Source organism: Umezawaea sp. NPDC059074 (assembly GCF_042738955.1).
In the GTDB taxonomy this organism is placed as follows: Bacteria; Actinomycetota; Actinomycetes; order Mycobacteriales; family Pseudonocardiaceae; genus Umezawaea.
In genome coordinates this window covers 1-48,341 of the sequence record NZ_JBHYHC010000064.1, presented here as the reverse complement: position 1 = coordinate 48,341, position 48,341 = coordinate 1, and the positions used below count along the sequence as shown (strand labels likewise).

At 70.6% G+C, this 48,341-nt stretch carries 47 protein-coding genes and 1 pseudogene; 23 read left to right on the top strand and 25 right to left on the bottom strand.

The genetic code is table 11. From position 1 onward, the window contains the following. Positions 1–64: 64 nt before the first annotated feature. From ACFWW9_RS26770 to ACFWW9_RS26755, 4 genes are all read right to left on the bottom strand, one after another. Complete coding sequence (locus ACFWW9_RS26770) at positions 65–3,007, bottom strand: PQQ-dependent sugar dehydrogenase (RefSeq protein WP_390383502.1); 2,943 nt, start codon at positions 3,005–3,007, stop codon at positions 65–67. Between the two features lie 146 nt (positions 3,008–3,153). Continuing rightward, positions 3,154–3,963: a nucleotidyltransferase domain-containing protein gene (locus ACFWW9_RS26765; protein ID WP_390383500.1), complete on the bottom strand. Its 810-nt coding sequence runs from the start codon at positions 3,961–3,963 to the stop codon at positions 3,154–3,156. Next, entirely contained in the window at positions 3,927–4,094 is a 168-nt protein-coding gene (locus tag ACFWW9_RS26760) for a DUF397 domain-containing protein (RefSeq protein WP_390383498.1), read from the bottom strand. Before ACFWW9_RS26760 ends, ACFWW9_RS26765 begins: the two co-directional genes overlap by 37 nt. Continuing rightward, a complete protein-coding gene (locus ACFWW9_RS26755; protein ID WP_390383496.1) occupies positions 4,069–4,962 on the bottom strand; it encodes a helix-turn-helix domain-containing protein in 894 nt (297 codons plus the stop codon). The genes ACFWW9_RS26760 and ACFWW9_RS26755 overlap by 26 nt, the downstream gene beginning before the upstream one ends. A 161-nt stretch (positions 4,963–5,123) precedes the next feature. Here ACFWW9_RS26755 and ACFWW9_RS26750 point away from each other — a divergent pair, with 161 nt between their 5' ends. Beyond that, positions 5,124–5,717, top strand: coding sequence for a TetR/AcrR family transcriptional regulator (locus ACFWW9_RS26750; RefSeq protein WP_390383494.1), 594 nt, complete (start codon positions 5,124–5,126; stop codon positions 5,715–5,717). 6 nt (positions 5,718–5,723) lie between these two features. Here the strand turns inward: ACFWW9_RS26750 and ACFWW9_RS26745 are convergent, their stop codons facing one another. Next, entirely contained in the window at positions 5,724–6,113 is a 390-nt protein-coding gene (locus tag ACFWW9_RS26745) for a hypothetical protein (protein ID WP_390383492.1), read from the bottom strand. Positions 6,114–6,213: 100 nt separating this feature from the next. On the opposite strand from ACFWW9_RS26745, the pseudogene ACFWW9_RS26740 reads away from it, so the two are divergent. Together ACFWW9_RS26740 and ACFWW9_RS26735 are read left to right on the top strand one after the other, a co-directional pair. Continuing rightward, a pseudogene (locus ACFWW9_RS26740) lies at positions 6,214–7,257 on the top strand (MFS transporter); the annotation flags it as partial. Positions 7,258–7,381: 124 nt separating this feature from the next. Next, a complete protein-coding gene (locus ACFWW9_RS26735) occupies positions 7,382–7,822 on the top strand; it encodes a hypothetical protein (protein WP_390383490.1) in 441 nt (146 codons plus the stop codon). Between the two features lie 21 nt (positions 7,823–7,843). On the opposite strand, the gene ACFWW9_RS26730 is transcribed toward ACFWW9_RS26735, so the two are convergent. Next, a complete protein-coding gene (locus ACFWW9_RS26730; protein WP_390383488.1) occupies positions 7,844–8,374 on the bottom strand; it encodes a DUF1707 domain-containing protein in 531 nt (176 codons plus the stop codon). Positions 8,375–8,521: 147 nt separating this feature from the next. Here ACFWW9_RS26730 and ACFWW9_RS26725 point away from each other — a divergent pair, with 147 nt between their 5' ends. Continuing rightward, entirely contained in the window at positions 8,522–8,968 is a 447-nt protein-coding gene (locus ACFWW9_RS26725) for an acyl-CoA thioesterase (protein ID WP_390383486.1), read from the top strand. A gap of 31 nt (positions 8,969–8,999) precedes the next feature. Further along, positions 9,000–10,295, top strand: coding sequence for a cytochrome P450 (locus tag ACFWW9_RS26720; RefSeq protein ID WP_390383484.1), 1,296 nt, complete (start codon positions 9,000–9,002; stop codon positions 10,293–10,295). 120 nt (positions 10,296–10,415) lie between these two features. On the opposite strand, the gene ACFWW9_RS26715 is transcribed toward ACFWW9_RS26720, so the two are convergent. Next, positions 10,416–11,903 carry a peptide MFS transporter gene (locus ACFWW9_RS26715; protein ID WP_390383482.1) on the bottom strand — a complete coding sequence of 496 codons (1,488 nt, stop codon included), beginning with the start codon at positions 11,901–11,903 and terminating at the stop codon, positions 10,416–10,418. Positions 11,904–12,055: 152 nt separating this feature from the next. Between ACFWW9_RS26715 and ACFWW9_RS26710 the strand changes: the two genes are divergently transcribed. Both ACFWW9_RS26710 and ACFWW9_RS26705 read left to right on the top strand, forming a co-directional pair. Beyond that, positions 12,056–12,619: a TIGR03086 family metal-binding protein gene (locus ACFWW9_RS26710; RefSeq protein ID WP_390383480.1), complete on the top strand. Its 564-nt coding sequence runs from the start codon at positions 12,056–12,058 to the stop codon at positions 12,617–12,619. A 113-nt stretch (positions 12,620–12,732) separates the two neighbouring features. After that, positions 12,733–13,437, top strand: a complete 705-nt coding sequence (locus ACFWW9_RS26705) for a glycoside hydrolase family 75 protein (RefSeq protein WP_390383478.1) — start codon at positions 12,733–12,735, stop codon at positions 13,435–13,437. Between the two features lie 63 nt (positions 13,438–13,500). On the opposite strand, the gene ACFWW9_RS26700 is transcribed toward ACFWW9_RS26705, so the two are convergent. From ACFWW9_RS26700 to pdxT, 4 genes are all read right to left on the bottom strand, one after another. Continuing rightward, entirely contained in the window at positions 13,501–13,830 is a 330-nt protein-coding gene (locus ACFWW9_RS26700) for a hypothetical protein (RefSeq protein WP_390383476.1), read from the bottom strand. Between the two features lie 354 nt (positions 13,831–14,184). Continuing rightward, on the bottom strand, positions 14,185–14,706 hold the full coding sequence (locus ACFWW9_RS26695) for a DUF4262 domain-containing protein (protein ID WP_390383474.1): 522 nt from the start codon (positions 14,704–14,706) through the stop codon (positions 14,185–14,187). A gap of 59 nt (positions 14,707–14,765) precedes the next feature. Further along, positions 14,766–15,515, bottom strand: a complete 750-nt coding sequence (locus ACFWW9_RS26690; RefSeq protein WP_390383472.1) for a YebC/PmpR family DNA-binding transcriptional regulator — start codon at positions 15,513–15,515, stop codon at positions 14,766–14,768. A gap of 30 nt (positions 15,516–15,545) precedes the next feature. Next, positions 15,546–16,169, bottom strand: a complete 624-nt coding sequence (pdxT, locus tag ACFWW9_RS26685; RefSeq protein ID WP_390383470.1) for a pyridoxal 5'-phosphate synthase glutaminase subunit PdxT — start codon at positions 16,167–16,169, stop codon at positions 15,546–15,548. 143 nt (positions 16,170–16,312) lie between these two features. Here pdxT and ACFWW9_RS26680 point away from each other — a divergent pair, with 143 nt between their 5' ends. Continuing rightward, positions 16,313–16,768, top strand: coding sequence for a hypothetical protein (locus ACFWW9_RS26680; RefSeq protein ID WP_390383468.1), 456 nt, complete (start codon positions 16,313–16,315; stop codon positions 16,766–16,768). Between the two features lie 71 nt (positions 16,769–16,839). Here ACFWW9_RS26680 and ACFWW9_RS26675 read toward each other — a convergent pair whose 3' ends face one another. Further along, positions 16,840–18,189 carry an amino acid permease gene (locus ACFWW9_RS26675; RefSeq protein ID WP_390383506.1) on the bottom strand — a complete coding sequence of 450 codons (1,350 nt, stop codon included), beginning with the start codon at positions 18,187–18,189 and terminating at the stop codon, positions 16,840–16,842. Positions 18,190–18,377: 188 nt separating this feature from the next. Then, positions 18,378–19,610 carry a trans-sulfuration enzyme family protein gene (locus ACFWW9_RS26670; protein WP_390383466.1) on the bottom strand — a complete coding sequence of 411 codons (1,233 nt, stop codon included), beginning with the start codon at positions 19,608–19,610 and terminating at the stop codon, positions 18,378–18,380. Between the two features lie 107 nt (positions 19,611–19,717). On the opposite strand from ACFWW9_RS26670, the gene ACFWW9_RS26665 reads away from it, so the two are divergent. Genes ACFWW9_RS26665 through ACFWW9_RS26645 form a run of 5 tightly spaced genes read left to right on the top strand, consistent with a single transcriptional unit; the run spans position 19,718 to position 24,329 of the window. Beyond that, positions 19,718–20,179 (top strand): Lrp/AsnC family transcriptional regulator, encoded by a 462-nt coding sequence (locus tag ACFWW9_RS26665; protein WP_390383464.1) that lies wholly within the window; start codon positions 19,718–19,720, stop codon positions 20,177–20,179. Between the two features lie 57 nt (positions 20,180–20,236). Further along, positions 20,237–20,668 (top strand): MarR family winged helix-turn-helix transcriptional regulator, encoded by a 432-nt coding sequence (locus ACFWW9_RS26660; RefSeq protein WP_390383462.1) that lies wholly within the window; start codon positions 20,237–20,239, stop codon positions 20,666–20,668. Positions 20,669–20,678: 10 nt separating this feature from the next. Then, positions 20,679–21,230, top strand: coding sequence for an isochorismatase family protein (locus ACFWW9_RS26655; protein WP_390383460.1), 552 nt, complete (start codon positions 20,679–20,681; stop codon positions 21,228–21,230). Next, positions 21,227–22,450 carry an MFS transporter gene (locus ACFWW9_RS26650; protein ID WP_390383457.1) on the top strand — a complete coding sequence of 408 codons (1,224 nt, stop codon included), beginning with the start codon at positions 21,227–21,229 and terminating at the stop codon, positions 22,448–22,450. The genes ACFWW9_RS26655 and ACFWW9_RS26650 overlap by 4 nt, the downstream gene beginning before the upstream one ends. Before the next feature lie 19 nt (positions 22,451–22,469). Continuing rightward, positions 22,470–24,329: an acyl-CoA dehydrogenase gene (locus ACFWW9_RS26645; protein WP_390383455.1), complete on the top strand. Its 1,860-nt coding sequence runs from the start codon at positions 22,470–22,472 to the stop codon at positions 24,327–24,329. Between the two features lie 77 nt (positions 24,330–24,406). On the opposite strand, the gene ACFWW9_RS26640 is transcribed toward ACFWW9_RS26645, so the two are convergent. The 3 genes from ACFWW9_RS26640 to ACFWW9_RS26630 all read right to left on the bottom strand — a co-directional run bounded on the left by ACFWW9_RS26640 (position 24,407) and on the right by ACFWW9_RS26630 (position 26,199). Further along, on the bottom strand, positions 24,407–25,144 hold the full coding sequence (locus tag ACFWW9_RS26640; protein ID WP_390383453.1) for a hypothetical protein: 738 nt from the start codon (positions 25,142–25,144) through the stop codon (positions 24,407–24,409). A 69-nt stretch (positions 25,145–25,213) separates the two neighbouring features. After that, complete coding sequence (locus tag ACFWW9_RS26635) at positions 25,214–25,522, bottom strand: AzlD domain-containing protein (protein WP_390383451.1); 309 nt, start codon at positions 25,520–25,522, stop codon at positions 25,214–25,216. Next, positions 25,519–26,199, bottom strand: a complete 681-nt coding sequence (locus ACFWW9_RS26630) for an AzlC family ABC transporter permease (RefSeq protein WP_390383449.1) — start codon at positions 26,197–26,199, stop codon at positions 25,519–25,521. The genes ACFWW9_RS26635 and ACFWW9_RS26630 overlap by 4 nt, the downstream gene beginning before the upstream one ends. A 75-nt stretch (positions 26,200–26,274) precedes the next feature. On the opposite strand from ACFWW9_RS26630, the gene ACFWW9_RS26625 reads away from it, so the two are divergent. Continuing rightward, the gene (locus tag ACFWW9_RS26625; protein ID WP_390383447.1) at positions 26,275–26,829 is read left to right on the top strand and encodes a helix-turn-helix domain-containing protein; all 555 of its coding nucleotides are present in this window, start codon (positions 26,275–26,277) and stop codon (positions 26,827–26,829) included. Here ACFWW9_RS26625 and ACFWW9_RS26620 read toward each other — a convergent pair. The 3 genes from ACFWW9_RS26620 to ACFWW9_RS26610 form a co-directional block, all read right to left on the bottom strand. Next, entirely contained in the window at positions 26,826–27,692 is an 867-nt protein-coding gene (locus ACFWW9_RS26620; RefSeq protein WP_390383445.1) for an alpha/beta fold hydrolase, read from the bottom strand. The genes ACFWW9_RS26625 and ACFWW9_RS26620 overlap by 4 nt on opposite strands. Positions 27,693–27,810: 118 nt before the next feature. Further along, on the bottom strand, positions 27,811–28,722 hold the full coding sequence (pdxS, locus tag ACFWW9_RS26615; RefSeq protein ID WP_390383443.1) for a pyridoxal 5'-phosphate synthase lyase subunit PdxS: 912 nt from the start codon (positions 28,720–28,722) through the stop codon (positions 27,811–27,813). Positions 28,723–28,843: 121 nt separating this feature from the next. Continuing rightward, positions 28,844–29,299, bottom strand: coding sequence for a pyridoxamine 5'-phosphate oxidase family protein (locus tag ACFWW9_RS26610; RefSeq protein ID WP_390383441.1), 456 nt, complete (start codon positions 29,297–29,299; stop codon positions 28,844–28,846). A gap of 112 nt (positions 29,300–29,411) precedes the next feature. On the opposite strand from ACFWW9_RS26610, the gene ACFWW9_RS26605 reads away from it, so the two are divergent. Then, positions 29,412–31,448 carry an elongation factor G-like protein EF-G2 gene (locus ACFWW9_RS26605; protein ID WP_390383439.1) on the top strand — a complete coding sequence of 679 codons (2,037 nt, stop codon included), beginning with the start codon at positions 29,412–29,414 and terminating at the stop codon, positions 31,446–31,448. Between the two features lie 139 nt (positions 31,449–31,587). Further along, on the top strand, positions 31,588–33,219 hold the full coding sequence (locus ACFWW9_RS26600; protein WP_390383437.1) for a discoidin domain-containing protein: 1,632 nt from the start codon (positions 31,588–31,590) through the stop codon (positions 33,217–33,219). Positions 33,220–33,268: 49 nt separating this feature from the next. Here the strand turns inward: ACFWW9_RS26600 and ACFWW9_RS26595 are convergent, their stop codons facing one another. The 5 genes from ACFWW9_RS26595 to ACFWW9_RS26575 form a co-directional block, all read right to left on the bottom strand. Next, a complete protein-coding gene (locus tag ACFWW9_RS26595) occupies positions 33,269–34,234 on the bottom strand; it encodes an anti-sigma factor RsbA family regulatory protein (RefSeq protein WP_390383435.1) in 966 nt (321 codons plus the stop codon). Beyond that, complete coding sequence (locus ACFWW9_RS26590; RefSeq protein ID WP_390383433.1) at positions 34,231–34,542, bottom strand: STAS domain-containing protein; 312 nt, start codon at positions 34,540–34,542, stop codon at positions 34,231–34,233. The genes ACFWW9_RS26595 and ACFWW9_RS26590 overlap by 4 nt, the downstream gene beginning before the upstream one ends. A 179-nt stretch (positions 34,543–34,721) precedes the next feature. After that, complete coding sequence (locus tag ACFWW9_RS26585; protein ID WP_390383431.1) at positions 34,722–35,288, bottom strand: malectin domain-containing carbohydrate-binding protein; 567 nt, start codon at positions 35,286–35,288, stop codon at positions 34,722–34,724. Between the two features lie 184 nt (positions 35,289–35,472). Continuing rightward, the gene (locus tag ACFWW9_RS26580) at positions 35,473–36,963 is read right to left on the bottom strand and encodes a CoA-acylating methylmalonate-semialdehyde dehydrogenase (RefSeq protein ID WP_390383429.1); all 1,491 of its coding nucleotides are present in this window, start codon (positions 36,961–36,963) and stop codon (positions 35,473–35,475) included. After that, positions 36,960–38,252: an aspartate aminotransferase family protein gene (locus tag ACFWW9_RS26575; protein ID WP_390383427.1), complete on the bottom strand. Its 1,293-nt coding sequence runs from the start codon at positions 38,250–38,252 to the stop codon at positions 36,960–36,962. Before ACFWW9_RS26575 ends, ACFWW9_RS26580 begins: the two co-directional genes overlap by 4 nt. A gap of 106 nt (positions 38,253–38,358) precedes the next feature. Here ACFWW9_RS26575 and ACFWW9_RS26570 point away from each other — a divergent pair, with 106 nt between their 5' ends. Next, on the top strand, positions 38,359–39,975 hold the full coding sequence (locus tag ACFWW9_RS26570; protein WP_390383425.1) for a PucR family transcriptional regulator: 1,617 nt from the start codon (positions 38,359–38,361) through the stop codon (positions 39,973–39,975). A gap of 87 nt (positions 39,976–40,062) precedes the next feature. On the opposite strand, the gene ACFWW9_RS26565 is transcribed toward ACFWW9_RS26570, so the two are convergent. Continuing rightward, complete coding sequence (locus ACFWW9_RS26565; protein WP_390383424.1) at positions 40,063–40,554, bottom strand: hypothetical protein; 492 nt, start codon at positions 40,552–40,554, stop codon at positions 40,063–40,065. Positions 40,555–40,733: 179 nt separating this feature from the next. Between ACFWW9_RS26565 and ACFWW9_RS26560 the strand changes: the two genes are divergently transcribed. The 6 genes from ACFWW9_RS26560 to ACFWW9_RS26535 all read left to right on the top strand — a co-directional run bounded on the left by ACFWW9_RS26560 (position 40,734) and on the right by ACFWW9_RS26535 (position 48,208). Continuing rightward, a complete protein-coding gene (locus ACFWW9_RS26560) occupies positions 40,734–41,354 on the top strand; it encodes a class I SAM-dependent methyltransferase (protein WP_390383422.1) in 621 nt (206 codons plus the stop codon). A 9-nt stretch (positions 41,355–41,363) separates the two neighbouring features. After that, complete coding sequence (locus tag ACFWW9_RS26555) at positions 41,364–43,274, top strand: tetratricopeptide repeat protein (RefSeq protein WP_390383420.1); 1,911 nt, start codon at positions 41,364–41,366, stop codon at positions 43,272–43,274. 154 nt (positions 43,275–43,428) lie between these two features. Continuing rightward, the gene (locus tag ACFWW9_RS26550) at positions 43,429–44,982 is read left to right on the top strand and encodes an NCS1 family nucleobase:cation symporter-1 (protein ID WP_390383418.1); all 1,554 of its coding nucleotides are present in this window, start codon (positions 43,429–43,431) and stop codon (positions 44,980–44,982) included. After that, positions 44,979–45,821, top strand: coding sequence for a nitrilase-related carbon-nitrogen hydrolase (locus tag ACFWW9_RS26545; protein WP_390383416.1), 843 nt, complete (start codon positions 44,979–44,981; stop codon positions 45,819–45,821). The genes ACFWW9_RS26550 and ACFWW9_RS26545 overlap by 4 nt, the downstream gene beginning before the upstream one ends. Further along, positions 45,818–47,203 carry a dihydropyrimidinase gene (gene hydA, locus ACFWW9_RS26540; protein WP_390383414.1) on the top strand — a complete coding sequence of 462 codons (1,386 nt, stop codon included), beginning with the start codon at positions 45,818–45,820 and terminating at the stop codon, positions 47,201–47,203. Before ACFWW9_RS26545 ends, hydA begins: the two co-directional genes overlap by 4 nt. 12 nt (positions 47,204–47,215) lie before the next feature. Next, positions 47,216–48,208 carry a TIGR03842 family LLM class F420-dependent oxidoreductase gene (locus ACFWW9_RS26535; protein ID WP_390383412.1) on the top strand — a complete coding sequence of 331 codons (993 nt, stop codon included), beginning with the start codon at positions 47,216–47,218 and terminating at the stop codon, positions 48,206–48,208. The last annotated feature ends 133 nt before the right edge of the window (positions 48,209–48,341 follow it).

The following is a 48,341-nucleotide window of genomic DNA, read 5'->3' as shown; positions in this document are numbered from 1 at the left end:
ATTCGGCCAACGGCAACCCGGGGGGGGGGCGCCCCGACGCCCGCCCCCCCCCCCCGCCGCTGGTCTAGGCCGAGGCGTTCGACCGGCCGCGCAGCACGGTGTTCGCGCTGCTGGCGTTCTTGATGGCGGTCTCGATCTGCGCCATCGTGGAGCCGGACGTGATGCCCGGAACCGTCGCGGTGTTCAGCGCGTACAGCGTGAACGTGTACGGGTTCGTGGGCCCGCCAGGGCAGGGACCGAAGTACTTGAGCGAGTTGGCCCCGCTCTCCATGGCCTTCTGCTTGGCGCCGCCCTGGTTGGGCACGGTGAAGCCCGCGCCCAGGTTCTCCGGCAACGACGTCGTGCCGCCGGGGATGTCCCAGATGGCCCAGTGCAGCTTGTTGCCGTTGTTCGCGCGGTCGGCGAACACGATCGCGTACGCCTGCGCGCCGGACCTCGCTCCCCAGCTGAACGGCGGGGAGATGTCCTGGCCCGGCGAGTGGTCACCGGCGCACGTGTGCCGCGCCGGGATCATCGCGTCGTCGGCGAAAGCGCTGCTCTTCAACGAGAACGCGGTGCCACCGGCGTACACGATGTCCACGAGCAGCACCCGGTCGTTGTTCGGGACGCCGTCCTTGTCGGTCGTGGTGGTCAGCCAGATGTCGCCGTCGTGGTCGACCTCCACCGTGCGCAGGCGGTTGTACGTGCCCTGGAAGTAGATCTTCTGGTCGACCAGGTTGCTGCTGCTGTCGATCGTCATCCGGTAGACGCGCTGGCCGACCGTGGTGGCCACGAACACGTGGTCGTTGATGATCGTCAGACCGCTGGGCGAGGCCACGTTCGTCGCCCACACCTTCTTGGGCGCGATGAACCCGGCGCACGAGCCGCCGGTGCCCTCGCAGTTGGGCCAGCCGTAGTTGCCGCCCTTGGTGATCAGGTTGACCTCGTCCTGGCTGGTGTTGCCGAACTCGGCCTCCCACAGGCGGCCCTGCGAGTCGAAGTCCAGGCCCTGCGGGTTGCGGTGGCCCTTGCTCCAGACGGCGTTGCCGAACGGGTTGTCCGACGGGATCGAGCCGTCGGCGTTGATGCGGAGGATCTTGCCGTTGAGCGAGCTGTTGTTCTGCGCGTTGGCGCTGTTCTGCGCGTCGCCGGAGGAGATGTAGAGCTTGCCGTCCGGGCCGAAGCGGAGGCGGCCGCCGTTGTGGTAGCGGTTCTTCGCCAAGCCCTGCAACAGGATCTGGTACGTGCTCTGCACGAGCGCGCTGTTCTCGTACTTGATCCGCACGACCCGGTTGCCCTCGGACGCCGTGTGGTAGATGTACAGCCAGTGGTCGTTGGCGAAGTTCGGCGACAGTTCGAGGCCGAGCAGGCCGCCCTCGCCGTCGGTGCCGACGGCCTGGGAGATGCGGCCCGCGAGGGTCTTCTGGCCGCTCTTGGTCAGCCGGTAGATGTTGAACGTCTCGCGCTCGCTGAACAGCGCCGAGCCGTCCGGCAGGAACACGACGCCCCACGCCACGTCGACGCCGCTCGCGAGGGTGCTGACCGCGCCGGGGTCCGGGGTGCCGGAGGGGCCACCCGCGCTCGGGGTCGCCTTGATCTCGTTGCTGAAGCCCGAGACGTTGCCCTTGGCGTCGCGCGCCCGGACCTTGAACGCGTACTCGGTGCCCGCCGTCAGCCCCGCCGAGGTGGTGCTGGTGGCGTTGCCGTCCGCGGTGCCGGTCTGGACGCCGTCGCGGAAGATGTCGTACCCGGTCACGGCGACGTTGTCGGTCGACGCGGTCCACGCCAGGTCGACGCTGGTCGCGGTCTTGCCGGTGGAGCGGAGGGTGCCCGGCGTGGTCGGCGGGACGGTGTCCGCCGGGGCGGGGTCGGTCCGGACGATCACGTTGGTGCTGGCCACCGAGACGTTGCCCGCGGCGTCCTTGGAGAACACCGTCCAGTCGTACTCGGTGTCCGCGATCAGGCCGGTCGCGGTGGCCTGTAGCACGTTGCCGACACTCGTGACGAGCTGTCCGTGCTGGTAGACGTCGTAGCCGACGACGCCGACGTTGTCGCTACCGGCGTCCCACGCGAGCGAGACGGTGGTCGCGGTGTGCCCGGTCGAGCGCAGGCCCGACGGCGGCAGCGGCCGCTCGGTGTCGGCCGGACCGCTGAAGCTGATGCTCAGCTTGTCCGCGTTCGGGCCGCCCTCGGCGGTCGTGGACACCGTGCGGATCTTGTTCGTGCCCGCGACCAGCGGCAGGGTGACGGTGACGGTCTGCCACGTCGTCCAAGCGCCGGTCGGCGGGAACGCCACGGTCTGGGCCGCGCCGCCGTTCGCGCTGATGGCCAGCGGCCGGTTCAGGGTGGTGCCGTTGGCGAAGCGGAACGCCAGCGCGTGCGACCCCGCCTGCGCGGCGGTCACGGTGTACTCGATCGAGCTGCCGACCACGTTGTCGTAGTTGACGAACCCGGTGCCGGAGAAGCCCGGCCAGTTCGACTCGACGACGCCCTGCGAGATGGCCGCCGACTCGGACTCGTAGTCGGAGGCGGGCACGCCCGCGGCATCCACCTCGAGGTAGTCGATGTTCGCCGCGCCGGTCGCGCCCGCGGAGGTGACGCGGATCTTGTTCGCGCCGGGCGCGAGCTGGGCCGTGGTCGTCAGGCTGGTCCACGTCGTCCACGCGCCGGTGCCGGGGAACGCCAGGTTGTCCTGGACGATCTCGCCGTTCACGCTGATGTCGGCGGGCCGGTTCTCGGCGGTGCCGTTCGCGTAGCGGATGGTGAGCTTCGCCGGACCGGCCTGCGCGGCGGTCGCGGTGAACTCGACGGAGCTGCCCACGACGTTGTCGACGTTCACGAAGCCCGCGCCGGAGAAGCCCGCGTGGTTGGACTCCACGACGGCCTGGGACAGGGTGCCGTTCTCGGCCTCGTAACGGGTGGGCGCGGCCGAGGCCACTCCCGGCAGGGACACCGCGGCCAGTGCTGTGGCCACGGCGACGGTCAGGGCGCCGACGGCGCGCAGCCGTCGACTGTTCCTCGGTACCACTTGAATGCCTCCCGCGAGCAGGGGTGGGACTTTCCGCGGCGGCGGTTGGATCACTAACAGTAAGTAAAGTTTCCTTACAGTCGGATCACACCACCAGGCAGAGCGAGTGTCAATGGTCTATACCAAATGAATGGAAAGCGATTTCCTCACCCTAGGTGATCACGTCCGACCGCGCGCGCCGACCGCAGGACCTCGGGCAGGTCGTCCGCCAAGTGGGACAGCGCCCGACCGACCGCCTCCGGGTAACCGGGCACGAACTCCCCCGCCAGCCGGACGGACCCCTTCTCGTTGGTCAGGTAGCGGCGCTCGCGGGCGAACAACACCTGCGTGAGGCACGCGAACGCCCGGAACGCGCACCCGGCCACGTAGGCGGTGTCCCCACGCCGGGCCGCCGACTCGGCGGTGTCCAGCGCGAAGCCGAACTCCCACCCGAACCGGGCGATCAACGCCTCCGCGAGGGCTTCGGGGTACGGGTCGACGAGCCTCCTCAGGTCGGTGAGGATGCCTTCGGGATCGTGCAGCGGCACGCACTGGGCGACCTCGCCCGCGTAGATCGCCGTGACGAACCCGTGCGGGTGCCCCACCTGGTAGTGGACCTCCGGCCTGCCCGCCACGCAGTCCTCCACCACCTCGCGCACCCGGCGGGCGTCCCGGAGCAGGACGTCCACCTTCACGCCGTCGATCCGCGACCAGATCCCACCGTTGATCCACGGCCCCCACTCGCCGTACCGCCCGAAGCCGACCACCTCACCCACACGAGTGACAGCGGCGAGCAGGACGTCGAAGTCCGGCGGCGAGTCGTAGTAGACCCCGATGTCGTAGTCGGAATCCGGACTCGCGTTACCCCTCGCCCGCGACCCACCGAGGGTCAGGGCGATACCTGGAACGCCCGACAGGGCATCGACGATTCGCTGTTCGATCAGACCTCCTTCAGGTTGTCGAGAAACGACTTCCACTCCGCCGCGGGGAAGACGAGAACCGGGCCGGGGTTCTTGGAGTCCCGCACAGACGCGCCCGCCACCTCAACGCAGTCCTGCCCACTCGTGGTGCTGTAGCTGCTCTTACGCCATCCGGCCTGCCCTGTCATCGCTGCCCCGCAGTCGCTCGTAGTGGTCCGCCCAACGGGCGAACTCCGAGCGCGATTCTTGCGCACCCAGGGCCACGGCATGGAGTTCCTCGGTGACCGCCCGATGACCCTTCACCACTTCGGGTCGCTCGGACAACACGCTGTAGGTCATGTTGGCGGCGTGGATCACCGGCTCGCTGTCCTGGAACTCCATGAGCCGGAAGGGGTGGGCGCACCAATACCTGTTGCCCGCGTGGAAGGGCACGACTCGGATCTCGATGTGCCCCCAAGCGCTCAGCAGCGCCAGTTGGAGCATCTGGTCGGCCATGACCTGCCAGTCGCCGACCCAGGCGTGGAGTGCCGACTCGTGGATGAAGAAGGCGCTCTGCGGCGGGCGGGCCCGCCGCAGGATCTCCTGCCGCTCCATGCGGGTGCGCACCCCCGGCTCGACAGCCTCACGTGGATCGTCGCCGGTGAGCATGATCGCCCGCGCGTAGGCCTCGGTCTGGAGCAGACCTGGGATCGCCATGGCCTCGTACTGGATCATCGCGATGGCCTTGCGCTCGCTGGCGACCAGCGCCCGGAGACCGTCGGGGACACCGTCGAGGTGGGGTCTGATCATGTACCCCTTCTCGCCCTCCCTGGCGATGGTCAGGACCCGGTCGAGCGCCGCCTGGTCGCCCTGGCAGTAGCCGACGAGTCTGATCAGGTCCACCACGTCACTGCCCCGTGCGCCGTTCTCGAGTTTCGACAGCTTGCCCTTCGACCACCCGAGGCCTTCGGCGAGCTTGGTCAGGCTCAGCCCGCTCCGCGTCCGGACGTCGCGCACCTCGTCGCCCAGTTCGCGGGTGTAGGCCGTCGACGGCCGGATGTCTCCCAGTGCTTCCACGATTCGTGACGATATTGCTGCCTGACCTGGGATTTCGACACAGACAGCCCAGATCCACTCCAAAGGATCACCTACGGGGGTTTGTGTCCCAGTGGGACACCCGCGTCACAATCCGTACGTACGGATTGGATTTCCGGGGGCGGTGCTGGGACCATCGCGGGATGCCCAGGGTCAGCCAGGACCATCTCGACGCTCGCCGCCGCCAGATCCTCGACGGGGCGCGCACCTGCTTCGCGCGCTACGGCTACGAGGGCGCGACAGTCCGGCGTCTCGAGGAGGCTACCGGGCTGTCCCGCGGTGCCATCTTCCACCACTTCCGGGACAAGGAGTCGCTGTTCCTCGCGCTCGCGGAGGACGACGCGCTGCGGATGGCGGACGTCGTCGCCGAGCAGGGCCTCGTGCAGGTGATGCGGGACCTCCTCCTGGTGCAGGAGCCGTCCACCGAGGACCACCCCGCCGACTGGCTCGGCACCCGCCTGGAGGTGTCGCGGAGGCTCCGCACCGACCCGGAGTTCCGCGCCCGCTGGGCGGAGCGCTCGTCGCAGCTGACCCAGGCCACCCGCCAGCGCCTGCTGCGCCAGCGCGAGGCGGGCAACCTGCGGGACGACGTGGACGTGGACGTCCTCACCAGCTTCCTGGAACTGGTACTGGAGGGCCTCGTGTCCCACCTCGCGATGGGTCTGCCCGCCGACGACCTCGGCCCCGTGCTGGACGTCGTGGAGGAGACGGTGCGCCGGACCCGGCGCACCCCCTGACCCGGCTCAGACGACGAGCGCGGCCTTCACCTTGGTGATCGCCGCGCTCTCGGTCTGCGACACGCTGCCGTCGGCCGCCGCCGCCGCGTCGCACACCGACACGACCGCCGCCGGGAACGTCCGGCCCACCCTCGGCGCCTTCGCCTTGAAGATGGCCATCGACTCGCGCAGCGCGGACAGCACGGCGTCCTCGATCTGCGCGATGGGACCTCTCGGCAACCGGGGGAACTCCGTGCCGAGCGCTTCCCGCAACTCCGGGGAGAGCTCCTTGATCGCCTTGGCGCTCGCGGACCCCTCCACCTCCATGGAACCCGGATCGGCGTTGGACACCAGCAGTGCCGCACCGTAGACCGCGATGCGGAGCGTCTGGCGTTCCTCGTCGGTGTACTCAGTCATGTGATCACCGTAAAACGCGGTACACGCGAAGTCACCGCCCCCGTGCGGTACGTACTCGAAATGGCTAAGCCCTTCGACCGTCCGTGCATAGGGTGATCGGATGCGCGTCTACCTGCTGTCCGCGGGCCTCGCCCGGTTGGCGGACGAGATGGTCGGGCTGGCGCTGGTGCTGTTCGTGTTGGCGCGCACCGACAACCAGGCGTTGGCGGGTGCGGCCGTGGCGGCGTACACGGTGCCGTCGATCGTGTCCGGGCCGCTCCTCGGGGCGTGGCTGGACCGGACCCGGCGGCCGCTGATCGCGTTGGCGGGCAACCAGTTCCTGCTCGCCGCGACCGCGGCCGGGCTGCTGGTGGCGGTCGAGCACCCGCCCGCGCTGCTCGGGTTGGCGTTCCTGGCCGGGACCACGCTGCCGATGACGAGCGGCGGCTTCACCAGCCTGCTCCCCCGCCTGGCCGCCGACCTCCCGCGCGCGACGGCCGCGGACGCGCTGCTGTTCAACGCGGCGGCGCTCGGCGGGCCCGCGCTGACGGGCGTGCTGGCGGCCGTGGTCGGCGGGGACAGCGCGGTGGTGGCGATCGGCGTGCTGGCGCTCGCGGCGGGCCTCTGCACGCTCGGCCTGCGCGTGCCGCCGCACGCCACGACCGCGCACCCGCCGCTGTGGCGGGCGATGCGCGACGGCACGCGGCACCTCGCGACCACTCCCCCGCTGCGCGGCGCGACCCTGGCGACGGTGCTCGGCCACGGCGCGATCGGCCTGCTGGCCACGGCGTTGCCGGTGCACGTCACGACGCTGGGCCGCCCCGAGGGCGCGGCCGGGTTCGTGTGGGCGGCGATGGAGGTCGGGTGCGTGGCGAGCCTGCTGGCGCTGCGCCGCCACCTGCCGCGGTGGCGGCCGGAGAACGTGGTGTTCGCGACGGTGGCGGCGTCCGGCCTGGCGCTGGCGACGTGGCCGCTTGCGTCGAACTTCGTGGTGCTGCTGGCGTTGGGGCTGCTCGTGGGACTCGCCCAGGGACCGACCCTGACGTCGATCATCACTACCCGCCAGCGGTACACGCCGTCGACGCTGCTCGGCCAGGTGTCGACCACCGGGGCGAGCCTGAAGATCGGCGCGTTCGCCGTCGGCGCGGCCGTCGGCGGCGGCCTGCACGACACGTCGGCGGTCTTCCTCGCGGCGGCCGCGACGCAACTCGTCGCGGCCTGCGTCGGGGCCGCCTCAAGCCGGTGGGACCACGCTCCGGGTCGACGGCGGACACGGGAAGAATGCGCCCATGAGCACCGAGGCGAGGAGCGCCGCCGTGGCCGCGCTGATCAGGCTCGCGGGAAGCACCGACCACCGCGACCGGGCGGACGCGGGGCGCGCCCTGGCCGCCTTCGCCGAGGCGCCCGAGGCCAAGCGGCCGCTGCTGGACCTCGTGCTCGACGCCGACAACACCTTCACCACCCGCGTGACGGCCGAGGCGCTGCTCCGCCGTCAGGACCCGGCCGGGCTCGAGGTGGTCGCCACCGCGCTCGCCACCGCCGACGACAACCACGCGGACTGGATCCACACCGCGGTGCTCGACGTGTTCGGGATGTTCGCCCGCGACCGGGACACCGCGGTGCGGCAGTGCGAGGCGCTGGCGTCGGACGCCGACGAGCGGACGCGACGCGGCCTCGACCTGGTGACCGCCGTGCTGGTCGGGATCGACCCGGTCCTGCGCCCGGCGTGAACCGACTGAGATCGCCGGGAGCTAGTGCAGCGCGTGCCGAGCCCAGTGCGAGTCGGGGCGGACGACCCTGAGGTGGCCGAACGTGGAGTTTCCGGTCACGGTGATCACCGGGCCGGCCGGCGCGGTCGGCGCGCCCGGCAGCGCGCGCTTGCCGAAGCGGGCCGTGCCGCCGTCGAGCACGACGGCCGCGGCGGACACCAGGACGGTGACCTTGCCGCAGAACGAGGACGCCTCGACCTCGAACCGCTCCCCCGCGGGCAGGCCGGACAGGTCGAGCACCAGCGCGCCGAATGTCGCCCTCGCCTCGATCCGGTGGGAGACGGGCGCACTGTGGATCTTGCTCGCGACCGCGTGGACCCGTTGAGGCGCAACGACCACCGCGAGGCCTTCGAGCACCGGCGCGAGGTCGGAGGAGACCTCCGCGGTGTAGACGGCCTGCACGCGGTCGAAGTGCTCCTCCCACGTCAGCCGCCCGTCGGAGACGGCCTGGTTGAGCACCACGACGGCCTGTTCCCGCTCCTGGTCGGACACCCGGAGCACCGGCTGGGTCACTGCGATCACCTCTTGTTCGCTAATCCTCTTAGTTGGTGAGATTCTCAGCCCTTGAGGTCATCTGCGTCAAGGGCAGCGACGGACCGGGTACCGACCGTGACGAAACCGTGCTTGGCCAACGCGTCGGGATCGGTCAGGATCCGAGGCATGGCTCCCGCGCGCCCCGCCCACGTCCACCGGGTGCGGGTGCGCCCGGCCGACTGCGACCACCGGGGCGTCGTGCACAGCTCCCGGTTCCCCGTGTTCTTCGAAGCCGCGATGGTCGAGACCCTGCGGTCGCTCCTGGGCTCCTACAAGGAGTTGGAGCGCAGCGGGATCGAGTTCGTCGTCGAGGAGGCGTCCCTGCGGTTCACCGGCTCGGCGCGGTTCGACGACCTGCTCAAGATCGGCGTGCGGGTGCGGACGATGGGCACGACGTCGGTGACGCTCGGGTTCGACGTGGACGTCGACGGGGTCCCGGTCGCGACCGGGTGGCACCGGTACGTCGCCGTGGGCACCCTGGAACTGCGGAACACCGTGATCCCCGAAGGCGTGCGGAAGGTGTTCCAGGTTCGGGAACCCGCACGCCGGGAACCCGCGCGCCGAGGTACTTGAACACTGTTCGCGTTGGCGTCACCGTTGACGCATGCCGTCTCAGTTGAAGGACAGCGCCATCCTCGCCCTGGGTCGCGGGATGGTGGCCGTGTACGGCGCCCTGGGCGATCCGGGCGCGAAGCTGTTCCGGAAGTCCTCGAAGAAGGACCCCTACCCGCTGTACGAGAAGGTCCGCGCGGGCGGGACCCTCGTGCCCACCAAGCTCGGGCTGCTGATGACGGCGGAGCACTCCATCGCCGCCGAGGTCCTGCGCGACCCGCGGTGGGGCATCCTGGCCCCCGCCGACATGACGATGATCGACGAGACCGCCTACGCCGCCGACGGCCGCGTGCTGGTGAACCCGCTGACGACCTCGTTCCTGATGCGCAACCCGCCCGACCACACGCGGCTGCGCCGCAACGTCGGCGGCTGGTTCACGCCCCGCGCGCTGCGGGAGCAGATGCCCGCGATCGAGCGGGTGATCGAGGACTTCCTGGACCGCGCCGAGGAGAAGGGGACGTTCGACCTGGTCGACGACTTCGCCAAGCGCGTGCCGGTGCAGGTGATCGCGGACCTGCTCGGCGTGCCGTCGAGCGACCACGAGAGCTTCATCCGGTGGGGCACGGCGCTGGTCAACTCCATCGACGGCGTGCGGGACATGAAGGAGCTGCGGCTGCTCCAGGACACCCTGCGCGAGTTCGACGCGTTCCTCGGCGAGCTGATCGAGCACCGGAGGCGGACGCCGGGTGACGACATCGTCAGCCACCTCGTCGCGACCGACGACCTCGCGCTGGACGACCTGATCGCGACCACGGAACTGCTGCTGGTGGCCGGGTTCGAGACGACGGTGAACCTCATCGGCACGGCGACCAACGCCGTGCTGGGGCACCCCGAGGTGCGGCGGAAGCTGATCGCGGACCCGGCCTACGCCGAGCGCGTGGTCGAGGAGACGCTGCGGTGGGACCCGCCGGTGCAGTACGTCGTGCGGGTGCCGTTCGAACCCCTCGAGCTGGCCGGGCGGCGGCTGCCCGCGAACCAGCCGGTGATGATGATCCTGGCCGCGGCCAACCGCGACCCGAAGGTGTTCGCCGACCCGCACCGGTTCGACCCGGACCGCGAGGACGTCGGCAAGCACCTGGCGTTCTCGTCGGGCATCCACTACTGCCTCGGCGCGAACCTGGCCCGGATGGAGGCCGCGGCGGCGGTGCGCGGGCTGTTCCGCCGGTTCCCCGGACTGCGGGCGGCGGGACCTGTTCTCCGCTGGCCGTCGCCCACGATCAGGGGCGCTCTCCACCTTCCGGTGAACGTGGGAGTGACAAAGCCGTCACTCGCCGTCGATAAAAGGTAGCGTCACCCACTCGTTTGGTGAAAGAAACACCCGCGGCTCGACTTCTTAGGGCATTGTGGAATCAAGCGGAAGACCCGCCGCACCGCCGCCGCGGCGGGCCTCCGCGTTTTACCCCCTCGTTCAGTCGACGCCGGCCATCAATTCCTTGATCTTCGGCGCGAGGACGAGCAGGAGAACTCCGAGCCCGAGCGCGATCGCGCCGAGGATCCCGAAGTACGCGACCGCCGTGTCGTCGCTGTACAACTTCACCACCTGCGCGCCGATGCCCTGACCTGCGGCGCTCGACAGGAAGAACAACCCCATCGTCTGCGCCGCGAATGCCCGCGGCGCCAGTTTGGTGGTCACCGAAAGACCGACCGGGGAAAGCATCAGCTCACCGCAGGTCATCACGAAGAACACCAGGACGAGCCAGAGGGGCGACACCTTGTCGTCCGGTCCGCCGGACTGACTGGCCGCCATCGCGACGAGGAAGGAGAGGCCGATGAACAGCAGACCGCCGCTGAACTTGCGCGGGGTGGCGGGCTGACGGGTGCCGAGCCTGGTCCACAACAATGCGAACAACGGCGCGAAAACGATGATCATCACGGGGTTGATGGACTGGAAGAACGAAGGGGGGAACTCGAGGCCGAAGATGCTGTTGCGGACGCTCGTGTCGGCGAACGCGGCGATCACCGTGGAGGTCTGCTCGTAGAGCAGCCAGAAGAACACCGCGGCGGCGAACAGCGGGATGTAGGCGACCAGCCGGGTGCGCTCGACGGGGGTGGTCTTGTCGCTGCGCATCATCACGGTGAAGTAGACGATCGGCAGCACGACGGACAGCACGCTCAGCAGGTTGACCATGCCCTCGCCGGACAGCACGCCGAGCACGATCAGCAGCACGAGGACGACCACGACGGCGGCGGAGACGCCGACGATGCGGCCCAGGATCCGGCCGCGGTCCTCGTCGGGCAGCGGGTTGGCGGGCCGGTCGCTCAGCTCGCCGAGGTTCTTGCGGCCGAGCTGGTACTGGACGAGGCCGAACGCCATGCCGACGGCGGCCGCGCCGAAGCCCAGGTGCCAGTTGATCTGCTGACCGAGGAAACCGCAGATCAGGGGCGCGATGAACGCGCCGAGGTTGACGCCCATGTAGAAGATCGAGAAGCCCGCGTCGCGGCGGGGGTCGTGCTGCTCGTAGAGGCCGCCGACGATGTTGGAGACGTTCGGCTTGAGGAGGCCGGTACCCAGGACGATGAGGATCAAGCCCGCGTAGACGCCCGCGAGGCCGATCGGCAAGGCCAGCGCGATGTGGCCGAGCATGATCAGGACGCCGCCGTAGAGCACCGCGCGTTGGCTGCCGAACACCCGGTCGGCGAGCCAGCCGCCGCCGACGCCCGCCATGTACACCGACGAGCCGTAGATGGCGACGAGGGACAGGGCGGCGCTCTTGTCGACGCCCAGACCGCCCTGAGCCGCGGAGTAGTACAGGTAGTAGGCGAGGATCGCCTTCATGCCGTAGTACGAGAACCGTTCCCACAGCTCGGTGAAGAACAGGGTGCTCAGGCCTCGGGGGTGCCCGAAGAACCCGTGCTGCGGTGCCTTGGCGGCGCTGTCGGCGCTTGTGGCGCTCAAAGGTCGACTCCCTCACGTCGTGTCGGCACATCGGTGTGCCAACCACGCAGATTAGGCCGTACGGGTGTACCGGCCGAACCGGGTGGTCCACCAGGTGGCCCAGTCCACTTTCTCGAGGTGCGTACCCCGAAATCCTTTGGTCCACTCGTGAGGTGGAACTGATCGAGGCACACGGGCTGGCCATCACCGAGTTCGACCGACGGGTGCGTCGGGTGCGTCCGGAGCAGTGGACGCTCGGCACGCCGTGTGAGAAGTGGTCGGTCAGAGACCTGGTGGCCCACCTGGTGCACGAGCAGCTGTGGGCCCCGGAACTGCTGGCGGGTTGCACCGTGGAGCAGGTCGGCGACCGCTTCGACGGCGACGTCCTCGGCTCGGACCCGCTGCACTCGTGGGTGCTGGCCGCGGCCGCCGCGCGCGAAGCGTGGATCACGCCGAAGGCGCTGCTCCGGCCGGTGCACCTGAGCTACGGCAAGACCACCGCCGTCGAGTACGGGTGGCAGATGACGGCCGACCTCACCGTGCACGCGTGGGACCTGGCGCGGGCGATCGGGGCGGACGTCGAGCTGAACGACGGGCTGGTGTCGGCCGTGCTGGAGTACCTGGAGCCGAACGCCTCGGAGTGGCGGGCGGCCGGGGTCTTCGGGCCTGCCGTGGATGTTCCGGCCGACGCCGATCCGCTGTCCCGACTGCTCGGGGTGACGGGTCGAACGCCCTAAAGGGGACATAACTTCCGGATTCGCCCACGGGCCTTGACCAGGTTACTGGTCTGGACCATAGTCAGACTGCCGCCGCATTTAGGAAGTAAAGTTTCCTATCGAATGAGGTGGCTATGCGTAGGACCTCCCGCTTCGGCGCCGGTCTGCTCGTACTCGGCGCGCTCCTCGCGTCGACCCTGATGTCCACCGGAGCCCAAGCCGTACCCGTTGCGGCCCAAGACGTTTCCGCCGCGGCGGGTCCCTCCGCCTCGGCACTGATCGCCAAGCTCACCTCCTGCTCGCAGATCTCGTCCGGGAAGTACCGGTCGGACGAGGAGACGTCCGCGAACATCCCCGTCTGCGGCAAAACCGGCGCGGTTTGGTACAAAGCCGACCTCGACGTCGACTGCGACGGGAAGGTGACGTCGAAGTGCAACTCGTCCACGGACCCGTGGTTCCAGGACGACACCGCGTTCCACGACAGCAAGGGCGCGCCGTTGCAGGCGGACAAGCTGCCGTACGTGGTGGTACCCAGCCCGAGCGGGACGTGGGACTACCGGAAGTTCGGGATCCAGGGCGGCGGGATCGTCGCGGTGATCGCGAACAACAAGGTCACGTATGCGGTGGTCGGCGACACCGGGCCTACCGCGATCATCGGTGAAGCGTCGTACGCGACGGCTGTTGAGCTGGGGATCAACCCGGACCCGGAGAACGGTGGGTCGGACGGGCCGGTGCACTACATCTACTTCAAGAACTCGAAGGTTTCGCCTATCGAGGATCATGCGAAGGCGTTGTCGCAGGGGGCGGCGTTGGCGCAGCAGTTCATCGACCAGAACTAGGGGTCGAGCTGGGATGTGGGCCCCGCCGCCTGGCACGCTCCAGGTGGCGGGGTTCGCTTTGGATCAGCAACTAGAGCTGTAAACGCCGCAAGTCGAAGACTCGGACTCCGATTGGCTGACCACCAGCAGAATCACACCGAGTGCGAGCACCAGCGACGGGATGATCACCGCGGTCCACATCAGGATGCGGCGGATCGAATGCAGCAGCACAACCGCTTCGGTGGTGGCCTGCGCCTGCACAGCTTCCGGCGTCTCCGCGTTGCCGATGCGGGCCAGGGATGCCTTCACGTAATAGCCGGACCAGGACGGGCCTCTGGCGATTCCGCTGTCGGGACTCACCTCGGCGTCGAAAACTGGCTGGTCAGGGCTGGGAACATTCGTGGTTTCGGACATGGCGGCGTCCTCCTCGCTCGGTGCACACCATCCGTCGCGAGCGAAGCGATCCACGTTACTGATGTCACCCGGCCGTGGGGAGCTGTGGGTGGCAGGTCGGGTCATGGGGTTGCCCATCGGGAGCGTCCCCATGACCCCTACCTGGCACGGGCGGGGCTCCCGGACCATGCTGGAGTTCCCGCGGTCCGCTCCCTGGCGACTCCCCCATCGGCTACTGGGAGCGGACCGCGTTCCGTGCGGCTGTCGTCTTGCCCCTGACAACCCCCGAGCTGCCGCACAACGCCTATTTCTAGTCGCTCGGCGTTGTCCGGTGTCGGGGTGAGGGAGCCTGACAACCATCTCCGGACAAACCCGTCACGGGCCGGTGACGCCGGAGACCCAGCTGGTGGGCTGGCCGCTTTCGGTGAGGAGCAGTTGCCAGTCGGCGAAGCCCGCTGGGGCGTCCGGTTGCCAGGGCCACTGGCCCTGTGCTGTGGGGACGATGATCTGGACGGCTGGGAAGTCGCCCTTGCCGTAGAGGAGGAACGCGCTGCCGAAGAACTCCGGGTAGAAGCCCTTGAACACCTTTTCCACGGTGATGGGGATTCCGACGAAGATGTCGTGGTGCAGTTCTCCCGGTACGAAGCGCTGGCCGCCACGGGCGCGGTCCACGTAGGCGGCCAGCAACACCGTGGCCGCTTCCTGGGGTAGGCCGACGACCACGGCTTCCGCCACGCCGAAACGGCGCCACGCGCCCACCGTGAACGCGTAGGGCGCGCCCTCGGCGTCCTCCGGCACGCAGATGGTGGCGTGCCCGTGCAGGTCGGCCTGCTCCAGCAGCCACTGGCGCAGCCGGATTTCCTTCTCGGGGTACGGGGGGATCGTCACGTCCCTCATTCTCCCTGAAACGACGAGGGGACTCCCACCGGCGGTGGGAGTCCCCTCAGCCTGGCGTTCTAGTCGATCTCGGCCATGACCTCGTCGGACACGTCGAAGTTCGCGAAGACGTTCTGCACGTCGTCGCAGTCCTCCAGCGCGTCGATCAGCTTGAAGATCTTCCGGGCGCCCTCGGCCTCCAACTCGACCGTGACGGACGGCAGGAAGTTCGAGTCCGCGGAGTCGTAGTCGTAGCCCGCGTCCTGCAACGCCGTGCGCACGCCGACCAGGTCGGTCGCCTCGGACACGACCTCGAACGTGTCGCCGAGGTCGTTGACCTCCTCGGCGCCCGCGTCGAGGACGGCCATGAGGACGTCGTCCTCGGACAGGTCGTTCTTCGGCAGGATCACGACGCCCTTGCGGCTGAACATGTACGCCACCGAGCCGGGGTCCGCCATCGAACCGCCGTTGCGGGTCATCGCGGTGCGCACCTCGCCCGCGGCGCGGTTGCGGTTGTCGGTGAGGCACTCGATCAGCACGGCGACGCCGTTCGGGCCGTAGCCCTCGTACATGATCGTCTGCCAGTCGGCGCCGCCTGCTTCCTCACCGCCGCCGCGCTTGCGCGCGCGCTCGATGTTGTCGACCGGCACCGAGTTCTTGCGCGCCTTCTGGACCGCGTCGTACAGCGTCGGGTTGCCATCGAGGTCACTGCCACCGGTCCTCGCGGCCACCTCGATGTTCTTGATCAGCTTCGCGAAGAGCTTGCCCCGCTTGGCATCGATCGCGGCCTTCTTGTGCTTGGTGGTAGCCCACTTGGAGTGGCCGCTCATCTTTCCTCCGTCACATGCGACACAACACGCTCAGCCCGCTGAGCGAACGATTTCCACGAAAAGGCGGTGCACCCGACCGTCACCGGTGAGTTCCGGGTGGAACGCGGTGGCGAGGACGTGCCCCTGCCGGACCGCGACGATCCTACCGGCGGCCTCGCCCGCCGTCGGGGATTCCGGCACCCGCGCGAGCACGTCGACCTCTCCACCGGCGGATTCGACCCACGGCGCGCGGATGAAGACGGCGTGCACCGGGCCGCCCTCGACGCCCTCGAAGTCCAGGTCCTCCTCGAACGAGTCGACCTGGCGGCCGAACGCGTTGCGCCGCACCACGATGTCCAGGCCGCCGAGCTGGTGCTGGTCCGGCCGCGCGTCGATGGCCTTGTCGGCGAGCAGGATCATGCCCGCGCACGACCCGTAGGCGGGCAACCCGTCCGCGAGCCGGGCGCGCAGCGGCTCCAGCAGCTCGAACGTCGCCAGCAGCCTGCTGATGGTGGTCGACTCGCCACCGGGCAGGACGATGCCGTCCAGTTCGGCGAGTTCCTCGGGACGACGTACCGGGCGGGCGACCACGTCGCACTCGGCGAGCGCGATGAGGTGCTCGCGGACGTCGCCCTGGAGGGCGAGCACACCGACGACGGGCTGGGCTGCGGACACGGCTGCGGTTCCTCGGGTGGTCGTGGACTGGTCGCACCACCCTAGTACTAGGGGTGATCACGGCTGGTGAAGGGCCGATGAGACGGGGAGCAATGCGACAAATCGCTCGCGCTGCCGAGCGGTTCGGCGGACACTGCACACCCATGGGGACGGACATCCACGGCTTCGCCGAACAGCGCGCGGACGACGGCACCTGGCACGCGGTCGACTACCCCGGCCCGTGGGAGTGCCCCTTCGACGAGCACCACTACGGGATCTTCGGGTTCCTCGCGGGCGTCCGCAACATCTGGAACGTCCCGGTGCTCCACCCGCCGCGCGGATTTCCCGACGACGCCTCCGCCGTGGCGCGCGCGGACTACGACGACGGCGGCTACGGGGAGCACAACCACTCGTGGCTGCTGGTGTCCGAGCTGACGGCGTTCGACTACGACAGCGTGCACCTCCGCACCGGACAGCACGGCAGGCACGTGCCTCCTCCCGAACCCGTCCCCACGCCGGTCCGCACCACCCTCGGCGAGCGCTTCTTCGTCCACCTCGCCCTGCTCCAGGCGTTGGACGAGCAGCGCACCACCCGGATCGTCTTCTACTTCGACAGCTGACGCAGAGAACCGGCCGGGTCGGGCGCTCGTGGCGCCCGGCCAGGCCGGTTCCGCTACCGCTCCGACCGGCTTCAGCTCTGGCCGACGGAGACCCGCTCCTCGTCCTGTGGGACGGAGGGGCGGCGGGACTGCACGGCCTTCCAGCCGACGACGAGCACGATCGCCAGGACCGGGATGGACCAGAAGGCCACCCGTTCCGCCGTGCCCGCGAAGGCCATCAGGACCAGGACCAGCGCCAGGAAGCCGAGGGTCGCCCAGTTCGTGTACGGGGCGCCCGGCATCCGGTAGGACGGGCGTTCGATCTCGCCGCGCAACGCGGCCTCGCGCAGCCGCATCTGGCAGACGATGATCGTCGCCCAGGTCGCGACCACGCCCAGCGAGGCGATGGCGATCGCGATGTCGAACGCCTCCTTGGGCACCAGGTAGTTCAGCACCACGCCAGCGAGGTAGACCACCGAGGTGAACAGCACGCCGCCGTAGGGAACGTGGTTCTTGCTCATCTTCCCGGTGAACGCGGGCGCCTCGCCCTTCTGCGCCAGGGACTTGAGGATGCGGCCGGTGGAGTACAGGCCGGAGTTGCACGACGACAGCGCGGCGGTCAGCACGACGGCGTTCATCACGTCGCCGACCCAGCCGATGCCGAGCTGCGAGAAGACCGTCACGAACGGGCTCTCCAGACCGCTGTAGGCGTGCCACGGGAGCAGCAGCGTGAGCAGCAGCACCGAGCCGACGTAGAAGACCGCGATGCGGTAGACGACGCCGTTGATGGCCTTCGGCATCACCTTGTGCGGGTCCTTGGTCTCGCCCGCCGCGATACCCACGAGTTCGATGGCCGAATAGGCGAAGATAACCGCCTGGAGGGTCATCAGCGCGATACCCACTCCGGCCGGGAACAACCCGCCGGTTTCGGTGATGTTGTGCACACCCGCGGTCGAGCCGCCGATTTCGGTGCCCTTGACGACCAGCGCGATACCGGTGAACAGGAACGCGATGATCGCGGTCACCTTGATGACGGAGAACCAGAACTCCAGTTCGCCGAACAATTTCACCGAAAGCAGGTTGATGACGACCAGGAACGCGAGGGCCACCAGTGCGGTGATCCACTGCGGAAGGTCGGGGAACCAGCGGTGCATGTAGATGGCGACCGCGGTGATCTCCGCGATGCCCGTCATCGCCCAGTTGAGCCAGTACATCCAGCCGGACGCGAACCCGGCCCACGGGGCGATGAACTCACGGGCGTACTCGACGAAGCTGCCGGTCGTCGCGCGGTGCAGGACCAGCTCTCCCAAGGCCCTCATCACGAAGAACGCGGCCAGACCGCACAGCGCGTAGGAGAAGATGAGCGCCGGTCCCGCGGCGGCGAGGCGCCCGCCCGCACCGAGGAACAGGCCGACGCCGATGGCGCCGCCGATCGCGATCATCTGGACCTGGCGCTTGCTCAGCGACTTGGCGTACCCGTCGGCATCGGGCAAATCTTTTGCCCTTTCGGACACTTTCTCCTGCGAATCCACGAGAACTGGTTCCTTTCCATGAACCACATGTGCCGGAACCTCCCGCGTTCCGACCCGGACCAGTGGAGTGACGCCGACCACCCACTGGTTGCAGGACGTTAGAGGGTGTGCGCAGTCAGTGGGAAATCACTTGGGGAAGACTTGATGTAATCGACATCACAAGGCGCGCACACCGTGGAAAGGGCCCGGTCGAGGTCGTCCCAAATGTCCTCCACGTCCTCCAAACCGACGCTTACTCGCAATAGGTTCTCCGGCACTCCGCACGCATTCCGATCGGCGCTGGGCACGAGTCGGTGGGTGAGCGCGGCGGGGTGTTCGACGAGCGTGTCGACCGAGCCGAGGCTCACGGCGGGGGTGATCAGCGAGAGGCCGCGGACCACCTCCGTGGGGTCCTCGCGGGTGGTGAACGCGAGCACCGCGCCGGGTCCGCGCAGCTGGCGGCCGAGCAGGCCGAGCGGGTCCGCGCCGGGCAGGCTCGGGTGCCGGACCACGCCGACGGCCGGGTGCTCGGCGAGCCTGCGGGCGAGTTCGACGGCGTTGCGCTGGGCGGCCTCGACGCGCAGCGGCAGGGTCGCCAGGCCGCGGTGCATCAGGTAGCCGCCGAGCGGGTGCAGCACCGCGCCGGTGACGATCCGGACCTGGCGCAGCGTTCCCGCCCGTTCCGCCGAGCAGGCCACGACGCCGCCGAGCACGTCGCCGTGCCCGCCGAGGTACTTGGTGCCCGAGTGCAGCACGTAGGTCGCGCCGTGGGCGGCGGGGTTCTGGAGCACGGGGGTGGCGAAGGTGTTGTCGACCATCACCGGCACGTCACCGGCCTGCGCCACGGCGGCGGCGATGTCGACGAGGTCGAGGTTCGGGTTGGCCGGGGTCTCCAGGACGACCAGCCCGGTCTCCGGGGTGATCGCCTCGGCGATCCGGTCGGCCGTCGCGTAGGTCGTGCGGACGCCGAGCAGCCCGGACGACAGCAGGTGGTCGGTGCCGCCGTAGAGCGGCCGCACGGCCACGACGTGCGGCTTGCCCGCCATCACGGCCGCCGCCTGCACGACCGCCGTCACCGCGGCCATGCCGCTGCCGAACGCCACCGACTGCTCGGTGCCCTCCAGCAGCGCCAGCGCCTTCTCGAACCGGGCCACGGTCGGGTTGTGCAGCCGCGCGTAGACCGGCGAGGCCGCCTCGGCGACGCCGTCCGCGAGGGCTTGCAGCGCTTCCCCGCCCGCCGCCTGGTCGGGCACGGGGTAGGTGGTGGACAGGTCGATCGGCAACGCGTGCACGCCCAGCGCCGCGAGGTCGTCGCGCCCGCCGTGGACGGCCATCGTGTGGAAACCCGCCATGGTCGGCCTCCGTGGTTCGTTCGGTCCGGTGGCACGATCGTGGCAACCGGGGCAGGTTCCACGGGGAAGTTCCGCACGTGCTGCGGCCGTCGAGGAGGAGGACCGTGATGGATTCGGTGGACGCGGCGATCGTGCACGAGTTGCAGAAGGACGCGCGGCTGCTCAACAAGGACCTCGCGGACCGGGTCAACGTCGCCGCCTCCACGTGCGTGGTCCGGCACCGGGCGCTGCGCGAGCGCGGAGTGATCACCGGGTACCACGCGGAGGTGGACCTGAAGGCCGTCGGACGGCCGGTGCAGGCGATCATCGCGGTCCGGATCCGGCCGCACACCCGCGCGATCGTCGGGCCGTTCATGGAGTACGCGCTGGCGCTGGAGGAGACCCTCGCGGTGTCGCACGTGACCGGCCCGGACGACTTCCTGGTGCACGTGGCCGTCGCCGACACCGCGCACCTGCAACGGCTGGTGCTCGACCGGTTCACCGCCCGCCGCGAGGTGACCGAGGTGCACACGAACCTGCTGTTCGAGCACGTCCGCAAGCACACGATCCCGCCGCTTCCGGAACCGTGAGCCAAACTACAAAGGCAAACTTTGCAGTTTGCCTTCACGAGGTCTAGCGTCGGAGGCGTGGAAGACCAGGAGATCGCGGCGCTCGCGGCGGACCTGCGCGTGGTCGTCGCCCGGTTGCGGCGGCGGTTGCGCGAGGAGTCCGGCCCCGGCGACTACACGCCGTCGCAGGCCGCCGTGCTGCTGCGGCTGGAACGCGACGGGCCCGCGACGGTGACCGAACTGGCCCGCGCCGAGGGAGTCCGACCGCAGTCGCTCGGCGCGAACGTCGCCATGCTCGAGGCCGCCGGGATGGTCGCGGGCACACCGGACCCGTCCGACGGCCGCCGCACGATCCTGTCGCTCACCGACACCGCCCGCCACGCGCTGGCCTCCATCCGCGCGGCCAAGCAGAGCTGGCTGGTCCGCGGGGTCCGCTCCACCTTCACCGACGCCGAACAGGAGCAGCTGGCCGCCGCGGTCGTGCTGCTCCAGCGCCTCGCCGACTCGTAGGAGAACCGCCATGACCGTCACCGCGCTCGACCCGAGGACCGCGCTCGTGGTCGTCGACCTCCAGAAGGGCATCCTCGGCCTGCCCACCGTCCACCCGGTCGCCGACGTCGTGAAGAACGCGGGCGCGCTCGCCGACGCGTTCCGCGCCCGAGGCCTGCCGGTCGTGCTCGTGACGGTCGACGGCGGCGCGCCGGGCCGCACCGAGCAGTCCTTCGGCCGCCGCGAGATGCCCGCCGACTGGGCCGACCTCGCGCCCGAGCTGAACCAGCACCCGAGCGACAAGACCGTGCTCAAGCGGACCTGGGGCGCGTTCACCGGCACCGACCTGGACGCCTACCTCAAGGGCGAGGGCGTCACGCAGGTCGTGGTCGTCGGCGTCGCCACCACCGCGGGCGTCGAGTCGACCGCGCGGCACGCCCACGAGAACGGCTACCACGTGACCCTCGCCGTGGACGCCATGACCGACTTCAGCCCCGAGGCGCACGACAACAGCGTCCAGCGGATCTTCCCCAGGATCGGCGAGACCGGCACGACGGCGGAGATCGTCGCGCTGCTGCCGTGACGACGGCGACCGCGCCCACCGGGACCTTCCGGTCGTTCGCGGGGTTCAACTACCGGGTCTGGGCGGGCGGTGCCCTCGTCTCGAACATCGGGACGTGGATGCAGCGCACCGCCCAGGACTGGGTGGTGCTGACCCAGCTGACGCACAACAACGCGACCGTCGTGGGCGTCGTGATGGCGCTCCAGTTCGGTCCGCAGGTGCTGCTCCTCCCGCTCACCGGCTACGCCGCCGACACCCTGGACCGGCGGAGGCTGCTGATGGCCACGCAGGCCACGATGGGCGCTCTCGCCCTGGGGCTCGGCCTGCTCACGGTCACCGGGACCGTGCGGCTGTGGCACGTCTACGTGTTCGCGCTGCTGCTCGGCTGCGTGGCCGCGTTCGACGCCCCCGCGCGGCAGACGTTCGTGGCGGAACTGGTCGCCGGACCGAACCTGTCCAACGCGGTGGCGCTCAACTCGACCTCGTTCAACCTGGCCCGCACCATCGGCCCCGCCATCGCCGGGCTGCTCATCGCGGGCATCGGCTCCGGGTGGGTGTTCCTGCTCAACGCCGCCACGTTCGGCGCGGTGCTGCTGTCGCTGCGGACGCTGCGGGTGGCGGAACTGCACCCGGTCGTGCGGGCGCCACGGGCGCGCGGCGGGCTCGTCGAGGGCTTCAAGTACGTGTGGTCGAGGCCGGACATCAAGGCGATGCTGGTGATCCTGTTCCTCATCGGCACGTTCGGCCTGAACTTCCCCATCTACATCTCCACCATGTCCGTCACCGTGTTCCACGAGGGACCCGGCGAGTTCGGGCTGCTCACGTCGGCGCTCGCGATCGGGTCGGTGATGGGCGCGCTGCTGTCCGCCCGCCGCGCCAGCCCCCGCGTCGGGCTGCTGGCGGTGGGCGCGACGCTGTTCGCCGTCGGCTGCGCGCTCGCGGCGATCGCCCCCACCTACTGGGTGTTCGCGCCGGTGCTGACGCTGGTCGGCGTGGCGTCGCAGACGATCACGACGACGGCGAACGGCGCGGTGCAGATGGCCACGGACCCCGCGCTGCGCGGGCGGGTCATGGCGATCCTGATGGCGATCCTCATGGGCGGCACCCCGATCGGCGCGCCGATCGTCGGCTGGGTCGCCGACGCGTTCGGCGCGCGGTGGGCGATGGGCGTCGGCGCGCTGGCCGGTCTCGCGGCCGCGTGTGTCGGCGTTCACCACGTCGTGAAACGGCGGCGGTCCTGACCGCGTGTTAGGAAAGGACATGGAGATCGACGTGCTGCGCGACCTGCTCGACGGCCGGTGGGCCGATCTTCGGCGGAGGTCGCGGGACCTGCTGGGGACGCTGGAGCCGCCGCCGGTGCTGGACCTGGACGCCCAGCGGGCGCTGGTGTTCGAGCAGTTGCGGCTGCTGGCCGAGGGCGGGCACCCGTTGACCGGGTTCCCGAAGGCCTACGGCGGGCACGACGACGTGGGCGGGTCGGTCGTCGCGTTCGAGGTGCTGGGGTTCGGTGACCTGTCGCTGATGGTCAAGGCGGGCGTGCAGTGGGGCCTGTTCGGCGGGGCCGTGCAGGCGCTCGGCACGCGCGTGCACCACGACAGGTACCTGCCCTCCATCATGAACCTCGACCTGCCCGGCTGCTTCGCCATGACGGAGACCGGGCACGGGTCGGACGTGCAGCACCTGCGGACGACGGCGACCTACGACCCGGACACCGAGGAGTTCGTGGTCCACACGCCGGATCCGGGCGCTCGCAAGGACTACATCGGCAACGCGGCCCGCGACGGGCGGATGGCCGTGGTGTTCGCGCAGCTCGTCAGCGGCGACGAGGAGCACGGCGTGCACGCGCTGCTGGTGCCGTTGCGCGACGAGGACGGTCAGGCGCTGCCCGGAGTGTCCATTGAGGACTGCGGCCACAAGGCCGGGCTCAACGGCGTGGACAACGGGCGGCTGACGTTCGACCACGTGCGCGTGCCGCGCGAGGCGCTGCTCGACCGGTACGGGTCGGTGGCCGCCGACGGCACGTACAGCAGCCCGATCGACGGGGTCGGGCGGCGGTTCTTCACAATGCTGGGAACGCTGGTGCGCGGGCGGATCAGCGTCGCGGGCGGGGCGGGCAGCGCGACGAAGAAGGCCCTGGCGCTGGCGGTCCGGTACGGCGAGACGCGCAAGCAGTTCACCCGGCCGGACGGCGAGGAGGTCGTGGTCCTCGACTACCTCGCCCACCAGCGGCGACTGCTGCCCGCGCTGGCGCACAGCTACGCGCTGCACTTCGCGCAGGAGGAACTGGTGTCGGCGCTGCACGACCTGGGCGACGACGACCGGGCGCAGCGGGAACTGGAGTCGCGGGCCGCCGGGCTCAAGGCGGTGGCGACGTGGCACGCCACGGCCACCATCCAGACGTGCCGGGAGGCCTGCGGCGGCGCGGGGTACCTCGCCGAGAACCTGCTCCCCCAGATCAAGGCCGACACGGACGTCTTCACCACGTTCGAAGGCGACAACACCGTGCTGCTGCAACTGGTCGCGAAAGGACTGCTGACCAGCTACCGCGACCACGTGGGCGACCTGGACACGCTGGGCATGGCGCGGTTCGTGGCCGACCAGTTCGTCGGCGCGGTCATCGAGCGCACGGCGGCCCGGTCGATCATCGCCCGCCTGGTCAGCGGCTCGGACGACGGGCTGCTGGAACGCGGGTGGCAGGTCCGCCAGTTCGAGTTCCGCGAGACCCACGTGCTGGAAGGGCTCGCGCGCAGGCTGCGGCGGGCGGGCGACGGCGAGCAGGACCCGTTCGAGACGTTCAACAACGCCCAGGACCACGTGCTGCACGCCGCTCGCGCGCACATCGACCGCGTGGTGCTGGAGGCGTTCGTGGCCGCTGTCGACCGCTGCCCGGACCCGGAGACGTCCGCGCTGCTGGACCAGGTGTGCGACCTCTACGCCCTGTCGGTGATCGAGGCCGACCGCGCGTGGTTCCTGGAGCACGGCAGGCTGACCGCCGCGCGCTCGAAGGACGTGTCCCGCACGGTCAACGACCTGTGCCGCCAACTCCGCCCGCACGCCCGTGCCCTGGTCGACGCGTTCGCCATCCCCGAGTCGTGGCTGGCGGCCCCGATCACCCGGTGAATTCGGTCGCAGGCAAGCACTTCGCGGGTCAGCGACCCCCGGAGTGCTCAACTGCGGGCCCAACGGCTGGTGGAGGCCTAGGCGCACTTCGCGTTCGTGTCGCGGAGCTGGAGGTACACCACCTTCGAGTCCACGTAGTCGAAGTCCATGACCCAGCCCGCCCGGCCGCGCGCCGGCATCTCGTAGCGGCCCGGCGAGGTCAGCCCCAGTCCCCTGCCGAGGTAGGTCTTGCGCAGGTCGTCGACCGTGGAGCCGTCGCCGATGCCGTCGACCGTGCGCGCCGAGACCGGCGCGCCGATCACCCGGATCCGGCCGTCGGCGAACGACACCACCCCCGCGGGGTTGGCGGGGCCGACGATGTCGTCCGCGCGCTCGCTCAACGCCGACGCCAGTTCCGCCACGCCGCTGACCGCCCGTGCCGCGTCGGCGGTGCGGGCGAGCCACGCGACCTGGTCGTCCGGGGACGCCTCGGGGGCCGGTGACGGGCCGACGCGCGCGATCAGGTCCTTGGCGCGCAGCACCGCGTTCTGGTGCGCCTGGTCGGCTGCCTCGTCGGCCGCGGCCCACGCGGGGTCGGGTCGGACGCCGCCGGTCATCGAGTAGTACGTGCACCCGGAGAGGACGGCGATGGGGTCCGGGTCGAGTTCCCCGGTGGCGAGCGCGTCCTGCTTGGTCATCCCCGGTTTGAGCGCGCCCCAGCCCTGCGCTCCGAACGCCTTGACCACCGGCGGCTCACCGTCGGTCGCGGGCGTGCACGCCGACACGGCGAGCACCGCGGCGATCGCGGTGAGCCCGGCTAATCGCCCAGTGTTCACAGAGATCGACGGTAGAGCAGAAAACCGTTGCGGCGAAACGGTTTCCACCCGAATGCCGAATACCGGGGGCTAACTCACTCCGGTAAGCCGCAGTCCTGCGGTAACAGCGGCCGCCAGCACGACGACTAGGACGAATGGAGCCTTCCTCCACGCCGCCAGCCCGCCCACGGCTACGCCGATCGGCAGGGCGAACCCGGCGAAGTGGTCGCCCTTCACGAGCGTCGCCGTGGCGATGAGCGCGACCAGCAGCACGGTGGCGGCGATCGACATCAGCGAGCGGACGCCGTCCGACAGGGTGATCCGGTCGCGCAGCAGCGGACCGGCCAGCCGGAACGCGTAGGTGCCCGCGGCGAGGACGAGGATCGCGTAGACGGTCATCGGCGCACCGGCACCGGGAGTCGCAGGGCGAGCAGACCGGCCAGCGCGAGCAGCACCGGCACGCCCGCGGGCACGAACGGTGTGGTGACCAGCGCGATCACCGCGCCGACCAGCGCGGCCCGGACGGTCGGCGCGTCGCGCAGGGCGGGCAGCACCAGCGCCAGCAGCGCGGCGGGGAACGCCGCGTCCAGCCCGAACACGGCCGGGTCGCCGATCGACTGCCCCACGAGCGCGCCCGCGAGCACACCGACGTTCCACGAGATGAACAGCGCGACGCCGCACGCCCAGTACGCGGTCCGCGCGCGGGCGGGGTCGCGCTGGGCCAGCGCGAACGCCACCGACTCGTCGGACATCAGGTGGCTGCCGACCAGCTTGCCGGGCAGGCCGGGCCCCAGCACGCCGCCGACGGCCAGCCCGAACGGCAGGTGGCGGACGTTGAGGACCAGGCCCGCGAGCACGGCCGCGACGGGCGACCCGCCCGCCGCCACGACGCCGACCGCCATGAACTGGCTGCCACCCGCGAAGATGACCAGCGACATGAGCACCGGGATCCACCACGGGGAGCCGGAGGCCACCGTGATCGCCCCGAAGGAGGCGCCGCTGACGGTGACGCTGGCGGCTATCGCCAGGACGTCGCGGAGGAGCACCGGATCGAGTGTTCGCCATGTCGAACGCATGTCCATTAGAGTGAACACCAGGCAGCCGTTCGTCAAGGCGAACGAAGTGACTGTTGTACCGAACACAGGAGTGCCGTGAACCGCACCGCACCGCTGGAGGTCATCTCCGCGTCCCTGCGCCGCGAACGCGCCCGCGTCGGCCTGTCCCTCAGCGAGCTGGCGAAGAAGGCGGGCGTCGCGAAGTCGACGCTCTCGCAACTGGAGTCCGGCAGCGGCAACCCGAGCGTCGAGACGCTGTGGGCGCTCGCCACCGTGCTGGACATCCCGCTGAGCAAGCTCGTCGACCCGCCGACCGCCCGCGTCCTGGTCATCCGGGCGGGCGAGGGCCCGGCGATCTACTCCGAGCGCGCCCACTACACCGCGACCCTGCTGGCGTCGTGCCCGCCCGGCGCCCGCCGCGACCTCTACCAGGTCGCGCTGGAGCCCGGAGCGGGCCGCGAGTCCCAGCCGCACCGGACGGGCACGGTCGAGCACCTGGTCGTCGGCTCGGGCAGGCTGCTCGCCGGACCGGCCGACGGCCCGGTCGAACTCGGCGTCGGCGACTACCTCACCTACCCCGGCGACGTGCCGCACACCTGCCGGGCCCTGGAGCCCGGCAGCGTCGGGATCATGCTGATGGAGTACCTCTAGGCGTCGAGCACGTCGCGGAGCCGCTCGGCGAACGCCTCGGGCTTGCCGGGCATGCCGTACTCGTCGCCGAGGAACCCGCCGTGGTTGCTCGGGAACACCGTCGCCTCCTGCCCGAGCAGCGCGGCGGTCGCCAGCGTGGTGCGCCCGGTGAAGGTGTCGCCGGACTCCTCGGCGACCGCGATCACCACACGCGTCGACGCGGCCTTGAGCGCGTCGACGTCCGGCCGGTAGCCGCTCACCGCCCAGGACCGGTCGGACAGCAGCACGTCGTCGCGCTGGCCGTCGTCCTCGGTCGGCAGGCCGAACATCGCCGGGTCGGCGGCGGGCTGGGCGAAGTAGGCGTCGGTGTACTCGCCGCTCCACGACGTCATCGCGATGAAGGCGGCCATCCCGGCGCCGAACCCCCTGGCGTTGTACGCATCCGTGACGCCCGCGCGGGCGCGTTCGGCGGCCTCGGCGTCGGACACCAGCGGGATCAGCGGCGGCTCGTGCGCGACGAGGGTCACGACGTCGTCCGGGTGCGCGGCCACCAGCGCGAGCGCGGTCACCGCGCCGCCGCTGCTGCCGAACAGGTCGACCGGACCGGCCCCGAGCGCCCCGATCAGGGCGTGCACGTCACCGGCCTGGACGTCCGGCGTGTTGTCGACCCGGCCGTCCGAGCGCGTGCTGCGGCCGAGGCCGCGCGGGTCGTAGGTCACCACCGTGCGGTCGGGGAAGTGCGACGCCAGCGTGCCGAACCCCTCGGCGGTCATCGGCTGGCCGATCATCAGCAGCGGCGGTCGGCCGTCGGCGGGCGGCAGCGGGCCGCGGACGTCGTAGGTGATGACCGCTTCGCCGAGGTCGAGCTGGTGGGTCGTCGTCATGGCCGCGCCTTCCGCGTGAGGAAACGCCTGCCACCCTGAACCAGCGGGTCCCGGCGCGCAACCGACACGCGGAAGCCCCCGCACCGGAGTGCGGGGGCTTCCACCGGATCGGGGCCGACTACCAGCCGCGCTCGGCCAGGCGGTGCGGCTCGGGGATCTCCTCGACGTTGATGCCCACCATGGCCTCGCCCAGGCCGCGCGACACCTTCGCGATGACGCTCGGGTCGTCGTAGAACGTGGTGGCCTTGACGATGGCCTCCGCGCGCTGCTCCGGGTTGCCGGACTTGAAGATGCCGGAGCCGACGAACACGCCCTCGGCGCCGAGCTGCATCATCATCGCGGCGTCGGACGGGGTGGCGATGCCGCCCGCGGTGAACAGCACGACGGGCAGCTTGCCCGCCTCGGCGACCTCGCGGACCAGGTCGTACGGCGCCTGGAGCTCTTTGGCGGCCACGTACAGCTCGTCCGGGCTGAGGTTCTGCAACCGGCGCAGCTCGCCGCCGATCTTGCGCATGTGGGTGGTGGCGTTCGAGACGTCGCCGGTGCCCGCCTCGCCCTTGGAGCGGATCATCGCCGCGCCCTCGGTGATGCGCCGCAGCGCCTCGCCCAGGTTGGTCGCGCCGCAGACGAAGGGCACGGTGAACTGCCACTTGTCGATGTGGTTCGTGTAGTCCGCCGGGGTGAGCACCTCGGACTCGTCGATGTAGTCGACGCCGAGCGACTGGAGGACCTGGGCCTCGACGAAGTGGCCGATGCGGGCCTTCGCCATGACCGGGATGGACACGGTGGCGATGATCTCGTCGATCATGTCCGGGTCGCTCATCCGGGACACGCCGCCCTGCGCGCGGATGTCGGCCGGAACGCGCTCGAGCGCCATCACGGCGACCGCTCCCGCGTTCTCCGCGATCTTCGCCTGCTCGGCGTTGACCACGTCCATGATCACGCCGCCCTTGAGCATCTCCGCCATGCCGCGCTTGACGCGCGAGGTCCCGGTCACCTGACCGGTGTCGGAGGGGGATGAAGTGGTCACGGCCAGCCTTTCGAAAAGGGGTGTTCGGACCAGGCCATCCTACGACCGACGTGGACCGCCGGCGCGGGCCAATCCAGCCCGTTCCCGGCAGTCCACTTCGCTTTCCGCCGCAGGTGGTGGCCTACGTCATACCGAAGGGCCACCGCGTCGGCGTGCTCAGGTCCACGCCCCAGCCGAACACCACGCGCGGCCGCACCAGGAACGCCGCCCCGACCGTGCCGTCGCGGTCGCGCACGCCGTCGCCGTCCGGCGCGAACGTCCACGAGTACTTGGCGTTGTACGCCGCCACGGCGTCCGCCGGCACGGCGGCGACCGCCCGGCCCTCGACGATCACCACGTCGTCGGTCGCGGCCGGGTGCACGGTGATCTCCGCGTTCTTCCCCAGGTTCCGCGCGGCCGACGACCCGGTGGAGAACCAGAACCCGTCGTCGAGCCACACGCCCCACACCGGCCGGGTGTGCGGACTGCCGTCCGGCCGGGTCGTGGCGATCCAGTAGTCGCGCGCGGCGGCGAGCCGGTCGCGCGCCCACGACCACGGCAGCAGGTCGCCTTGCGGCACGGGCTGCCCGAACAGCACCGGATGCTCCGGAATCGGCTCCAACGTCTTGTCCCCTCTGCCCGTGCGGGTGTGAGATCGAACACTAAACACTTGCAACCGATGACGTGTGCGAGTTGTGGAGGGCAGTTCCATGGGAGCGAAGAACAACGACAACGGCCACTCGGCAGGCTCGGTCGCTGTGGACGACCCGGCCAAGGTCCGCAACGTCGTGCTGGTCGGCCCCTCGGGAGCGGGCAAGACCACCCTGACGGAGGCGCTGCTGACCGCGAGCGGCGTGCTGACGCGGGCCGGGTCGGTCACCGAGGGCACCACCGTGTGCGACCACGACCCCGCGGCCGTGCGCCAGCAGCGGTCGGTCGGCCTCGCCGTGGCCCCGCTGCGGCACGGCGACATCAAGATCAACCTCATCGACACCCCCGGCTACGCCGACTTCGTCGGGGAACTGCGCGCGGGCCTGCGGGCCGCCGACGCCGCCCTGTTCGTGGTCAACGCCTTCGAGGGCGTGGACGCCTCGACCACGACCCTGTGGGCCGAGTGCGCCGCCGTCGGGATGCCGCGCGCGGTCGTGATCACCCGCACCGACCACCACCGCGCCGACGTGGCCACGGCCATCGCGGCCTGCCAGGAGGCGTTCGGCGCGGGCGTGGTGCCGCTCTACCTGCCCAAGGACGGCGGGCTCGTCGGGCTGATCACCGGCGACCCCGAGGGGTTCGAGGCCGAGCGCGCCGAGCTGATCGAGGCGATCATCGCCGAGAGCGAGGACGAGTCGCTCATGGACCGCTACCTCGACGGCGAGGAGATCGACCAGGCCACGCTGGTCGCCGACCTGGAGACGGCGGTGGCGCGCGGCTCGTTCCACCCGGTGCTGCCCGTGTGCGCGTCGACCGGTGTCGGCCTGCCCGAACTGCTCGACGGCATCGCCCGCGCGTTCCCGTCGCCGCTGGAGCACCCGCTGCCCGAGGTGACCGGACTGGACGGCATCCCCCGGCCGCGGCTGGCGGCCGACCCGGAGGGGCCGCTGGTCGCCGAGGTCGTGCGCACCGCCGTGGACTCCTACGTCGGCCGCGTGTCCGTGGTGCGGGTGTTCTCCGGGACGCTGCGGCCGGAGAACGCGGTCCACGTCTCCGGGCACGGCATGGCCGACCGGGGGCACGAGGACCACGACGCGGACGAGCGGGTCGCGCACGTCTACTCGCCGCTGGGGTCCGCGCTGCGCGAGGTGCCGTACTGCGTGGCGGGCGACGTGTGCGCGGTGACCAAGCTCGGGTCGGCGGAGACCGGCGACACGGTGTCCGCGCCGGACCGGCCGCTGCTGGTGTCGCCGTGGTCGATGCCCGAGCCGCTGCTGCCCGTCGCGGTCGTGCCGCGCAGCCGCAGCGACGAGGACAACCTGGCGCGCAACCTCAACCGGCTGGTCGCGGGCGACCCGACGCTGCGGCTGGAGCGCAACGCGGAGACGCACCAGATGGTGCTGTGGTGCATGGGCGAGGCGCACGCCGACGTCGTGCTGGCCCGGTTGCGCGCGGGCGGCGCGGAGGTCGACACCGAGCCGGTGCGGGTGTCGCTGCGCGAGACGTTCGGGGCGGTCGCGAAGGGCCACGGGCGGCACGTGAAGCAGTCCGGCGGCCATGGCCAGTACGCCGTGTGCGACATCGTCGTCGAACCGCTGCCGCGCGGCGGCGGGTTCGAGTTCGTGGACAAGGTCGTCGGCGGGGCGGTGCCGCACCAGTTCATCCCCAGCATCGAGAAGGGCGTTCGGGCCCAACTGGACCGCGGTCTGCAAGCTGGCCACCCCGTGGTCGACATCCGCGTGACCGTGGTGGACGGCAAGGCGCACTCGGTCGACTCGTCGGACGCGGCGTTCCAGACGGCGGGGTCGCTGGCGCTCAAGGACGCGGCGGCGAACGCCCGGATGTCGTTGCTGGAGCCCACCGACGAGGTGTCGATCCACCTGCCGGACGAGCACCTCGGCACGGTGCTGGGCGACCTGTCCGGCAGGCGCGGGCGGGTGCTGGGCACCGAGTCGGACTCCACCGCGCACACCACGATCCGCGCGGAGGTGCCGAGTTCGGCGCTGCTGCGGTACGCGGTCGAGCTGCGGTCGCTGACCTCCGGCACGGCGTCGTTCACCCGGCGCTTCGTCCGCTACGACCCGCTGCCCGACTGAGTTTTCGCCTGGTATGCCGCCGGTGTCCGTTATTCCTTCCAAATTGTTAAGGAAGTTTCCTAACTAATCTTGCGCTCGAGTGGCTCCACCCAGGACTCTGCTCAACACGCCGCCAAGTCCAGGGTTCCGCGGAGGCACCATGAGTCCGAGAGCGCTCCTCTCGACCGTCACGACCGCACTGCTGGTCCTCGTCGCCGTGTTCGCGGGCGTCGGCACGGGACAGGCGGCCACGTCCACGCAGCAGACGTTCCTGACGTTCTACGGCTGGTACGACAACACCCCGCCCGGCGGGGACATCTCCTACCCCCAGATCCACGACACGGCCGGTGGCGTCGGCACCTACGCCGACCCCATCACGTTCGCCACCTCGACCTCGGAGCTCAAGGCGGGCACCAAGGTCTGGGTGCCGCGCGTGCGCAAGTACTTCATCATGGAGGACTCCTGCCAGGAGTGCGGGGCCGACTGGAGCGGCAACGGCCCCAACGGCGGGCCCGGCCTGTGGCACCTCGACCTGTGGCTCGGCGGCCAGGGCGGCAACGCCATGAACGCCATCGACTGCGAGGACGCGCTGACCCACTACAACGCCGACAACACGCCGACGTTGGAGCCGGTGGTCATCGACCCGCCGTCGACCGAGCCGTACGACTCGACGCCGATCTTCAACACCAGCACCGGCGCCTGCTACGGCGGCGCGCAGCCGAACACCACGATCGGCCAGTACCGCAACGGGTCCAACAGCCAGTGCCTGGAGGGCTCGACGTCCGGCACGCAGCTCAAGACCGCGGCGTGCACCGGCGGCGCGGCGCAGAAGTTCACCTTCCACGGCGCGTTCCTCGTGCTGAACAACCTGTGCGCGGCCATGTCCGGCAGCAACGTCGTGCTCCAGACGTGCACCGGCGGCCCGCAGCAGCAGTGGTCGATCAACCCGAACGGCACCATCTCCGACATCCAGACCGGCAAGAAGTGCGTGCGGGTGTCCGGCACCAACGTCGTGGCGGGCAGCTGTTCCGGCGCACAGAGCCAGTGGGCCTTCACCTCGGCCTCCCCCAACGACTTCTCCGTCAGCGTGAACCCCACCTCCGGCACGGTCGCCGCGGGCGGGTCCACGACGGCGGCGGTGTCGACGGCGGTCACCGCGGGCAGCGGGCAGCCCGTCGCGCTCGCCGCGACCGGCCTCCCGTCCGGCGCGACCGCGACCTTCTCCCCCGCGTCGGTCACGGCGGGCTCGGGCGCGACCGTCACGTTCGCCGCCCCGGCGGGCACGGCGGCCGGGATCTACCCGGTGACCATCAACGCGACCGGCGGCTCGGGCGTGCACACCGCGTCCTACTCGCTGACCGTCACCGGCTCCGGCGGCAACCCCGGCACGCCTTCCCTGCTCTCCCAGGGGAAGACGGCCACGGCGTCCTCGACCGAGTCGTCGACGTACGCGGCGGCCAAGGCGTTCGACGGCAACCTCACCTCCACCCGCTGGGCCAGCGAGGAGGGCGTGGACGCGGAGTGGCTGCGCGTCGACCTCGGGGCCACGGCGAGCATCAGCCAGGTCAAGCTGACCTGGGAGGCCGCCTACGGCAAGTCGTACTCGATCGAGACGTCCGCGAACGGCTCGACGTGGACGCCGATCTACACGACCACGACGGGCAACGGGGCCACGGACGACCTGACCGGGCTGTCCGGCACGGGCCGGTACGTCCGGATCAGCACCAAGGCCCGTGGCACCGCCTACGGGTACTCGCTGTACGAGTTCCAGGTCTACGGCACCACGAGCTGACCGGGTTCCCCGTCCTGCCGTCGCGTCCCGGCAGGACGGGGGTGGTCGGTCACCAGCGCGACTGCCGCACGACCTCCGCCGACCGCGGGCCCGCCATGCGCAAGCGGAACACGGTGGTGCCGTTGCCCGCGCGGATGTCCACGGTCTCGCAGATCTGCCGGGTGATCCACAGCCCGTCGCCCAGCTCCGTCGGCGTGCGCACCTCCGGCGGGCGGAACCCGGCGAACGGGTCGAGCGAGGCGCCGCTCGCGCCGCTCAGCTCGCACACCACCGTGCCGTCGCTCGACCACATCGCCACGTGGCCGTCGTCGCGCAGGAACGCCAGGGTCTCGCCGACCGCGACGGTCAGCATCGCGGCGCGCTCCTCGGACAGGCCGAAGTCCAGCGCCCGGCCGACGATGAAGCGCCGCAACGCGTTCAGGTCGCCCCGCAGCGGCAGCACGACCGCGTCCGCGGGCCGCTCCGACAGCGGCACGGCGTCACACTCCCGCGCGTACTCGACCGGGTCGACGTAGTCCGGCGACGGGATCGGCTCGGTGCCCCGCACGTCCGCGGGGTGGGTCTTGAGCGCGTGCGCGATGCCCTCCTCGCTCACGACCCTGGTGTCGTACGGGCAGATCATCCACACGTTCGTCGAGGCGAGGACGACGTTGAGGCCGGACTCCATCCGCCGCCACGCCCGCACGTCGTCCGGGGTGCGGCCCGCCCACAGCGGCTCGGCCAGCACCCGCACGTTGCGGGCGGTGCTCGACACCGCCTTCCGCTGCCAGTAGCGGAAGAACTCCGTCGCGCGCTCCGGCGGCCTGCGCCCGAAGTACGCCGTCTCCGCGTGGTCGAACCCGTTCGCGTTCGGGCCCAGCGCGTCGCGCAGGAGGGTGATGTTCGCGGGCGTCGTGGTGACCAGCACCGGTTCACCGCGCTCGACGCCCTCGGTCACGAAGGGCACCGCCATCGCCAGGAACTCGTGGTCGTCGGCGTACACGGCCGCGTCGTGCCGGAAGTTCTCGTGGTTCATCGCGGCGCTTCTCCGTTCGCCATGACCAGACCGGGGGCGTTGGCCCACCCCACGGCGCCGATGGCCCATTCGTGGTGTGGCGCGAGGTTCAGCACGAGGCTGCGCCCGTCTTCCGCCAGTTCGCCCGCCGTCCGCACGAGGGTGCGGACCGTCGCGAGCAGCAGGAAGGGGACCTGGCGCATGTCGACCCTGACCTCGCCGCCCGGCGTCCCGGTCAGGAGGGTCGAGCGGAGCGCTTCCAGGTCCGCCGCGTCGATGTTCCCGGTCAGCACCAGTCCGGGTGGGTCGCCTTGAGGCGTGATGACCACTTCAGGGTTCTCCTAGCGCGAATTCCGTCCCGCACCCGGACCCCGGAACCGGATGCGCACGTACGGGCCGACAGTACGCGATTCCGCGCTCGGCACTCAACTTTACGAACACCGCGCGGTATTCCACCCGACCCGGCGCGAAGGGGGCCGCAGAATTGCGGCGGCCCCCTTCGCGGAATTCAGCTCACGGGCACGAGCGCGATGGCGTTGATCTGCGGCTGGTCCTCCGCGCCTCGGAGGAAGTCCAGGGTCACCGTCCCGGACTCGCCGACCACGGTGGTGAAGTCCTTCTCCACGCCGAAGTTGTTCCCGCCGTCCGCGCCGCGCGCGATGGCGTCGGCGATGATGTCGAAGCCCGTCAGCACCCGCGTGCCGTCGATCGCGACGTCGAAGCTCCGCTTGCCGGGCTTGCCCTTGAAGTACCAGTCCATGAAGTACAGCCGCACCTCGTAGGTGGTCCCCGGCGTCAGACCGGGGACGGCGTAGGTGGACTCCAGGTAGCGGGACGTGTGCCAGAGCGCCGCCGGGATCGGGTGGGCGACCCGCCAGTTGGGCAGGCTCGGCGCGCCCGCGGGCAGGGTGTCGAGGAGGCCGCCCGCGCCGAACGCGTCGGGCCCGAAGGTCGCGTCGCCCGCGCCGCCGACGTCGATGGTCACGGTCGCGGGCTCGGCATGGGCCACGCCCGCGCCGCCGAGCGCCAGAGCCAGGGCGGCGACCACGGCGGCTGTTCGTCGGAATTGCCTCATAAGGGGTTCTCCAGCGTTCGCAGGGATTCGACTGGAACGTCACGCTAGAGCGCCCGCCCGTGAAAAAGAATGGCTCCAGGGGCAGAATGGGCTACCCGGATGAACTTCCACCCAAGACGGGAAATAGGGGTCGGAAAATGGTTATGGAGCGTGAACCCCACAACCACTCCCGACTTCTCCTCGATCAGGTGTTCTGCGGGAACCCGAGGTTGACGCCGCCGTGCGACGGGTCGAGCCACCGGCTGGTGACCACCTTCGTGCGGGTGAAGAAGTGCACGCCCTCCGGGCCGTAGGCGTGCGAGTCGCCGAACAGCGAGTCCTTCCAGCCGCCGAACGAGTAGTACGCGACCGGGACGGGGATCGGCACGTTCACGCCGACCATGCCGACCTCGATCTCGTTCTGGAACCGCCGCGCCGCGCCGCCGTCGTTGGTGAAGATCGCGGTGCCGTTGCCGTACAGGTTGTCGTTGACGACCTCCACGGCGTCGTCGTAGGTCGACACCCGCAGCACGGACAGCACCGGGCCGAAGATCTCGTCGGTGTACACGCTCATGCCCGTGCCGACGTGGTCGAACAGCGTCGGGCCGAGCCAGAACCCGCCCTCGTCGCCGTCGATCGGGTGGCCGCGCCCGTCGACCACCAGCGACGCGCCCTCGGCCACGCCCGCGTCCACATAGGACACGACCTTGTCCCGGTGTGCACCCGTGACCAGCGGCCCCATCTCGCAGCCCTGGCGGCGGCCGTCGCCGACGTGCAGGTCCGCGATCCGGTCGCGGATCTTGCCGACCAGCTCGTCGCCCACCGGGTCGACCGCGACGACGACGGAGATCGCCATGCAGCGCTCCCCCGCCGAGCCGAAGCCCGCCGACACGGCCGCGTCCGCCGCGAGGTCGAGGTCGGCGTCGGGCAGCACGACCATGTGGTTCTTGGCCCCTCCCAACGCCTGCACGCGCTTGCCGTTGGCCGTGCCGGTCTCGTAGACGTACCGGGCGATCGGCGTGGAGCCGACGAACGACACCGCCTTCACGTCCCGGTGCTCCAGGATCCGGTCCACGGCCACCTTGTCGCCGTGCACGACGTTGAGCACGCCGTCCGGCAGCCCGGCCTCGGCGAACAGCTCCGCGATGAAGTTCGCCGCCGACGGGTCCTTCTCGCTCGGCTTGAGCACCACGGTGTTGCCGCACGCGATGGCGTTCGGCACGAACCACAGCGGCACCATGGCCGGGAAGTTGAACGGCGAGATCACCCCGACCACGCCCAAGGGCTGGAGGATCGAGTACACGTCGACCTTGGTGGAGGCGTTCTCGCTGAAGCCGCCCTTGATCAGGTGCGGGATGCCGCAGGCGAACTCGACGGCCTCCAGCGCCCGCTGGATCTCCCCGGCGGCGTCCGAGAGCACCTTGCCGTGCTCGGCGGTCACGATCGCCGCCAGCTCCGCCTTGCGGGCGTTGAACAGCTCGCGGAAGGCGAACATCACCGTCGCCCGCTGCGCCAGGGAAGCCCCGCGCCACTTGGTGAACGCCGCCTTCGCCGCCGCCACCGCCTCGTCCACGTCCGCCGCGCTCGCGAAGTCGACCTGGCTCACGACCTGCCCGGTCGCGGGGTCGTAGACGTCACCGGTGCGCTCGGCCGTGCCGGTCCACGGCTTGCCGCCGATCTGGTGCGTGATCCTCACGCGGACGCCTCCTCGATCGCTCCACGCAGCGCCACGAGCGCCTCCTCCGCCTCATCCGCGGTCAACGTCATCGGCGGCGCGAGCCGGATCACGTTGCCGTACAAGCCGCCCTTGCCGATCAGCAGCCCGCGTTCGCGAGCGCCTTCGAGCACCGCCACCGCCGCCTTCGGCGCGGGCTTGCCCTCGCCGTCGACCAGCTCGATGCCGATCATCAACCCCTTGCCGCGCACGTCGCCCACGACCGGGTTGTCCGCCGCGATGGCCCGCAGCCCCTCGAACAGCCGCGCGCCGAGCTTGGCCGCGTTCGCCTGGAGGTCGTGCTCCAGCACGTAGTCCAGCGTCGCCAGCGCCCCGGCGGTGGACACGGGGTTGCCGCCGAACGTGGACAGGGAGTTCGCGCCGAGGCAGTCCATCAGGTCGCCGCGCGCCACGACGCCGCCGATCGCCAGCCCGTTGCCGAGGCCCTTGGCGAACGTCATCGCGTCCGGCGTCACGCCGTGCGCCTGGATGCCCCAGAAGTTCTCGCCGGTCCGGCCCCAGCCGGTCTGCACCTCGTCGGCGATGAACAGGATCCCGTACTCGTCCAACACCTCCTTGAACGCGCCGAACAGCCCGTCCGGCGGCGTGGCGAACCCGCCGACGCCCTGGATCGGCTCGACGATCATGCAGGCCACGTCACCGGAGGTGGTCACCTCGATGACCTCGCGCAGGTCGTCCACGCAGGCCTTGACGTAGTCGGCGTCGGAGAGGTGCCGGAAGGGGCTGCGGTACCGGTAGCCGCCGTGCACCCAGCTGACCTTGACGGGGCTCAGCGAACTCGCCGACCAGCCGCGGTTGCCGGTGATCGCGACGGTCGCGAACGCGCGACCGTGGTAGGAGTTGCGCAGCGCCACGACCTGGTCGCTGCGGCGGTACTGGGTGGCGAGCATGAGCGCCGTCTCGTTGGCCTCGGTGCCCGAGTTGGTGAAGAACACCTTGGCGTCCGGGATGCCCGACAGCTCGGCGATCTTCTCGGCCAGCTCCACCTGCTTCTCGATCAGGTACAGCGTGGAGGTGTGGAACACGCCGGTCGCGAGCTGCGCGCGCACGGCCTCGCTGATCTCGGGGACGTCGTAGCCGACGGCGTTGGTCAGGATGCCCGCGAAGAAGTCCAGGTACGTCCGGCCCTCGCGGTCGGTCACCCGCCTGCCGCTCGCGCTCGCGATCTCGATCGGCTCGTCGTAGTACAGGGCCATCCAGTTGGGCATGACCGCACGGTGCCGGGCGAGCAGTTCCCGGTGTTGCCCCATAGCGTCCTCCGTGGCAGTAGTCCTGGCTCCGAGTCTGCTGGGACCGGTGGTTCGCCGCCATGCACAACCTGTACCGCTTTCCGGGGGATCGCATTACGTTGTGTCCATGTACCCCACGGTCGCCGAAGCCCTCGCCCTCCCGGTGGTCCGGCGCGGCGGTCCGACGGTGGTCGCGGGGGCCGCCGGGATGCAGGCGCGGGTGCGGTGGGCGCACGTGGCGGAGGTCGCCGACATCGCCCACCTGCTGCGCGGCGGCGAACTCGTGCTGACGACCGGGATGCTGCTGCCCACCGACGAAGCCGGCCTCACGAGGTACGTGGACGACCTGGCGGCCGTGGGCGCCGCCGGGCTGGTCGTGGAGCTGGTGCGGCGGTGGAGCGACGAGGTGCCCGGTGTGCTGGTCGCGGCCGCCGAGCGGCACGGGCTGCCGCTGGTCACGCTCGCGCACGAGACGCGGTTCGTGACCGTGACCGAGGCCGTCGTGGCGCTGATCGTGGACGCGCAACTGGCCGAACTGCGGGCCGCGGAACAGGTGCACGAGACGTTCACGGCGTTGACGGTGGCGGGCGCGGAACCCGCCGAGGTGCTGCGCGAGGTCGCCCGCACGGCGGGCCTGCCGGTCGTGCTGGAGACCCTGGGCCACGAGGTGCTCGCCTACGACGCGGCGGGCGCGGACCCGACGGCGCTGCTCGCCGACTGGGGCCAGCGGTCGCGGTCGGTCACGGTGTCCGAGCGGACCGCCTACCACGAGGACGCGGGCTGGCTCGTCACCGTCGTCGGCGCTCGGGGCGCGGACTGGGGCAGGCTCGTGCTCGTCTCCCCCGAGGCCCCGCCGCACCGGCACGTGGTCGTGGCCGAGCGCGCGGCGTCCGCGCTGGCCGTGCACCGCCTGGTCGCCCGCGACCGCGAGTCGCTGGAACGCCAGACCCACCGCACCCTGCTGGCCCAACTCCTCGGCGAGTCCCAGCCGCCGCCCGACCTGTCCGCGCGGGCCGCCGCGCTGGGCGTGCCGCTGGAGCGCAGGCAGCTCGTCGGCATCGCCATCCGCCCCGGCACGTCCCCCTCCCCGGCGCAAACCCTTGCCACGCAAGAGGTCCTGCGCGACCTGGCCGAGGCGACGGCGTTGGCGGCCCGTCGCGTGACCGTGCCCGCGCTGGTCGGCGTCGTGGACGACACCAGCGTCCGCGCCCTGCTCTCCCTGCCCCCGCAGGCGGGCCTGGACGGCGTGCTCCGCCGCCTGGCCAAGGAGGTGCACCGCATGGCCGCCACCACCCAGCACGGGCTGCCGGTGGTCGTCGCCGCGGGCACGACCGTCGCCGCCGTGTCGGACGTCCGCCGCAGCCTCGGCGAAGCCGTCCACATCGCGGGCGCCGCGCTCCGCTCTCCGGGCACCAGGCTCTACCACCGCCTGGACGACGTCCGCCTCCACGGGCTGCTGCACCTGCTCCGCGAGGACGAACGCCTCCGCGCCTTCGCCGACCGCGAACTCGGCCCGCTCCTGGCCCGTGACACGAACCAGGGCAGCAGGCTCGTGGAACTCCTGCGCTGCCTGTGCGAACACGGCGGCAACAAGTCCGCGGCGGCCGCCGCGGCCCACCTGTCCCGCACCGCGTACTACCAACAACTGGCCCGCATCGAACAGGTGCTCGGGGTCTCGTTGGAAGACCCGGAGTCCATCCTGTCCCTGCACGTCGCCCTGCTGGTCCACGACCTGGGCGCGTGACCGGGCCGGTCGGATCCTCGTGCCGCTCGCACACGACGAGCCCATGACGCAGGTGCCACTGCGCCATGGGCTCGCGAAAGCGTGAGGTCAGCCCCCGAGCGGGAGCCCACCGAGCGGGAGGCCGCCACCGAGCGACGACAGCTGGATCGGCAGCTCGTCGGTCGACGGCAGCTGGTTCAGCGGCAACTGGTTCAGCGACAGCTGGTCGACCTGGACCTGGTCCAGGGACGGCGCGGTCGGGAAGGCACGCCCCTGGGCGGGCGGGAGGAGCGAGGGCGCGCCGGGCAGGGCGTGGGCGACGTCCGCGATCTGCGGCGCCTCCGGCAGACCGGCGACCGGGGCCGTGGGGGCCTGCGGCAGCGCGTCGGGCGTCGGGAGCTTCACGGTCTGGCCGCTCGCGATCTTGCCTGCCTCGTCCGCGACCTTGGTGGTCAGCTCGGGCGCGTCGCCGACCTTGCCCTCGAGTCCGTCGAGCGACGGGGCGGGAGCGGCGGCGGACACGCCTGCGAGCAGCGGGGACACACCGACGGCGAGGAGGGCGGCGGCACGGAGGGAACCGCGCGGGCGGGTACGAAACACAGTGTTCCTAACATTGAGGGAACCTGAAGGGGGACCTCACTGTCATCGGCAGGGGGGACCCCGACCTATATCCACACGATGGGGTGATGCGCCCGCGACGGGCCTCACCCGTTCGGGAAAAAGGGGAACCGCGGGAAATCCGGCCGCGAACACCTACCCCCTTCGGACAGACTGTCCTGATGCCCAGCCCTGACGAGCACACCCGCCACCTGGCCGCCAACAACCCCAGCCCCACCGCCTGGTTCGAGGAGCTGTACGCCGAGGCGGACGAGGGCCGCGCGATCGTCCCGTGGGACCGCGACCCGATGCCCGCGCTCACGGCGTGGGCGCGCGACAAGGACGGCGAGGGCCGCACCGCCCTCGTCGTGGGTTGCGGCCTGGGCCGCGACTCGGAACTCATCGCCACCCGCGGCTACCGCACGACGGCGTTCGACATCGCCCCCACGGCCGTCGCCACGACCCGCCGCCGCTTCCCCGACTCCCCCGTCGACTACCGCGTCGCCGACCTCCTGTCCCCGCCACCGGAGTGGCACCAGGCGTTCGACCTGGTCGTCGAGAGCCTCACCGTGCAGTCCCTCCCCATCCCCCTGCACCCACGGGCCATCACAGCCGTCACCGACCTCGTGGCCCCCGGCGGCACCCTCCTGGTGATCGCCGTGGCCCGCGACGAGACGGTCCCCGACGGCCCACCGTGGCCACTGACCGCGGCCGAGATCCAGGCCTTCGCCCAGAACGGCCTCCGCGCGGTGATGGTGGCCCGCGCGGAACACCGCTGGTGCGCGGAGTTCGTCCGCGGGTAGAACAGGCCGATGAACCGCAACAAGGTCACCGGCGACGTCCACGGCCCGGTGATCCAGGCCAAGACCATCGGCACGGTGGTGATCAACCCGCCCCCGCCGAGCCCGCGCCCCGCGCTGGACGGCCTGCCCCCGGTGTCCGGCCCCTTCGCCGGACGATTACCCGAACTCGCCGAACTCGCGGCGGGCACCGGCCTGACCGTGGTGTCCGGGCTCGGGGGCGTCGGGAAGACCGAACTCCTGCGCCGGTACGCGCACCAGGAGCGGGCCCGCTTCCCCGGCGGCTTCCTGGCGCTCGACCTGCACGGCTACGACGAGCAGCGCCGCGTGGAGCCCACGCAGGCGCTGCTGCACTGCCTGCGCAGGCTCGGCGTCGAGGACGAGGTCATCCCTCCCGAGGAGGACGAGCGCGCCGCGCTGTTCCGCAGCGAGATGGCGAATCGCGAGTCCACGCTGGTGCTGCTGGACAACGCGCACCGGTCCGCGCAGGTGGAGCCGCTGCTGGTGGACCGGCACCGGGTGGTCGTCTCCAGCAGGCACACGCTGGCCAGCCTGCCCGGCTCCCACCTCGCCCTCGGGATGCTCGACCCGGCCGAGGCGCTGGACCTGGTGGGGGACGCCGAACTCGCCGACCTGTGCGGTCGGCTGCCGCTCGCGCTGACCATCATGGCCGCGCTGCTGAGGTCCGAGCCGTCGACCGACTGGGCGGCGGAACTGCGCGAGGCCCGCCTCGCCGTCCTCGACGACGGCGACTCGAACGCCGTCACCGCCACCTTCGCCCTGTCCTACCGCTCCCTCACGCCCGACCAGCGGCGAATGTTCCGCCTGCTGGCCCTGCACCCCGGCGACGCGGTCTTCGCCGACAGCGCGGCCGCGCTCGCCGACCTGCCGCCGGTGCGGGCCCGGAGGCTGGTGCGGGACCTGCGCGCGGCGCACCTGCTGACCGAGGACCACCGGTTCCACGACCTCGTCCGCCTGTACGCGGAGCAGTGCCTCGACGAGGACCCCGAGCCGGAAGCGGTCGACCGCGTGGTCGCCTTCTACCGCCGGACCGCGGCGGAGCACGCCAAGGGGATCCAGATCAACCGCTGCGACCCCGACGCGGTCGCCTGGATGGACCGGCACCGGGCCGCCGTGCTGGAGGTGGCCACCACCGCCCGCGACCGGGGCCTCGGCCGGGAGGTCGTCGCCATCGCCGAGGCGATGTTCCGCTACTTCTCCCTGCGCAAGCACCTGGCCGACTGGTACGCCCTCCAGCGGATGGCCGTGGACTCGGCGGAGCCCGCTTCCCTCGCCATGGCGTACAACCGGCTCGCCACGATCCACCGGCAGGCCCGCCAGTTCCCGTCCGCCGTCGAGTTCGGCGAACGGTCGCTCGCCCTGTGCGAGAAGACCGGCAACCGGATCGGCGTCGGGGCCGCGCTGGTCGTGCTCGGCGCGACCTACCGGGAGATGGGCCTGCCGGACACGGCGCTGGCCTGCTGCGAGCGGTCGCTGGCCATCCGGCGGGTGGTCGAGGACGTGCGGGGCCTCGGCATCAGCCTGGCCAACGTGGGCGAGTGCCTGCTGATGCTCGACCGGGTCGACGAGGCGCTGGAGCACTTCGAGGAGGCCCTGGCGCACCAGCGACGCCACGACCAGGAGGGCGGGGTGGCGATCACGCTGCACGGCCTCGGCAAGGCGCACCGGGCGGCGGGTCGGCTCGACCTGGCCGTCGAGCACCTCACGGCCTCGCTGGACGTCCAGCGCGGGCGGGACGACCGGTTCGGCACCGCGATCACCCTGAAGAGCCTCGCGGACACCTACGTCGAACTCGGGCGCGCGGAGGAGGCGGACGAGGCCTACCGGGAGGCGTTGGCCGGGTACGAGGACCTCGGCGACGACCACCGCGCCCGAGAGGTGCGCGCCCTGCTGGACCGGTGAGTCCACGATCGACGTGCAACCGACAGAGTGTTCACTGATCATGGGAAGCGTGGACACTTCGACACTGCCCTCGGCGCACCCGCCATCCCAGGATTCCGGGATGGAAAGCGCACACCGACCACGCTGTTTCGCCAGCGTAACAGGGATGTGACCGATGGCCGTCGACCCGTCAGAGCCCACCTCAGCAAGCCAGGTCACAACGACCAAGCAGATCAGTCACCCGGATGGCCGAGTCGAGTTGCGCGACTTCTCCGCCATCTCGGAGAGCCGGTACTTCAACCCCGAACTGGCGCCGGTGCCGCTGGAGCAGCGGACCTGGACGACGTACAACTTCTTCGCGCTGTGGATGGGGATGGCGCACAACATCCCCAGCTACACGCTCGCGGCGTCGCTGATCGCGCTGGGCATGGACTGGGTCCAGGCGTTCATGACCATCACGCTCGGCAACCTGATCGTGCTGGTCCCGATGCTGCTCAACAGCCACGCGGGCACGAAGTACGGCATTCCCTTCCCGGTGTTCGCGCGAGCGTTCTACGGGGTGCGCGGGGCGAACCTGGTGGCGCTGCTGAGGGCGTTCATCGCGTGCGCGTGGTTCGGCATCCAGACGTGGGTCGGCGGGCTGGCGCTGCACGTGATCGTCGGCAAGCTGGTCGGCGGCTGGTGGCTGACCGCGCCGGTGGTGCTGGGACAGCACTGGACGCTGTGGCTGTGCTTCCTGGGGTTCTGGGTCGTGCAGATGCTGATCATCTGGCGCGGCATGGACGCCATCCGGCGGTTCGAGAACTGGACCGCGCCGCTGGTGTCGGTCGGGTTCCTGATCCTGCTGGCCTACGTCGCCGTGAAGGCGGGCGGGTTCGGGCCGATCCTGTCCGAGCCGTCGAAGCTCGGCTGGGGCTCGGGCTTCTGGAAGGTGTTCTTCCCGTCGCTGATGGGCATGATCGCGTTCTGGTCGACGCTGTCGCTGAACATGCCGGACTTCACCCGCTTCGGCGGCAGCCAGAAGAAGCAGGTGCTCGGCCAGGTCCTCGGCCTGCCGACGACGATGTCGTTCATCGCGATCGTGGCGATCCTGACGACGTCCGGCTCGATCGCCCTGTACGGCGAGGCGATCTGGGACCCGGCGACCCTGGCCAGCCGGTTCGACAACCCGCTCGTGGTCGTCGTGGCGCTGGTCGCGCTGGTGCTCGCCACGATCTCGGCGAACCTCGCCGCGAACGTCGTCAGCCCGTCCTACGACTTCTCCAACGCCTTCCCGAAGCGCATCACGTTCGCGGTCGGCGGCCTCATCACCGGCGTGATCGGCGTGGTGATCCAGCCGTGGCGGCTGATCTCCGACCCGAGCATCTACATCTTCGCGTGGCTGGGCTTCTACGGCGGCCTGCTGGCGTCGGTGGCGGGCGTGTTCATCGCCGGGTACTGGCTGCTCGGCAAGACCCGGATCGAGCTCGACGCCCTGTACATGGACGGCAAGGGCTCGTACTGGTTCGCCGGCGGCTGGAACTGGCGCGCGGTCGTGGCGACGCTGGTCGGCGCGGTGCTCGCGGTCGGCGGCGCCTACGGCGGCCCGTTCCCGGAAGGCGGGCTCATCCCGTTCCTCAAGCCGCTCTACGACTACAACTGGGTGGTCGGCCTGGTGGGCGGACTCGTCACCTACCTGGCACTGTCGCGGACAGCGACCGACCGCACCAACGAGGGAGTGATCAAGTGACGAACATCGTCCGAGCCGGTCTGATCCAGGCGAGGTGGACCGGCGACAAGGAGTCGATGATCGCGAACGCGGTCACGGCCATCGCGACCGCCGCCTCGCAGGGCGCGCAGGTGATCTGCCTCCAGGAGCTGTTCTACGGCCCGTACTTCTGCCAGGTGCAGGACGCGGACTACTACTCCTACACCGAGCAGATCCCCGACGGCCCCACCACGCGGCTGATGTGCGAGGTCGCCGCGCAGCACGGCGTCGTGCTCGTCGTGCCGATGTACGAGGAGGAGCAGCCGGGCGTCTACTACAACACCGCCGCGGTGATCGACGCGGACGGGACGTACCTCGGCAAGCACCGCAAGAACCACATCCCGCAGGTCAAGGGGTTCTGGGAGAAGTTCTACTTCAAGCCCGGCAACCTGGGCTACCCGGTGTTCGACACCGCGGTCGGCCGGATCGGCGTGTACATCTGCTACGAGCGCCACTTCCCCGAGGGCTGGCGCGCGCTGGGCCTGGCGGGCGCGAAGATCGTGTTCAACCCGTCGGCCACCAGCCGCGGCCTGTCGGAGTACCTGTGGCGGCTGGAGCAGCCCGCCGCGGCCGTGGCGAACGAGTACTTCGTCGGCACGATCAACCGCGTCGGCGTGGAACCGCTGGGCGACAACGACTTCTACGGCCAGACGTACTTCGCGGACCCGCGCGGCCAGCTGATCGGCGAGGCGGCGTCGGACACCGAGGAGGAGATCGTCGTCCGCGACCTGGACATGGACCTGCTGACCGAGGTCCGCGACCTGTGGGCGTTCTACCGCGACCGCAGGCCGGACACCTACGACTCGCTGGTGCAGCCGTGAGCACCCTGATCCGCGGCGGCACCGTCGTGAACGCGACCGGCGCGGTGGCCGCCGACGTCCTCGTGCAGGGCGAGAAGATCGCCGCGCTGGTGGCCCCCGGCTTCGAGGTCCAGGCGGACACGGTCATCGACGCCACGGGCAAGTACGTGATCCCCGGCGGCATCGACGGCCACACGCACATGGAGATGCCGTTCGGCGGCACGTCCAGCGTGGACACGTTCGAGACCGGCACGACCGCCGCCGCGTGGGGCGGGACGACGACGATCATCGACTTCGCCGTGCAGGCCAAGGGAACCTCACTGCTGTCCACCTTGGACAAGTGGCACAGCAAGGCCGACGGCAACTGCGCGGTCGACTACGGGTTCCACATGATCGTCTCCGACGTCAACGACACGTCGTTGAAGGAGATGGAGTCCTGCATCGACGCGGGCGTGAACACGTTCAAGATGTTCATGGCCTACCCCGGCGTCTTCTACGCCACGGACGGCGAGATCCTGCGGGCGATGCAGAAGGCCCGCGAGACCGGCGCCACGATCATGATGCACGCGGAGAACGGCATCGCGATCGACCAGCTCGTCGCGCAGGCGCTCGCGAACGGCAAGACCGACCCCGTCCAGCACGGCCTGACCAGGCCGCCGGAGCTGGAGGGCGAGGCCACGTCGCGGGCCATCGCGCTGGCGAAGGTGACCGGTTCGCCGCTCTACATCGTGCACCTGTCGGCGTCGCACGCGCTGGACGCCGTGACGAAGGCGCGGGACACGGGCCAGAACGTGTTCGCCGAGACCTGCCCGCAGTACCTGTTCCTCTCGCTGGAGGACCTGGCGAAGCCGGACTTCGAGGGCGCGAAGTACGTGGCCTCTCCCCCGCTGCGACCCAAGGAGCACCAGACCGAGCTGTGGCGCGGCCTGCGCACCAACGACCTGTCGCTGGTGTCGACCGACCACTGCCCGTTCTGCTTCAAGGACCAGAAGGAGCTGGGGCGCGGCGACTTCTCCAAGATCCCCAACGGGATGCCGGGCGTGGAGCACCGGATGGACCTGCTGCACCAGGGCGTCGTCCGCGGCGAGCTGTCCCTCGAACGCTGGGTCGAGATCAGCTCCACGACGCCCGCCCGCATGTTCGGCCTGTACCCGCGCAAGGGCGTCATCGCGCCCGGCGCGGACGCGGACATAGTGGTGTACGACCCGACCGCCGAGCAGACGTTGTCGGCGGCCACACACCACATGAACGTGGACTACTCGGCGTACGAGGGCATGGAGCTGACCGGCAAGGTCGACACGGTGCTGTCGCGCGGCAAGGTCGTGGTCGACGGCGACGGCTTCCACGGCGGCGCGGGCCACGGCAGGTTCCTCGGCCGCGACCTCAACCAGTACCTCGTCTAGGAAGGGCGCACAGTGGACTTCGGCGTAGTGCTCCAGACCGACCCGCCCGCCAGCGCCGTGGTGGCGGGCATGAAGTCGGCCGAGGACAACGGTTTCGCGTACGGCTGGACGTTCGACTCGGCCGTGCTCTGGCAGGAGCCGTTCGTCATCTACTCGCAGATCCTGGCGAACACGACGAACCTCGTCGTCGGCCCCATGGTGACCAACCCGAGCACCAGGGACTGGTCGGTGACGGCGTCGCTGTTCGCCACGCTGAACGACATGTTCGGCAACCGCACGGTCTGCGGCATCGGCCGCGGCGACTCCGCGAGGCGCGTCATCGGCCAACCCCCGGCGTCGCTGGCGACGCTGGGCAAGGCGATGACGGTCATCAAGGAACTGGCCGAGGGCCGCGAGGTGGAGCACCACGGCACCCCGGTCCGCATCCCGTGGGTGCGCGACGGCAAGCTCGAGATCTGGATGGCCGCCTACGGCCCGAAAGCGCTGAAGATGGTCGGCGAACAGGCGGACGGCTTCATCCTGCAAACAGCGGACCCCGACATCGCCCGCTGGACCATCGGCTCGGTCCGCGACGCCGCGACAGCAGCGGGCCGCGACCCGAACGCCATCACCATGTGCGTGGCGGCCCCCGCCTACGTAGGCACGGACCTGGCCCACCAACGCGACCAGCTCCGCTGGTTCGGCGGCATGGTCGGCAACCACGTGGCCGACCTGGTGGCCCGCTACGGCGACTCGGGCGTCGTCCCCAAGGCCTTGACCGACTACATCAAGGGCCGCGAGGGCTACGACTACTCCCACCACGGCAAGGCAGGCAACAGGTCGACCGACTTCGTCCCGGACGAGATCGTCGACCGCTTCTGCCTCACCGGCCCGGCACAGGCACACGTGGACCGGTTGCAGGAGCTGAAGGAGATCGGCGTGGACAACTTCGCCCTCTACCTCATGCACGACGACAAGGACAAAACCCTGGCCGCCTACGGCAACGAGATCATCACCCACGTCTAGCCCAGCCTGAATCTCGGATCGGATCGAACCTACGCAACCCGAGTCCCACACTCGAAACGGACGCACGCAACCCTGGCAACCACCCAGACCCCCGTCCCCACCCCGATCCGAAGCGCCCTCATGGACCAACCGC

Excerpts from the sequence above, each read along its gene's own strand:
- ACFWW9_RS26750 (WP_390383494.1), top strand. The coding sequence starts at position 5,124 with ATGCCCAGGGTCAGCCAGGACCATCTCGACGCTCGCCGCCGCCAGATC.
- ACFWW9_RS26645 (WP_390383455.1), top strand. The coding sequence starts at position 22,470 with ATGGAGATCGACGTGCTGCGCGACCTGCTCGACGGCCGGTGGGCCGAT.
- ACFWW9_RS26570 (WP_390383425.1), top strand. The coding sequence starts at position 38,359 with ATGTACCCCACGGTCGCCGAAGCCCTCGCCCTCCCGGTGGTCCGGCGC.
- ACFWW9_RS26670 (WP_390383466.1), bottom strand. The coding sequence starts at position 19,610 with ATGGCGGGTTTCCACACGATGGCCGTCCACGGCGGGCGCGACGACCTC.
- ACFWW9_RS26700 (WP_390383476.1), bottom strand. The coding sequence starts at position 13,830 with ATGTCCGAAACCACGAATGTTCCCAGCCCTGACCAGCCAGTTTTCGAC.
- ACFWW9_RS26550 (WP_390383418.1), top strand. The coding sequence starts at position 43,429 with ATGGCCGTCGACCCGTCAGAGCCCACCTCAGCAAGCCAGGTCACAACG.
- ACFWW9_RS26585 (WP_390383431.1), bottom strand. The coding sequence starts at position 35,288 with ATGAGGCAATTCCGACGAACAGCCGCCGTGGTCGCCGCCCTGGCTCTG.
- ACFWW9_RS26760 (WP_390383498.1), bottom strand. The coding sequence starts at position 4,094 with ATGACAGGGCAGGCCGGATGGCGTAAGAGCAGCTACAGCACCACGAGT.
- ACFWW9_RS26600 (WP_390383437.1), top strand. The coding sequence starts at position 31,588 with ATGAGTCCGAGAGCGCTCCTCTCGACCGTCACGACCGCACTGCTGGTC.
- ACFWW9_RS26720 (WP_390383484.1), top strand. The coding sequence starts at position 9,000 with ATGCCGTCTCAGTTGAAGGACAGCGCCATCCTCGCCCTGGGTCGCGGG.
- ACFWW9_RS26735 (WP_390383490.1), top strand. The coding sequence starts at position 7,382 with ATGAGCACCGAGGCGAGGAGCGCCGCCGTGGCCGCGCTGATCAGGCTC.
- ACFWW9_RS26620 (WP_390383445.1), bottom strand. The coding sequence starts at position 27,692 with ATGACGACGACCCACCAGCTCGACCTCGGCGAAGCGGTCATCACCTAC.
- ACFWW9_RS26655 (WP_390383460.1), top strand. The coding sequence starts at position 20,679 with ATGACCGTCACCGCGCTCGACCCGAGGACCGCGCTCGTGGTCGTCGAC.
- ACFWW9_RS26560 (WP_390383422.1), top strand. The coding sequence starts at position 40,734 with ATGCCCAGCCCTGACGAGCACACCCGCCACCTGGCCGCCAACAACCCC.
- ACFWW9_RS26680 (WP_390383468.1), top strand. The coding sequence starts at position 16,313 with ATGGGGACGGACATCCACGGCTTCGCCGAACAGCGCGCGGACGACGGC.
- ACFWW9_RS26690 (WP_390383472.1), bottom strand. The coding sequence starts at position 15,515 with ATGAGCGGCCACTCCAAGTGGGCTACCACCAAGCACAAGAAGGCCGCG.
- ACFWW9_RS26725 (WP_390383486.1), top strand. The coding sequence starts at position 8,522 with ATGGCTCCCGCGCGCCCCGCCCACGTCCACCGGGTGCGGGTGCGCCCG.
- ACFWW9_RS26595 (WP_390383435.1), bottom strand. The coding sequence starts at position 34,234 with ATGAACCACGAGAACTTCCGGCACGACGCGGCCGTGTACGCCGACGAC.
- ACFWW9_RS26575 (WP_390383427.1), bottom strand. The coding sequence starts at position 38,252 with ATGGGGCAACACCGGGAACTGCTCGCCCGGCACCGTGCGGTCATGCCC.
- ACFWW9_RS26745 (WP_390383492.1), bottom strand. The coding sequence starts at position 6,113 with ATGACTGAGTACACCGACGAGGAACGCCAGACGCTCCGCATCGCGGTC.
- ACFWW9_RS26695 (WP_390383474.1), bottom strand. The coding sequence starts at position 14,706 with ATGAGGGACGTGACGATCCCCCCGTACCCCGAGAAGGAAATCCGGCTG.
- ACFWW9_RS26555 (WP_390383420.1), top strand. The coding sequence starts at position 41,364 with ATGAACCGCAACAAGGTCACCGGCGACGTCCACGGCCCGGTGATCCAG.
- ACFWW9_RS26605 (WP_390383439.1), top strand. The coding sequence starts at position 29,412 with ATGGGAGCGAAGAACAACGACAACGGCCACTCGGCAGGCTCGGTCGCT.
- ACFWW9_RS26675 (WP_390383506.1), bottom strand. The coding sequence starts at position 18,189 with ATGATCGCGATCGGCGGCGCCATCGGCGTCGGCCTGTTCCTCGGTGCG.
- ACFWW9_RS26630 (WP_390383449.1), bottom strand. The coding sequence starts at position 26,199 with ATGCGTTCGACATGGCGAACACTCGATCCGGTGCTCCTCCGCGACGTC.
- ACFWW9_RS26635 (WP_390383451.1), bottom strand. The coding sequence starts at position 25,522 with ATGACCGTCTACGCGATCCTCGTCCTCGCCGCGGGCACCTACGCGTTC.
- ACFWW9_RS26665 (WP_390383464.1), top strand. The coding sequence starts at position 19,718 with ATGGATTCGGTGGACGCGGCGATCGTGCACGAGTTGCAGAAGGACGCG.
- ACFWW9_RS26705 (WP_390383478.1), top strand. The coding sequence starts at position 12,733 with ATGCGTAGGACCTCCCGCTTCGGCGCCGGTCTGCTCGTACTCGGCGCG.